This is a genomic window from Bacterioplanes sp. CLAM21, from assembly GCF_059641015.1.
Genome location: NZ_CM184929.1, coordinates 896,159 through 953,829, shown reverse-complemented (window position 1 = coordinate 953,829; position 57,671 = coordinate 896,159). Strand labels below are relative to the sequence as shown.

43 protein-coding genes (2 of these 43 running past the window's edge) are annotated in these 57,671 nt (G+C 49.3%); 13 read left to right on the top strand and 30 right to left on the bottom strand.

Annotated features, from left to right (window positions below):
- The 3 genes from AC55FS_RS04490 to AC55FS_RS04480 all read left to right on the top strand — a co-directional run.
- Positions 1–2,972, top strand: the 3' portion of a protein-coding gene (locus AC55FS_RS04490) for an HD domain-containing phosphohydrolase (protein ID WP_496934875.1). The gene continues 193 nt to the left of window position 1, outside the view; the window shows 2,972 of its 3,165 coding nt (coding positions 194–3,165); its start codon lies off the left edge, out of view; its stop codon occupies positions 2,970–2,972.
- 141 nt (positions 2,973–3,113) lie between these two features.
- Positions 3,114–4,190: an efflux RND transporter periplasmic adaptor subunit gene (locus AC55FS_RS04485; protein ID WP_496934874.1), complete on the top strand. Its 1,077-nt coding sequence runs from the start codon at positions 3,114–3,116 to the stop codon at positions 4,188–4,190.
- Positions 4,191–4,193: 3 nt separating this feature from the next.
- Positions 4,194–7,301, top strand: a complete 3,108-nt coding sequence (locus AC55FS_RS04480; protein WP_496934873.1) for an efflux RND transporter permease subunit — start codon at positions 4,194–4,196, stop codon at positions 7,299–7,301.
- A gap of 65 nt (positions 7,302–7,366) precedes the next feature.
- Here the strand turns inward: AC55FS_RS04480 and yghU are convergent, their stop codons facing one another.
- From yghU to AC55FS_RS04455, 5 genes are all read right to left on the bottom strand, one after another.
- The gene (yghU, locus tag AC55FS_RS04475; protein WP_496934872.1) at positions 7,367–8,203 is read right to left on the bottom strand and encodes a glutathione-dependent disulfide-bond oxidoreductase; all 837 of its coding nucleotides are present in this window, start codon (positions 8,201–8,203) and stop codon (positions 7,367–7,369) included.
- Positions 8,204–8,288: 85 nt separating this feature from the next.
- The gene (locus AC55FS_RS04470) at positions 8,289–9,152 is read right to left on the bottom strand and encodes a DMT family transporter (RefSeq protein WP_496934871.1); all 864 of its coding nucleotides are present in this window, start codon (positions 9,150–9,152) and stop codon (positions 8,289–8,291) included.
- The gene (locus tag AC55FS_RS04465) at positions 9,149–9,601 is read right to left on the bottom strand and encodes a GNAT family N-acetyltransferase (protein ID WP_496934870.1); all 453 of its coding nucleotides are present in this window, start codon (positions 9,599–9,601) and stop codon (positions 9,149–9,151) included. The genes AC55FS_RS04470 and AC55FS_RS04465 overlap by 4 nt, the downstream gene beginning before the upstream one ends.
- A gap of 233 nt (positions 9,602–9,834) precedes the next feature.
- Positions 9,835–10,404, bottom strand: a complete 570-nt coding sequence (locus AC55FS_RS04460) for a Crp/Fnr family transcriptional regulator (RefSeq protein WP_496934869.1) — start codon at positions 10,402–10,404, stop codon at positions 9,835–9,837.
- Positions 10,405–10,454: 50 nt separating this feature from the next.
- The gene (locus tag AC55FS_RS04455) at positions 10,455–11,477 is read right to left on the bottom strand and encodes an ion channel (RefSeq protein ID WP_496934868.1); all 1,023 of its coding nucleotides are present in this window, start codon (positions 11,475–11,477) and stop codon (positions 10,455–10,457) included.
- Between the two features lie 219 nt (positions 11,478–11,696).
- On the opposite strand from AC55FS_RS04455, the gene AC55FS_RS04450 reads away from it, so the two are divergent.
- The 7 genes from AC55FS_RS04450 to AC55FS_RS04420 all read left to right on the top strand — a co-directional run bounded on the left by AC55FS_RS04450 (position 11,697) and on the right by AC55FS_RS04420 (position 22,350).
- The gene (locus AC55FS_RS04450) at positions 11,697–12,722 is read left to right on the top strand and encodes an alpha/beta fold hydrolase (protein ID WP_496934867.1); all 1,026 of its coding nucleotides are present in this window, start codon (positions 11,697–11,699) and stop codon (positions 12,720–12,722) included.
- Positions 12,719–13,834, top strand: a complete 1,116-nt coding sequence (locus AC55FS_RS04445) for a sensor histidine kinase (protein ID WP_496934866.1) — start codon at positions 12,719–12,721, stop codon at positions 13,832–13,834. The genes AC55FS_RS04450 and AC55FS_RS04445 overlap by 4 nt, the downstream gene beginning before the upstream one ends.
- Positions 13,831–14,436 carry a response regulator gene (locus tag AC55FS_RS04440; protein WP_496934865.1) on the top strand — a complete coding sequence of 202 codons (606 nt, stop codon included), beginning with the start codon at positions 13,831–13,833 and terminating at the stop codon, positions 14,434–14,436. Before AC55FS_RS04445 ends, AC55FS_RS04440 begins: the two co-directional genes overlap by 4 nt.
- Before the next feature lie 527 nt (positions 14,437–14,963).
- Positions 14,964–15,761 (top strand): nucleotidyltransferase domain-containing protein, encoded by a 798-nt coding sequence (locus AC55FS_RS04435; RefSeq protein ID WP_496934864.1) that lies wholly within the window; start codon positions 14,964–14,966, stop codon positions 15,759–15,761.
- Positions 15,752–16,945 carry an RtcB family protein gene (locus AC55FS_RS04430; protein ID WP_496934863.1) on the top strand — a complete coding sequence of 398 codons (1,194 nt, stop codon included), beginning with the start codon at positions 15,752–15,754 and terminating at the stop codon, positions 16,943–16,945. Before AC55FS_RS04435 ends, AC55FS_RS04430 begins: the two co-directional genes overlap by 10 nt.
- Positions 16,946–17,663: 718 nt before the next feature.
- Positions 17,664–20,171, top strand: coding sequence for a M14 family zinc carboxypeptidase (locus tag AC55FS_RS04425; protein ID WP_496934862.1), 2,508 nt, complete (start codon positions 17,664–17,666; stop codon positions 20,169–20,171).
- A gap of 337 nt (positions 20,172–20,508) precedes the next feature.
- Positions 20,509–22,350, top strand: coding sequence for a S8 family serine peptidase (locus tag AC55FS_RS04420; RefSeq protein ID WP_496934861.1), 1,842 nt, complete (start codon positions 20,509–20,511; stop codon positions 22,348–22,350).
- A 518-nt stretch (positions 22,351–22,868) separates the two neighbouring features.
- Here AC55FS_RS04420 and AC55FS_RS04415 read toward each other — a convergent pair.
- The 4 genes from AC55FS_RS04415 to AC55FS_RS04400 are packed head-to-tail and all read right to left on the bottom strand — an operon-like array spanning position 22,869 to position 26,274.
- Positions 22,869–23,552 carry a hypothetical protein gene (locus AC55FS_RS04415; protein WP_496934860.1) on the bottom strand — a complete coding sequence of 228 codons (684 nt, stop codon included), beginning with the start codon at positions 23,550–23,552 and terminating at the stop codon, positions 22,869–22,871.
- Positions 23,549–24,262, bottom strand: coding sequence for a Frag1/DRAM/Sfk1 family protein (locus AC55FS_RS04410; RefSeq protein WP_496934859.1), 714 nt, complete (start codon positions 24,260–24,262; stop codon positions 23,549–23,551). The genes AC55FS_RS04415 and AC55FS_RS04410 overlap by 4 nt, the downstream gene beginning before the upstream one ends.
- 38 nt (positions 24,263–24,300) lie before the next feature.
- Entirely contained in the window at positions 24,301–24,960 is a 660-nt protein-coding gene (locus AC55FS_RS04405) for a Frag1/DRAM/Sfk1 family protein (protein ID WP_496934858.1), read from the bottom strand.
- A 39-nt stretch (positions 24,961–24,999) separates the two neighbouring features.
- The gene (locus tag AC55FS_RS04400; RefSeq protein WP_496934857.1) at positions 25,000–26,274 is read right to left on the bottom strand and encodes an O-acetylhomoserine aminocarboxypropyltransferase/cysteine synthase family protein; all 1,275 of its coding nucleotides are present in this window, start codon (positions 26,272–26,274) and stop codon (positions 25,000–25,002) included.
- A 153-nt stretch (positions 26,275–26,427) separates the two neighbouring features.
- Here AC55FS_RS04400 and radA point away from each other — a divergent pair, with 153 nt between their 5' ends.
- On the top strand, positions 26,428–27,792 hold the full coding sequence (gene radA / locus AC55FS_RS04395) for a DNA repair protein RadA (protein ID WP_496934856.1): 1,365 nt from the start codon (positions 26,428–26,430) through the stop codon (positions 27,790–27,792).
- On the opposite strand, the gene AC55FS_RS04390 is transcribed toward radA, so the two are convergent.
- The 18 genes from AC55FS_RS04390 to AC55FS_RS04305 all read right to left on the bottom strand — a co-directional run bounded on the left by AC55FS_RS04390 (position 27,784) and on the right by AC55FS_RS04305 (position 51,126).
- Positions 27,784–28,176, bottom strand: coding sequence for a Na+/H+ antiporter subunit G (locus AC55FS_RS04390; protein ID WP_496934855.1), 393 nt, complete (start codon positions 28,174–28,176; stop codon positions 27,784–27,786). The genes radA and AC55FS_RS04390 overlap by 9 nt on opposite strands.
- Positions 28,177–28,179: 3 nt before the next feature.
- Entirely contained in the window at positions 28,180–28,449 is a 270-nt protein-coding gene (locus AC55FS_RS04385) for a K+/H+ antiporter subunit F (protein WP_496934854.1), read from the bottom strand.
- Positions 28,443–28,931 (bottom strand): Na+/H+ antiporter subunit E, encoded by a 489-nt coding sequence (locus AC55FS_RS04380; RefSeq protein ID WP_496934853.1) that lies wholly within the window; start codon positions 28,929–28,931, stop codon positions 28,443–28,445. Before AC55FS_RS04380 ends, AC55FS_RS04385 begins: the two co-directional genes overlap by 7 nt.
- Positions 28,928–30,439 (bottom strand): monovalent cation/H+ antiporter subunit D, encoded by a 1,512-nt coding sequence (locus AC55FS_RS04375; RefSeq protein ID WP_496934852.1) that lies wholly within the window; start codon positions 30,437–30,439, stop codon positions 28,928–28,930. The genes AC55FS_RS04380 and AC55FS_RS04375 overlap by 4 nt, the downstream gene beginning before the upstream one ends.
- A gap of 2 nt (positions 30,440–30,441) precedes the next feature.
- Complete coding sequence (locus AC55FS_RS04370) at positions 30,442–30,804, bottom strand: Na+/H+ antiporter subunit C (RefSeq protein WP_496934851.1); 363 nt, start codon at positions 30,802–30,804, stop codon at positions 30,442–30,444.
- The gene (locus tag AC55FS_RS04365) at positions 30,804–33,602 is read right to left on the bottom strand and encodes a monovalent cation/H+ antiporter subunit A (RefSeq protein WP_496934850.1); all 2,799 of its coding nucleotides are present in this window, start codon (positions 33,600–33,602) and stop codon (positions 30,804–30,806) included. The genes AC55FS_RS04370 and AC55FS_RS04365 overlap by 1 nt, the downstream gene beginning before the upstream one ends.
- A gap of 174 nt (positions 33,603–33,776) precedes the next feature.
- Entirely contained in the window at positions 33,777–34,841 is a 1,065-nt protein-coding gene (gene hemE, locus AC55FS_RS04360; protein WP_496934849.1) for a uroporphyrinogen decarboxylase, read from the bottom strand.
- A 107-nt stretch (positions 34,842–34,948) separates the two neighbouring features.
- A complete protein-coding gene (locus AC55FS_RS04355; protein WP_496934848.1) occupies positions 34,949–36,934 on the bottom strand; it encodes an Ig-like domain-containing protein in 1,986 nt (661 codons plus the stop codon).
- A gap of 153 nt (positions 36,935–37,087) precedes the next feature.
- On the bottom strand, positions 37,088–38,518 hold the full coding sequence (locus AC55FS_RS04350) for an FAD-dependent oxidoreductase (RefSeq protein ID WP_496934847.1): 1,431 nt from the start codon (positions 38,516–38,518) through the stop codon (positions 37,088–37,090).
- Between the two features lie 32 nt (positions 38,519–38,550).
- Entirely contained in the window at positions 38,551–43,005 is a 4,455-nt protein-coding gene (gene gltB / locus AC55FS_RS04345; RefSeq protein WP_496934846.1) for a glutamate synthase large subunit, read from the bottom strand.
- Positions 43,006–43,191: 186 nt separating this feature from the next.
- Entirely contained in the window at positions 43,192–44,601 is a 1,410-nt protein-coding gene (locus AC55FS_RS04340; protein ID WP_496934845.1) for an SPOR domain-containing protein, read from the bottom strand.
- A gap of 19 nt (positions 44,602–44,620) precedes the next feature.
- Entirely contained in the window at positions 44,621–45,703 is a 1,083-nt protein-coding gene (gene aroB / locus AC55FS_RS04335; RefSeq protein WP_496934844.1) for a 3-dehydroquinate synthase, read from the bottom strand.
- Positions 45,700–46,218, bottom strand: a complete 519-nt coding sequence (gene aroK / locus AC55FS_RS04330; protein WP_496934843.1) for a shikimate kinase AroK — start codon at positions 46,216–46,218, stop codon at positions 45,700–45,702. The genes aroB and aroK overlap by 4 nt, the downstream gene beginning before the upstream one ends.
- 1 nt (position 46,219) lies before the next feature.
- Entirely contained in the window at positions 46,220–48,337 is a 2,118-nt protein-coding gene (locus tag AC55FS_RS04325) for a type IV pilus secretin PilQ (RefSeq protein WP_496934842.1), read from the bottom strand.
- Position 48,338: 1 nt separating this feature from the next.
- A complete protein-coding gene (locus AC55FS_RS04320) occupies positions 48,339–48,788 on the bottom strand; it encodes a pilus assembly protein PilP (protein WP_496934841.1) in 450 nt (149 codons plus the stop codon).
- Positions 48,789–48,874: 86 nt separating this feature from the next.
- Complete coding sequence (locus AC55FS_RS04315; RefSeq protein WP_496934840.1) at positions 48,875–49,510, bottom strand: type IV pilus inner membrane component PilO; 636 nt, start codon at positions 49,508–49,510, stop codon at positions 48,875–48,877.
- On the bottom strand, positions 49,511–50,065 hold the full coding sequence (locus AC55FS_RS04310; RefSeq protein ID WP_496934839.1) for a PilN domain-containing protein: 555 nt from the start codon (positions 50,063–50,065) through the stop codon (positions 49,511–49,513).
- Positions 50,065–51,126 (bottom strand): pilus assembly protein PilM, encoded by a 1,062-nt coding sequence (locus AC55FS_RS04305; RefSeq protein WP_496935939.1) that lies wholly within the window; start codon positions 51,124–51,126, stop codon positions 50,065–50,067. Before AC55FS_RS04305 ends, AC55FS_RS04310 begins: the two co-directional genes overlap by 1 nt.
- Positions 51,127–51,336: 210 nt before the next feature.
- Between AC55FS_RS04305 and AC55FS_RS04300 the strand changes: the two genes are divergently transcribed.
- Positions 51,337–53,781, top strand: coding sequence for a penicillin-binding protein 1A (locus AC55FS_RS04300; RefSeq protein WP_496934838.1), 2,445 nt, complete (start codon positions 51,337–51,339; stop codon positions 53,779–53,781).
- Between the two features lie 62 nt (positions 53,782–53,843).
- Here the strand turns inward: AC55FS_RS04300 and AC55FS_RS04295 are convergent, their stop codons facing one another.
- A complete protein-coding gene (locus AC55FS_RS04295) occupies positions 53,844–55,247 on the bottom strand; it encodes a D-2-hydroxyglutarate dehydrogenase (protein WP_496934837.1) in 1,404 nt (467 codons plus the stop codon).
- 192 nt (positions 55,248–55,439) lie between these two features.
- Between AC55FS_RS04295 and serA the strand changes: the two genes are divergently transcribed.
- Positions 55,440–56,669, top strand: a complete 1,230-nt coding sequence (gene serA, locus AC55FS_RS04290; protein ID WP_496934836.1) for a phosphoglycerate dehydrogenase — start codon at positions 55,440–55,442, stop codon at positions 56,667–56,669.
- A gap of 65 nt (positions 56,670–56,734) precedes the next feature.
- Here the strand turns inward: serA and hisF are convergent, their stop codons facing one another.
- A complete protein-coding gene (gene hisF / locus AC55FS_RS04285; protein ID WP_496934835.1) occupies positions 56,735–57,499 on the bottom strand; it encodes an imidazole glycerol phosphate synthase subunit HisF in 765 nt (254 codons plus the stop codon).
- Positions 57,499–57,671, bottom strand: the 3' end of a protein-coding gene (hisA, locus tag AC55FS_RS04280) for a 1-(5-phosphoribosyl)-5-[(5-phosphoribosylamino)methylideneamino]imidazole-4-carboxamide isomerase (protein ID WP_496934834.1). Its footprint extends 574 nt past the window's final position; the window shows 173 of its 747 coding nt (coding positions 575–747); the start codon falls outside the window, past its right edge; its stop codon occupies positions 57,499–57,501. The genes hisF and hisA overlap by 1 nt, the downstream gene beginning before the upstream one ends.

Below are 57,671 nucleotides of genomic sequence, written 5' to 3'. Positions count from 1 at the left end.
CCAACTCGCTGAGGCTGATATCTGAACTGCCATCGCTTACCGAGCCAACCCTGGAAGTTGAAAACCGTCAATACCTACGCCAGTTACTACTACATAACCCCTTTTTTTATGGGGTTTACATTGGTAAAGACGATGGCTATTTCTATGAATTAATTAATCTTGAGACCAGCCAGGAAGCTCGCAATAGTCTCAAAGCCCATCCTTCGGATCGCTGGGTAGAAATTCGAGTGCAACGCCAGCAAGGCGAAAGAGTCCGTCATTTTCAATATTATGACTCGGATTTTAATCTCAGATTTGAGCGCTCTGAAAGCACCGACTACGACCCTAGACAACGCTCTTGGTATCAACAGGCCCAAAGTCGCCAGGATCTGTATCAAACGCCGCCCTATTTATTTGCCCAACTGCAAGTTCCGGGCATGACCTTATCGATTCCGCTACGGGATAAGACGTCAGTGCTGGGGGTAGACCTATTACTCACGACCTTATCGGGTTTTCTGCAACAACAGGGATTCGGTCAACAGCGCGGTCATGCATACATTTTTCAAGATGATGGCGACATCATTGCTAGTAGCCAGGATAGCGTACTAAGCACAACGCTTCAGTTACCCGCTCTACCCATGAGTGACAAAGAAAAAGCCTGGGTCAAACAACAAGATGTGTTACAGGTCTCGAACGAGTTGAATTGGCCGCCGGTCGATTTTGCCCTCGGCGGACAGCCCAGGGGCTACTCCATCGACATGCTTAAAATGATTGCCGATGTCACCGGTTTAGAAATGAACTTTGTTAATGGTTTGTCCTGGCAGCAATTGGTCGATCGTTTCCAAGCGGGTGAGCTGGATATCTTACACTCGGTGTTTTTAACCGATAACAATCAACATTGGGGTCAGCCCAGTGTGCCGTACGCCCAGCTGCCTTTTGCACTGGCTAGCCGCGAGCAGACTTACCAACTAACAGACCTGCAACAGCAAACACTGGCCATTCCAGCAGGCTGGTCCATCATTCCTGTCATTCGACAGCAATATCCAGACATTAACATTTTAGAAAGCGAATCAACCTTGCAGGCCTTGCAGTGGGTACAGCAAGGCAAGGCCACGGCCGCCCTCGATAACGAGGCCATATTGCGCACACTGCGCAATAGCTATTTTTTAGCCGACATACTTATCAACCCAGACATAGGCCTGAGTAACAGTCAGCGCTTGGAGCGGCTGGTAATGCTAACCCCCAGCTCTAAACCGCAGCTCAGCGAATTACTAAATCGTGCCATCAGCCATGTGCAATCTCATGCCCAACACCAACTGGAGCAGCGCTGGTTACGCCCACAGGCACAACTGCAGGGCAATTTAGTCAGCAGTAGCGTACCAACACCGGTATTTTTGACGTTGGCCAAAGACCAAAACACCTCCTTAGTATCTGTGCTGCATAATGAAAACCTTCACTATGCATATGTCAAAAGTATTACTACACCCGATGCACAGCAAAATCGTTATTTTGGTGTGTTGGTTCCCCAACAGGTGGTGCATGCGCCTTTTATGCAGCAAGTAAAAATTTCTATCGCTGTCAGCGCCGCCTTGCTAGCGCTGATTTTGCCTTTGTCTTGGGCCTTTGCTTATCCCATCGTTCGGCCGGTACGAGAGCTGGCAGCAGAGAATGAAAAAATCCGTCAGCATCAAGAGTCCCACGTTAAACGCATCCATTCGCCTATTGTTGAGCTCGATCAGTTGTCGGAATCTATTGTGAATATGGTCACCACCATCAAGCAACAAGAACAAGCCCAGCGTGATTTACTCGATGCCTTTATTCAATTAATTGCCCAGGCCATTGACCAAAAATCGCCTTACACCGGCGGTCATTGCGCACGTGTACCTGAGCTGGCGTTATTGTTGGTCAAAGCGGCAGATGAAAGCACCATACCTGCGTTTAACCACTTTAAAGTCGATGGCCGTGATGCCTGGCGAGAGCTGCGCATTGCCGCTTGGTTACATGACTGTGGCAAGGTTACAACACCAGAATACGTGGTCGATAAGGCCACCAAACTGGAAACCATCCATAACCGTATTCACGAGGTTCGCACCCGCTTTGAAGTGTTGTGGCGCGATGCCGAAATTGAATATTTACGCCAATGTCAGCAGCAGCCAGAGCAGCAACAACACTGGCAAAAACAGCGTGATTTAAAACAGCAACAACTGCGTGACGATTTTGCCTTTATCGCTGAGTGCAATATCGGCGGGGAATTCCTAGACGATGACAAAAAAGCAAGATTACAACAGCTTGCTGCCGTCACTTGGCAACGTCACTTTGATAATCGTCTTGGCTTATCCATCGCTGAGCAACAACGATTTACCGCTCCGGCTCAAACGCTGCCCGCTACCGAGACATTATTGCACGATGGGCCCGAGCATATTATCGAGCGCGAGCACGACATCAGTTACCTGCACGAACTGGGTATCACCATGGAAGCACCAGAGTATTTATACCATCGAGGAGAGTTACATAATCTCAGCATATCGCGTGGTACCTTAACCGAAGAAGAGCGCTTTAAAATAAATGAGCACATCATAGGTACCATTCGTATGCTCGAAGCCTTGCCCTTTCCCCCAGAGCTGGCCGCCGTGCCGCGCTATGCCTCCACCCATCATGAAAGAATGGATGGCAAAGGATACCCCAGGGGATTATCAGCCGAGCAATTGAGCATTCCCGAACGCATGCTCGCCGTAGCCGATGTGTTTGAAGCGTTAACAGCCTCTGACAGACCTTACAAAACAGGCAAAACCTTAAGCCAAACCTTGAAAATTTTGTCATCCATGGTGAAAGACCAGCACCTTGATGGCGACGCCTTTGAGCTACTGCTCACCAGTGGGTTGTATCTGCGCTATGCACAAAAATACCTAAGTCCCGAACAAATTGATGAGGTCAATATTAACGATTACCTGCAAATGGAGAAGCCTCAATGCACGAGCAGCAGCCCAGCCTAAGCATCTGAGAAAAAGCAAATTGACTGAAAAGTGCTCTTTTAGACCCAACAGACTGGGTAGACTAGCGGTGTAAAGCCTGTAATGCAGGCATAGCCCTGGTTCACCCCGTGCCCAACACAACTTAAAGGATCTGCTCACGCCATGAAACTTCGACTGTTTTTGCTCTCTTTACTGCTATTGCCTGCTTTCCCCAGCCTGGGAGATGATGCGCCAGCCGTCATTGTTAGCAGTATTCAGCAAACCAAAGCGCGCCCAGATATTCAGATTGCCGGGCGTATTCGGGCTGTTCAGCGGGTAGACATAGTTCCTAGGGTCAGCGGTATTCTTGAGCAGCGACACTTTGTTGAGGGAACTAAGGTCGAACAAGGTACTGCTCTGTTTTCACTTGAAAAGATCGCCTACGAAATCCAGCAAAAACAGTCACAAGCTGCGCTACTCAGCGCGAAAGCGTCGCTGAAACAACGCAATGCCGAACTGTCTAGACAGCGCACACTGCGCAAAAGTGGCGCCGCTTCCAAAGCACAATTAGAAACCGCTGAAGCGCAGCGCGACCAAGCCAAGGCGCAAGTGCTGCAAGCCGAAGCTCAATTGCAACAAGCCGAACTGAACCTTAGCTATACCGACATTAGTAGCCCTATTAGCGGCAAAATCAGCAGTGTTAGCATCAATACAGGTAACCTAGTAAGCGCCAATAGCAGTCGCTTGGCCACCGTGGTACAGACCGACCCTATCTACGTTGAATTATCGGTATCCGATAAAATTTTGCTACAGGCTAGGCGCCAATCACCTGATTTAGAAGAAGCCGATATGGTGCCCTATCTTATTTTGGCTGATGGCCAAGCGTATCCGCACCCGGGTGAGTTCAATTTTCTTGCTCCAGAAGTCAACACCGAGACCGACTCCATCGCGGTACGAGCCCAGTTCCCCAATCCACAAGGGTTATTACTGCCAGGAGAATTTGTTCGGGTCATGCTGGAGCCGAAAAATGCGCCGTTAGTCACCACGGTGTCACAAGCTGCCGTGCAAAGAGATAAAGACGGCTTTTTTGTTTTAGTCGTCAATGATCAGCAAAGCGTAGAGCAGCGTCGGGTTACCTTAGGAGAGCAGATGGACTCCGATTGGATTGTAACCTCAGGGCTATCTGCTGGGGAACGTGTGATTGTGCAAGGTCTGCAAAAAGTACGCAGCGGCCAACGCGTTAATGCCGTGGAGCAATAAATCATGTTTTCTCGATTTTTTATTCACCGCCCAAAGTTTGCACTGGTCATCTCGATTGTGTTGATCGTTGCTGGCCTGCTGGCAATGACTGCTTTACCAGTCACCCAGTATCCGGACATTACCCCTCCGCAAGTTATTGTTAAGGCCACCTACACGGGCGCTAATGCCCAAACCGTGGAGGAAACCGTCGCCACACCCATCGAATCTATGGTTAATGGTGTCGACGATATGCTCTATATGAGCTCCACCAGCGGGAATGATGGCAGCTATACCCTAACGGTAACCTTTAAAGTAGGTACCGACCCAGATCAGGCAGCGGTTAATGTGCAAAATCGTGTTTCACTCGCCTCTGCCAGCTTGCCTCAAGACGTAGTGCAACGTGGTGTCACCACCCAAAAACAATCCAGCTCAATGCTGATGGTCATTGCACTGACGTCTCCTGACGACAGTCGCGATAATCTGTTTATGAGCAATTATTCCTCCATTTACGTTGAGGATGCGCTGGCTCGTATTAATGGTGTTGGTAGCGCCAGCCAGTTTGGCAGCATGGATTACGGCATGCGTATTTGGCTCGATCCGGATCGCCTGCAAGCCTTATCGTTAACCCCCGCCGATATTCGCAGCGCCATTCAAAATCAAAGCGTGCAAGCAGCGTTGGGGCAAATTGGCGCTCCACCGGTTAAGGAAGATCAACAGTTTCAGTTCACCATCACCAGCCAGGGGCGCTTGGCCAGCGTTGATGAGTTTGAAGACGTCATAATCAAAACCAGCCAAGATGGTTCGCGCATTTACCTGAAAGATGTTGCCCGGGTTGAATTAGGCTCTCAAACATACGCCTTTAATATGCGCGTGAATGGAAAACCAGGTGTGCCCTTTGCCGTCTACCAAAGCCCGGGGGCCAATGCCCTGGATGTGGCCGATCAAGTTAAACAAGAAATGCAGCGCCTGAGTCAGTTTTTTCCACAGGGCCTGGAATACCAAATATTCTACGACTCTACCAAGTTTGTTCGCGCATCCATTAACGAGGTCATCGAAACCCTGGCCATGACCTTTGTTTTGGTAGTCGCCGTCACCTTCTTATTTTTGGGCGATTGGCGCGCTACCCTGATTCCATCGGCAACCATTCCGGTTTCCTTAATTGGTAGTTTTGTCGCGCTACAACTGGCGGGATTTTCGATCAATACCATCAGTTTATTTGCGCTGATATTGGCGATCGGCATTGTGGTCGATGATGCCATTGTGGTGGTAGAAAATGTTAAGCGCCATATGGCTGAAGATAATCTGACTGCAGTCCAGGCCACCGAACGTTCCATGAACGAAGTCTTTGGCCCAGTGATCGCCACCACCTTGGTGTTATTGGCGGTCTTTGTACCCGTTGCCTTTATGCCGGGCCTAACAGGCAAGCTGTATACTCAGTTTGCCGTGACCATTGCCGTGGCGGTATCGCTGTCCTCGCTAAACGCGTTAACACTGTCACCAGCGCTATGCGCCTTGTTGTTAAAACCCAACCAGCAGCCCAAGGGCTTTTTTGCCTGGTTTGACAGCAAAGTGGATGCCGTGCGCCAGCGTTACGTGTTAGGTGCCGTGTTCTTAAATAAGCGCTTATCTATCACCCTGGCTGTACTAGCAACGATCTTTGTCGCTACGGGTTACTTATTTAAAAACACCCCCACCGGATTTATCCCCTATGAGGATCAAGGCGCCTTTTTTGTTGATATCTCCCTACCCCAGGGGGCTTCGATCAACCGCACGACACAATTGGCCATGGAGATTGACCAGTCAGTTCGAGACATTCCTGAAATTGAGCGTACCATGGTGGTAGCCGGCTTTGGTTTAATTGGCGGTGCTTCGTCCAGCAATGCCTTTATGCTGCCGGTTATGAAAGATTGGGATGAAAGGCCAGATACACCTTGGTATGTCACCTTTCAGCAAATGTCCAAGCAACTGCAAGCCGTGCCTGGTGCTAATGCGTTTGGTTTTCCGCCACCGCCCATACCAGGTTTAGGCAGTGCCGGCGGCCTGGAGGCCAACCTGCTCGATCTAGGAAATGGCACGCCACAATCACTGGCTCAAGTAGCCAATAGCTTAGTACTGGCATTAAATGATTCAGATAAAGTGAAGCAAGCCTTTACCTTCTACAACGCCAATAACCCACAGCTTGAAATTGTTCTGGATCGTGAAAAAGCGGCCTCGTTAAATGTTTCACCCGCTAGTATATTTTCTACACTGCAAAGCCAATTGGGCTCATCCTACGTTAATGACTTTAACCTGTATGGGCGCAACTATCGGGTTATGCTGCAGGCTGAAAGCCACTATCGCGACGCTATCAATGATATTCACGGTATCTATGTGCAATCAGCGACTGGTGCACAAGTGCCACTGGGCTCGCTGGTGGATATCCGCCAAATTTTAGGGCCGCAGAAGCTCGATCGCTTTAACACCTACCGCAACGCTGGCCTTAATATTACTCCGTCCGACGGCGTGAGTACCGGTGAAGCCATCGCAGCAATTGAAGCCATCGCCGCTGAGCAATTGCCTGAAGGATATGGCCTGGAATGGACAGGTACCGCACAGCAGGAGCAAGAGTCTGCCGGTTACGTGGTTATGATCTTTTCGCTGTCGTTATTGTTTGCCTATCTATTTTTAGTGGCACAATACGAAAGCTGGACCATTCCCATGGCCGTTATATTATCCGTCAGTGTCGCCATGATGGGCGCGCTGCTGCCCTTGTACTTAATCAATGGGCTAGATAATAACTTGTATGCCCAGGTTGGTTTGGTGATGCTGATTGGTTTGGCCAGTAAATCAGCTATTTTAATCGTCGAGTTTGCTAAGCAACTTCGAGAAGAAGGTAAGTCGATTCTATTGGCCGCCGAGCAAGCCGCCAGCTTGCGTTTTCGTGCTGTGATGATGACCGCCTTTTCGTTTATTCTTGGTGTTGCTCCGTTAGTGACAGCCTCGGGAGCAGGTGCAATGAGCCGTATTTCTATCGGCTTTGTGGTGCTGTCGGGTATGCTGTTTGCCACGGTAATCGGCATATTTCTTATCCCTGCTTTGTATGTATTGATGCAAAGCATGCGTGAAAGGCTTAAACGCACAAAACACGGCTAAATAAAAAACGCGGCAAATGCCGCGTTTTTTATTGGGTAACTTGTTAGTGGCCTATCACTAAGGCCCTATTTAATATCCGCGCTGCTATGACGTTCATGTACTTGCTCATGGGCTTCACCCCAAGTGCGATTCACTTGACGACCACGCAGTACCGCCGGACGCTGGGCGATGCTTTCGGCCCAGCGCTGAACATGACTGTACTCCTGTACCGACAAAAACTCTGCTGCGTCATACAGCTCGCCCCGTGCTAGCACGCCATACCATGGGTAGATGGCAATGTCGGCAATGGTATATTCATCACCTGCCATATACTGCCGCTGAGCCAGATTTTGATCCAGTACATGCAACTGACGTTTGACCTCCATGGCAAAACGATCGATAGGATATTGGTATTTTTCTGGCGCATAGGCATAAAAATGGCCAAAGCCACCACCCAAATAGGGCGCTGCGCCCATTTGCCAGAGCAACCAATTTAGCGTTTCAGTGCGCTGGCTAACATTGCTAGGAAGAAATTCACCAAACTTTTCCGCTAAGTACAGCAAAATTGAGCCTGATTCAAACACCCGCACTGGCTCAGCACCAGAACGATCGACCAAGGCGGGGATTTTTGAATTGGGATTGATCTCAACAAAGCCACTAGAAAACTGCTCACCATCCCCAATATTGATCAGCCAGGCATCGTATTCCGCCTCGGAATGCCCCAGTGCCAACAATTCTTCCAACATAATGGTCGCCTTTACACCATTGGGTGTCGCTAGCGAATACAATTGCAATGGATGCTGCCCAACAGGCAAATCTGCTTCATGGGTTGCACCGGACACAGGGCGGTTAATGCTGGCGAACTGACCGCCGCTAGGCTGCTCCCAGGTCCAGACTTTGGGGGGATGATAAGAGTCGTTCATGATCGTATCTCGGCTGTGAACACTTGCCCCTATACTGTGGGCAAGTGTTTGCAAACTCCAGCATCTAGTAACGAAACAATGCGTCTTACTGGCTGACCGCAGGCGCTGTTGATTTCTGCAACAGTCGTCGCCACGGCAATAAGGGCACAACTATCATGGCCATACCCGCCACACTGAGCCAGTCTGGCACTTCATCGAACCAAGCTATGCCCATCAAGGTCACAAAAATCAGCCCTGTGTATTCAGCCATAGAGATCTGATCAGCCGGTGCCCTTTTATAGGCCATCACCGCCAGGCCGTTATAGGCCAGCACACAAAATGCGCTCAAACATACCCAACCAGTCAACGACCAAGTTAACGGCTGCCAATAAAAACCGGCAGCGACGCCACTGACAGGCAAGGAAAACAGTGATGTCCAAAACAAGGTCGTCACCACGGTTTGTTCCGCCGGCAAACGACGCGCCAGTAAATGAAAAAACGCCACACTTACTGCCGTGCCCACAGCAAACCAGGCAGCCCAATGAAACTGCGATGGTCTAAGGACCACTAACACGCCGACAAAACCGAGCAAACAACCGGCGACCTTACTCAGCTTAGGCGTTTCTTTTAACAGCCACATAGATAAAGGCAGCATGATCAAAGGTGCGACATAAAACACGGCATTCGCAGTTGCTAACGGCAAATAGGTCAGAGCCATCATGGTACAGCCACTGCCCACCATAATCAGATGAGCCCTTAGTACAGTAATGCCAATGTGACTAAGAGCTCGCTGGGACGACGTTTGCCTCAGCCAAAACGGCAAAATAATCAGCAAGGATAAGCTCTGGCGCAAAAAAGTGTATTGCACCGCACTCAGATCGCCATTGAGGTTCTTAACACCGACATCGGCCAGGGAGACGATAAAATTTCCCGCGATCAATAACAGCACCGCGACGCTTGTCGGCGTCACCGGCTGAACTTCATATGAATATGGGGAATATCGTCTTCGAGGTAAGGTTCGGAGATCTGCTCAAAACCATGGCCTTGGTAAAACGCCTGTAAATACAGTTGGGCACTGATTTCTATAGCGGACGAAGGCCATAAACGTTCACACTGCTGCAACGCCTGTTGCATCAACTCATGCCCCAAACCACTGCCACGATGGCCTGCGTGTGTCACCACTCGTCCAATACTCGCTACCGCGTAACTGATGCCAGGCGCCAATAAGCGAGCACAAGCTACAGGCTGCTGCCCCTGCCAGCCAACCAATTGATAGGCGCCATCGGCCAAGTCTTTGTTGTCCATATCCTGATAAGGACAGGTTTGCTCAACTACAAATACCGCACTGCGTAATTGCAATAACTTATATGCCTGCTCTACTGTCATATCGCTCAATGGCGATACTGTCCACTTCGTCATTGATCTTGCTCCTGTGATGGGAGCAGCAGATTAGCAAGCCAGTCAAAGCAAGGCATTAACCTTTGTTAAGCCATGTGTGAATAATTCTTTAGCGCTAACAAGCTCGCACTACAGCGGCCCTGACAGCCAACTGACGGGCATATTCAATATCAAGCACGATGCTATGTAGGCTAACAACCAGAGCCAGGATCAGGGCGCTTTAGCAAAGCACAAAACGCAGCATCCTCGAGTTATCAAGGGCGCTTCTTTAAGCGTGCGATAATACGGCTCAAACTAATGGGAGTGATGCCCAGATAAGCAGCAATTTGATAGTCCGTTAGTCGATCCACCAGAAAAGGATAGTGCTGACAGAAATAGGTATAGCGCTGCTCTGGTGTATTCAGTAATAGAATGCGTTCTTTATTTTCTTTGTGCAGCAACTGAGTTTCCAGCAAACGTACATACAAAGGATGCTGCTGATAGCGCCACTGTTCCAGTATGCTGACTGGTAGGCTTACCAGCTGACAGTCAGTCAGTGCTTGCTGCTGATATGGAGTCGGATGACCGCTGATCAGGGGCTCAAAACCGATAATCCAGTCGCCCTCCCAATAGAACTCTTTACTGTAGGCTTTGCCATTTTCGGTTAGATAACACGCATGGCAAACACCCGTGTACAGCCAGTGGATCTGTTCTAATCGTTGGCCCTGCTGGGCCAGCAGGGCTCGGGCAGCCAGAGTTTTATAACTTGCCAACTGTGATAGCACCTCGATATCACTAACGCTTAAACCCTGCTGTTGAAGAAAGTGGAGAAATGCAGTTTGCATTTTGTCTATCTCAGCGTCACCAAACCGTTAAAAGCTTACTGACAAACCGGCTACCGTGTCATCTTTTTAACAAACACCACCACAAATAACGCCATGGTGAAGCTGCCTAAAAATGCTTCCAGTGCAGCCAGCAGTCGGGCAAACCCAATAGGCGCTATGTCACCGTAGCCCAAAGTAGTAAAGGTCACGACGCTGAAATAGAGTGCATTAAGGAAGTTTATACAGTTTCCAACAATGCCAAGCTCAGTGGAAAATCGTAAATCGTCACCGCCACTGGTATTACCAAAGGCAAAATACAATAAGGCACACACAAAAATAAAGGCGATCGAAAAAATTACCACGCGCGCAGGGGACTCACCATAACCACAAAAGACATCAACCACTTTAGAGATAAATCGACGTCCACTCATAAGCGGCATTTTCATCCGCCTAAACATCATCTCCTTTTGAAAAAAGACACCAGCTTGCTCAAACATGCCTTGCTTTTCGCATTGCTTGCGAATATTACGCGCGACTTCTTCCGCTTCCTGCCAGTAGCTGTCAGCCCGTTCATGATCTCCTGCCAATAAGCATTGCTGAGCACAGACCTCCTGATGGAGACGCTTCCCCCACTGCACGTTTTCCATCCTGGCATGGGAAAAAATACTGCCTAACAGATTGCAGTCGCGTAAATCAACGCAGTGTAAGTTAGCCCCCGATAAGTCCGCTTTCATCAAGGAACTGCCGCGAGCATCGAGGCGAAACAGGTGAGCACCGGTTAAATTAGCACGGTATAAATCGGCATTGCGGCAGGAATATCCTTGCTCGGCGCCATGATTAACCAAATCCACATCGGTCAAATCTGCTCGGGCCAACTGCATGCCATCCATCGGCCTACCATCACGCACCCAGTGCTCTAGCGCAGCAGACAAGTGTTGACCATCTTTACTGGCCGCTCGGTCATGCCAAAAGCAAAAGCCTGTTTCTCCCGCTTGTTGATCACAGTGCCAGCCTTGCGGGCTGCAAAACTGGCACACACCGTCATGGCCTGGCTGCTGCAACGATTGTGACTGTGGTGAAGATGGCTTAGACATAGCCACACCTAATGTTAAACACTTGTTCAGTATAGAAGCTGCTACCCATCAAGACGCCTGCGACAGCATTGTCATGTAAGGATTAACTCACCTGCTGCCGGTGATTCAGCCCGATTACATGACAGCTGTCACCTGGTATTCATGACGCCTGTTTCTATTCATCGATGCTACTGGCACCAACAATACCGCCATGACTATTTTCTGCGAGGTATCCATATCATGAGCAAGTTAGCATTCATTTTGGTCATTAGCCTGGCGGTGCTCAGCCTAGGCTTATGGCTTTGGGCACGCCAGGGAACCGCCTTTCCCGCTTCGACCGAAGCATTGCTTCAAGATATGGTCAGCAAATCCATCGCCCCGCCAGCCGATGGCGCCAGTGGTTATGCAGAGACTGACACTAGCCGGGTCTGGTATAAAAAATTGTCCGCTTACTCTGCCACTGAAACCTATAAGGGTTCGGTATTACTGATTCATGGCTTGGGTTCTTCTTCCAATTTCTGGCCCCCTTATGTATACGAACCGCTGCGCCGAGCAGGCTATGACGTCATAGTGAGCGATCATCGTGGCTGTGGAAAAAGCCAATCCCCTATCAACGGCCAATATAGCGATTATGACCTAAGCGATATGATGCGGGACAACTTAGCCATTATGGACGCCCTTAAGATCGTACAGGCGTATGTCATCGGTGTTTCGTTAGGTGGCATGATAGGCCAGCAAATAGCGATTGAGCATCCACACAGAATTAAAGGTTTGGTATCTGTGATGTCGACTGGCGATATGAACGACCCAGAATTCCCCGCCAGTCATGATTTTAAACTGGCTACGCTAAAACTCTTTGTTCGTTACGGTTTGATACCCTCAGAGGCCAATACGGTACGCATGATGCTGGGTATTCATCATCTATTAAAAGGCCAGCAGCCTGTGGATCAGCCGGACATTATTCGTGCCACCTTACAAGAGCTGCGCTATCAACATGGGTTCAACCATAAGTTACCTGAACAGCAAGCCAATGCCATGCGCCGTTCCGGCTCTCGCCTGGCAGCGTTATCACAGTTAACGGTACCTGTGTTGGTGGTTCATGGCGATGCTGATCCTTTGATTGATATCGGCCAAGCAAAAAAGTACGCTGCGAAAATCCCCCAACATGAAACTTTATGGATTCATGGTATGGGGCATGACCTAGCACCATCACATGTTGCACAATGGCTAGATAAAAGCCTGAGCTTTATGGATGCTATACCGTGACACGCCTATCAAAGCTACTATATCGTTATTTTCACTTCCCGGACTCTCTCAATGGGGCGTTAAAAGTAACGCCCTACTTCCAATGTCTATTTTATTTACCGTTCTTTTTTCTTGAGCGGGATGCAAGCGCATTCATCGCCACCATCGTTGCTCATACTGTCCTGCTACCGATTTTCTTCCGGGTGTTTTGGCATAAAGGAATCCATGCTGCAGGACTAGTGTTGATACTCAGTTTAACTGCCAGCATCTGCTTAGTTTATTCAATCAGTGGTATTGGCATCTTCGCTTATGCCGCTGCCGCTTGCTCCGCCTGCAGGCAAAGATCACTGGTCTATGCACTGCTAGCCTTAGTTAATATTGCTTTTTTACTATTAGCATTTTCTCTAAGCTACTCGACAACTGCGATTCTTGTTGGCCTTTTTTTCACAGCGATTAACGGTGTTAACTTTGATTATCAACTCAGAAAATACTTAGCCAATAGAGCCATACAGCAAGATCAACATGAGATATCCACCCTGGCTAAAAGCCATGAACGACAGCGTATTGCCCGTGACCTACATGACTTACTCGGCCATAGTTTGACCAGTATTTCACTAAAGTCTGAGCTGGCTGAGCGCTTGCTGAGTATTAATCCTGAGCAAGCGAGACAGCAGCTGCAAGAGATACAAACGATATCGCGCACAGCACTGCAACAAGTACGACATGCCGTTAGCGACTATAAAACCCGTAATTTCTCTAGTGAACTGATTAATGCCCGCATTGTATTAGAGTCACTTGATATTGAATTGCACTGCCTGGGCTGTGATATCACCTTGCCGGCCGCCATAGATACAGCCTTGGCAATGGTACTCAGAGAAGCCATCACCAATATATTGCGTCACAGTCGCGCCAGCCGCTGTAGTTTAACCATATCAATCAAGGATAATCATGTACTGCTTATTATACGTGACAATGGTAAAGCTAACGGTGAGCCAAGCTTAGGCAATGGGTTTAAAGGCATGAGGGAGCGCTGCCAGGAGTTAGGCGGACAGATGCAGCTGCTGTTTCATCAAGGCTGCGAAATTTCAGTAACTTTGCCAATGGACCCAGCTGATAACGGAGCCAGCGTATGATCAAAATCCTCATCGTTGAAGATCAATCTATGGTGCTCGGCGCCCTCAGCGCCCTGATCGACCTTGAGCCGGATATGCAGGTCGTGGGTACCGCCAGCAATGGCCGCGAAGCGTTAGCATACTGCCAACATCAGAAGATTGACGTGGTCGTCACGGATGTCGAAATGCCACAACTCAATGGCCTCGAGTTAGCAGAGGCACTGCAGGCGTCGGCCCATAACGCCCTCGTTATGATACTCACTACCTTCTCTCGTGCTGGCTATGTTCGCCGGGCACTGGAAGCGGGTGTGCGGGCCTATTTACTAAAAGATGCTCCCGCCAGTGAACTGGCCCGCTCAGTTAGGCTAGTGATGGCAGGTGGCACAGTTATCTCACCAGAACTAATGCGCGATGCCTGGGAGCAAGGCAGCAGCCCTTTGTCCGATAAAGAGCATCGTATTTTGTCCCTTGTACTCAGCGGCTCAAGTACCGAGGAAATCGCTCAGCAGCTGAGTTTATCGATTGGCACCGTACGAAACTATATTCATATTTGCTGCCAAAAACTGCAGGTCAGCAGCAGAGCTGAGGCGGCGGAAAAGGCACAGTCCAATGGCTGGCTGTGAGTACGAAGCTAACTAGCAATCAATCTGCCTTCTTTCTACCGTTTCAATCTTGCAGATCTTTATGCCTGTCATTGCGGACTGTGCCATTATCACGTCAATTCTTGGAGAAGCGAGGCCAGATCGTCCTCGAAGTCGTGATGATCTTAGAGAACGGCGCTCTGTTCGATCTGCCTAAAATACGTATTCAACACCTTGCGCAAGCAGCCTATCTATCAGCTGCGACCTCTCTGACTTTACACCCTTGACAAGACCCAACCTTCTCCACATGACTACAACCACAAAATCGTCATTATCTATTAAGATATTTCATATCTAAATAGATAGCAACTTCAGCACATTCTTAGTAAGAGCAAGCTCTGCCACGCCCCAGAAAAACTATTTTCTCTTAAAATTCAAATACTTACACAACAGCCCTGAGAAGATAACAAAACTGGCATGAGCTTTGATATACCAGAGTTACTAGAAGGTTGTGCACCCATTTGTGCAAGTACTGGGTTTACAGAACGCGCCCTAAGATTGAGAAAACCATGAATAACGAACACAGCAACACCATACGCAAGCGCCTAACAGCATTGGAATCGGAACAGAATATCAAGGTACTGCTAGCGGTTGAGTCCGGCAGTCGAGCCTGGGGCTTTGCCTCGGCCAATAGCGACTACGATGTGCGCTTTATCTATATCCGCAGTTTGAACTGGTATCTGGATATCGCCATTGAGCACAAACGTGATGTTATTGAGCTGCCACTGGATAACGATCTCGATTTAGTCGGCTGGGATGCACGTAAAGCGCTAAAACTATTAAAAAAATCGAATCCATCAATCCTAGAGTGGTTATCGTCACCCTTAGTGTACTGCGATAGAGAAAACACTTTGGAAAAACTGGTGCAGTTGGCAGATGATTATTTTTCGCCCGCTCGGTCTTTTTATCACTATATCAGCATGGCGACTAAACACTATCACATGTATTTAATTCGAGATGAGGTAATACTTAAAAAATATCTCTATGCCATACGGTCATTATTATGCGCACGCTGGGTAAGCGAGCAAAATACCCAGCCACCGATGTTATTTGAAACCTTGTTAAATCACTACCTACCGTCGGGGCAAGAGCGCGATGCCATTGATCTGTTACTTAGATTTAAACGAAGTACCCACGAATGGACGGCGAGTGCCAGCAATCCAACACTGAATCACTATATAGAAAACGAACTGGCTCGCTTAAAAGAATGCACACTTTCAGCAGCTCACGATAACAACAATGATCAGCAGCTAAACAACAGCTTTATAGATTTGCTGCGCCAACATGGAGAGACAGTATGCCTGTAGTTACTTTATTAAAATCAAATGAACAGCAAAAGCCAGTAAAAATCTGGACCGATGACATAGAACACGAAGCACTACAGCAACTCAAAAACGTCGCCAGCTTGCCATTTGTATTTGAGCACATTGCGGCCATGCCAGATGTTCATTTAGGCAAAGGTGCCACCGTAGGCTCCGTTATCGCCACCACAGATGCGGTAATACCCGCTGCGGTGGGCGTGGACATTGGCTGTGGAATGAACGCCATTAGATTATCCTTGAAGGCCAAAGACCTGCCGGATGATTTAAAAACCGTGCGCCGGGATATTGAACGAACCGTTCCTTTAGGCGCAGGCGGCATACACAAAGATGCTCAACTGAGCAAAGACAGCCAGATTGCGTTGCGACTGGATAAGATACTGGCCAAACATCCAGACCTAAATAAACAGGGTCGAGTGAGCAAATACGTCAAACAACTTGGCACACTAGGCTCTGGCAATCACTTTATCGAACTGTGCCTGGATGAGAATGATGATGTATGGGTAATGCTGCATTCTGGCAGCCGCGGTATCGGTAACATGATAGGCCAATACTTTATTCGCCTCGCCCGCCAGGAAATGGCGCGTCATCAGGTGAACTTGCCAGATAAAGAGTTAGGCTATTTATCAGAAGGCAGCCTGTACTTTGACGACTATGTTGAAGCCGTAGGCTGGGCGCAAGACTACGCCATGCTTAACCGTGAGCACATGATGAATGCCGTGTTGCGCTCACTGACGTTTCGATTGCCTCCGTTTATTGTCACCAAGGAAGCCATCAACTGCCACCATAACTTTGTCGAGCGCGAGTGGCACTTTGGTAGCCAGGTTTGGGTTACTAGAAAAGGAGCGATTCGTGCCCGTCAGAACGAGTTGGGCATTATTCCCGGCTCCATGGGAACTCGTTCTTATATAGTGCGAGGTAAAGGCAGCGCTGAGTCTTTCTGCAGCTGCTCCCACGGCGCCGGTCGGAAGATGTCGCGAACCGCCGCACGTAAAGCGTTTTCCGTTAACGACCTGATTGCTCAAACAGAAGGCGTTGAATGCCGAACCGATGCCGCGGTGATTGATGAGATACCTGCCGCCTACAAAAACATCGACAAAGTGATGTCACTGCAGGATGACCTAGTTGAAGTGGTCCATACCCTCCGGCAAGTCGTTAACGTTAAGGGCTAAAAATCTGCACCCTAACCTGAGCATATAGCAAGATATGGAACCTTTGTCGTTGTTGCCATATCGCCGCAGTCGCTTTGTGCTCAGCTGATGAACTAAGCCCACTTCGCTACGACTGAGTGGACCAGATACCCGAAGATTGCTGTGAAAGCCACAAGAAAATAGTGCCAGACGAACCATGTTGTTCACATCATACCCGTAATGGAGCCATTAAAGATGCAAACATCAATGTTCAATCATGAAAAAACACGGAAATTTCTAGCCGTAGCCAATCCGTGAGAGAAACCTAGTCTTTTCCCATCACGACTAGTGACGCTTATGTGTACCTGACAATCAAAAACGAATACCCAGCCCGATAAAAACAACGCCCAATACGCAAGTCATTACAATCTGTAAGACTTTGATAAAAGCCGCCAAATTAACAAATTTGACAAAGCATCGACTCTATTTATTGCTACATAACACGCCAAACAGCCATAAGAATACTGCAACATAATCAGCCAACGCCGTATTTATCTTACCTGCCAATGTGAACCATCTCATACAAAATAATGATACTTGATAAATTGGTCCTTTCTACCCGTTTACTAATCATGCATTAGTACTTAATCATCGCAGAGTCATTATAAAAACTACGAGCGTTAGTATTGAAGTCATAGTGACGTAAATTTTAACAAATCAGGTGCAAAGCCTGTGAATAATGAGAACGACAGGAATAATTATGATTAAAATGAACCGTCTCAAGCCTCTTGCAGCCATAATACCTGCTTTAATGGCTGCACATGCTATGCCAGTATCCGCAGGAGACAGTCATGTACTTGAAGTTCAAGAACAACAAGCACTAGGCCGAGCCAACTATAAAGTTGTCGCGCCAAGCGAAGAAATGAGCGTAAAAGCGAAAATTTCATTTCACGCTCAACTGATCTCCGAGAACAAGGATCAGGGCTATACATTGATGTCGCTAACAGCGGAAGAAGTGAAGAAACTCGAAGCTTTTGGGTTTACCGTAACTCTTGCGCCTGTCGAACCACAGAGTTTGATTGATAGCCCGATTATCGGCCCCAACGAGGTGCCAGGCTTCTCATGTTATGAAACCGTTGAAGAAACCTTTGCTGCAGCAGAATCATTTACTCAGCAATATCCAAATTTGGCGGCTTGGATCGATGTTGGTGACTCGTGGCAGAAAACTAATGGCACTGGCGGCTACGATATTAAAGTACTAAAACTGACTAATAAAAGTACATCTGGCAGCAAACCCGTATTGTTTGCCAACTCAGCCATCCATGCTCGCGAGCTAGCCACTGCTCCGCTCAACCTTGATTTTGCCCGCTATCTGCTCGAAGGCTATGGCACCGATGCTGATGCAACATGGATTCTCGATCATCACGAAGTGCATTTAATGCTGCACACCAACCCAGACGGCCGTAAACAGGCAGAATCTCAAGCGAACAATTCATCGATACCCGATGGCTATATGTGGCGGAAAAATGCCAATGATAATTACTGTAGCTCTTCAAGCCGCAGTCGTGGTGCCGATTTGAACCGTAACTTCACTTTTAGCTGGGGCAGCGTTGATGGCGGTTCAAGCGGTAATCAATGTGACTTTACCTACCGTGGGCCTTCTCCCGGTTCAGAGCCAGAAATTCAAGCCATTGAATCCTATATCCGTAACTTGTGGCCAGATCAACGTGGCCCTGGCAATAACGATGCGGCGCCACTAACCACATCGGGTATTCACATTGATATTCACTCATTCAGTGAACTAGTGTTGTGGCCATGGGGCACTACCGACCAAGCAGCTCCCAATGGTACCGAGCTGCAAACTCTGGGTCGAAAGTTTGCCTTCTTTAACGGCTATATGCCGCAGCAATCTGTCGGTTTATATCCAACCGATGGCACCAGTGACAGCGTAAGCTATGGCGAGCTTGGCGTGCCTTCATACACCTTTGAGCTAGGCACAGCATTCCGCCAAAGCTGTAGCTCTTATGCCAGTACAGTTAAACCAGACAACTTGCCAGCACTGATTTATGCCGCAAAAGTTGTCCGCACCCCCTACATCACACCAGCCGGCCCAGACGTTACCGACATTACGCTCAGTGATGGCGCTGCCGGCACCGGTGTCATAGCAGGTACACCTGTTAATATACGCATCAACACCACCGACAGCCGCTTTAGTGGCCGCAACGGTAGCGAAGCCACTCAAAACATCCAGGCCGTTGAGTACTATATTGATCAGGCACCATGGGAAAGCGGTGCATCTGCTCGCGCGATGACGGCTGAGGACGGCAGCTTCAACCAGAAGACTGAAAGTGCTATAGCCACCATTGACACAACCGGTTTAACTCTCGGAAAGCATTTAGTTTACGTCCGTGCTAAAGACGCTTCGGGTACTTGGGGGGCGGTAACGGCTGAATTCATCAACATTACCGATGGTGACGTTCCTCCGATCGACTACTGTGATGCTTCTGGCAATGACTACAGCTACGAGTGGATCGCTGGTGTTCAGTTCGGTAGCTTCCGAAAAACTTCCGGAGCTGCAGGCTATAGCGATTTTTCTGCTGAGAAAGTTGAGGTGGCTACTGGCAATACCGATTTCGTTCTAACTCCCGGCTTTGCTAGCAGTAAATACAACGAGGTCTGGAAGATCTGGATTGACTTGAATAATGATGGTCAATTTGGTGAGGGTGAAGAAATGTTTTCATCATCCGCTACCAGTTCAAATGTGACCGGCAGCTTAAGCATTCCTGCCAACTACGCCGGCACCACCACTAGAATGCGTATTGCCATGAGCTATAACCAAGGCACTAAGGCCTGTGGTTCGTTTAACTATGGTGAAGTGGAAGACTACACCGTTGTTATTGGCGGAGATACGGGAGGCTCTGACAGTGTGTTTGAAAACACTGAAACCCAAGCCATACCTGACCAAGGTAGTATCAGCAGCAATATTACTGTCACCAATGCCATTGATGCATCAACGGTAACGATTGAAGCAACAGTTGATCACAGTTATCTGGGCGATTTGCAAATAACTGCGGTAAAAGATGGACAATCGTTCACCATAAAGGACAGTGATCGCAATGATCGGGCATCAGGAGAAAAAACTTACAACACCATCATTAACGCTGCGGATCTATCGTCCCTCGATGGTGAGTGGACGCTCAACATTAGTGATCAGTACCGCCAGGATGACGGCCAGCTTAAGCAATGGGCAATTCGCCTAAAGAAGTAACCTAATAACAACAGTGCTCGACAGAATGGCACAATAAAAAACAGTCTCTCCTCCTTTTACCCGGCCTAGAGCCGGGTTTTTTGTGCACCAATGATGAGCACTTGAAACAGTGTTCGAAATACATCGATGATTTCCGTATTTAATCTCCTTTTACTGAATTTATTATTTGGACAAAGAGGAGAAACAGTCAAAAAAATAATATGAAGCTAACTTACTGATTATTTCGTATATCGGTTTCCTCATGCCGTTCTAGCCTGAAAACGTCAGCAAAAGACTGACAAGGCCAAAGCCGCCAGAAGTAGTTTTGGCAAATAACAATTCCCACAAGGATAGAAGCATGAAGACATTCACTAAGGCGATGACTGCTGTAGCTCTGGTTGCTGCATCAGTTTCAACTCAAGCAAAATCAGACAAGTTCGTTATGGCTAGCGCCAGCACAGGTATCGACAACAGTTATATTGTTCTCTACGACAACAATCTGATGTCAACAACGTCTGCTGCTGATTATATGAGCCAGCAAGTTAGTAAGCTTCAAGCCCAGTTTGGTGTCACGGTAAATAATCAGTGGCACGGTGCCGTTAATGGCGCATTAATTCAAGCAACGCCAGAGCAAGCAGAAGTGATTTCGCAACAAGCAGGCGTCGCGCTGGTTGAACAGAACCAAAGAATTCAACTTGACCCCGTGCAAGCCCAACCTATTCAAAACAATGCCACATGGGGTCTCGACCGAATTGACCAACGTGCATTGCCACTGAGCAACACCTACCAATACGACTTCGATGGTAGCGGTGTTACTGCGTATGTTATTGATACCGGTGTCCGCAACAGTCACAGTGAATTCGGAAATCGTGCCAGAAACGGCTATGACTTTGTCGATAATGACGATGTTTCCCAGGACTGTAACGGTCACGGTACCCATGTAGCTGGGACCATTGGTGGGTCGACTTATGGTGTTGCAAAAAATGTCGAAATTGTCGGCGTGCGGGTGCTTAGCTGTAGCGGTTCAGGCACAACAGCGGGGGTTATCAATGGTGTCAACTGGGTTGCTAACGATGCTAGCGGTCCATCGGTAGCCAACATGAGCCTCGGGGGAGGTGTTTCTCAAGCTCTGGATTCTGCGGTAGAGGCGGCCGTACAAGCCGGTGTTAGCTTTGTGGTGGCTGCGGGTAATTCCAACGCAGATGCCTGTAATTCATCTCCGGCACGTGCAACCAACGCTGTTACCGTGGGATCGACCACCAGCAGTGATTCACGCTCCAGCTTTTCAAATTACGGCACTTGCTTAGACATCTTTGCGCCAGGTTCGAGTATCACTTCCGCCTGGCACGACAGTGATAGCAGCACCAACACCATCAGCGGGACGTCCATGGCATCTCCCCATGTAGCCGGTGTTGCAGCTCTTATTCTAAGTGAAGATGGCAGCCGTACCCCTGCCGATGTTACGGCTCAATTAGTCGGCCGTTCTACTAAGGATGCTGTTTCAGATCCACGCTCAGGATCAGCCAACCGGTTGTTGTACTCTCTTGACGGTGGCCCAATCACTGACCCTGTCACCGAACTGAAAAATGGCCAAACACTGGAGGCATCTGGCGCCAAAGGTGGCAATCTGTTCTATAAAATGAACGTGCCCGCCGGAGCAGAGAATCTTGTATTTAAAATCTCTGGTGGCTCTGGTGACGCCGACTTGTATGTACTGAAAGGTAGCAAACCTTCAACCTCTGACTACGACTGTCGTCCGTACCTAGATGGCAATGTTGAAGAGTGTGCTTTTGCTACCCCAGATGCCGGCGAATGGTATGTGATGCTACGGGGCTATGCGGACTTTGCCAACGTTAGTTTGACCGGCTCCTACGATGTAGGCCAATGTGATGGCAAAAATTGTCTCAACAATGGCGATAGCGTAACAGACCTGTCTGGCAACCGTGGTGATATGGTTCGTTACCAAATATTAGTTCCAGCAAAACAAACTTTGACTGTCGATATTCTTGGTAACAGTGGCGATGCTGACCTTTATGTACGTAAAGGAGAAGAGCCCACTTTGCAAGACTATGATTGCCGCCCATATCAAAGCGGCAGCACAGAACAATGCCGCGTCACAACAGACACAGATACCATGGTACACATTATGGTACGTGCTTACAGTGACTACTCCGGCGTTACTCTTCAAGTAAACTACTAACCGTGACAATGGCACAGGATGGCATCATCCTGTGCCTTTTATTACATGGCTATATTAGCCTCAAAAAAGTCTCCACGATCCTTCGATTGCTCTTGGTTCAACTCCGAAGATAAGTAGTGATGAGATAGTGTACATCTAGTCAAAACACCATAACTCTAGATAGCCAAACCAACCATACCACCTAAAAAATCAATTGGAAAACATATCCATTTAACGATCAATCTATATAACGAAAAGACTCTAGATTAAAATAACCACCATACTGAGACGATGTTCAGTCAATATCAAAGCCCAATATAAAAGAACAGGAACAATTCGGCGCTAAACACAACAGAAAAGACCAACAAAAAGTAATTAATAACAAATACAAACCTACCAGAAATAAGACATCACCTGCCAATGGAACTTCTTATTGAATCCAAAAATCTAAAAAAAACAGAAAGGTAACAGAAAAGTAATTAGACAGGAAATACAGAAAGATTAAGATGAAGATCACCCAACCTTATTCAAAGGATATTCTAACCATCAATCTGAACTACAACTAATCGGAAGTTCTTCCACATTGGGAAAACACACAAATAGAAAGCACTCATAACAAAAATAATCCACCACTCTACAATCAAGACATAATCAGTCCCTGATATAAGAAAAATAAAAAAGACTCCTATCAAAAACCATTGCAACATAACAAGACGATGCATAAGCTTCAGCCTCGCTAAAAAGATGCCCGATCCTTCTTGATATTTAAGCCAGCGTATTGTACGCCCCTGGACCAATGTCATTGTTAGAACAAACACGATTACGGCAGCGTTTTGAATTTCCCATTGAATGTGTTGTGCTTCTGGGCGCAACAAGGCAGTCGATACAGTAAGGCCACAGCAAGCTATACCTGCTAATAACAACAAATGCCTGATGGCCCAACTAGGAGGTTGAGATGCATGGGATATCAACCATGCCTTCATACCATACCACCAGAATATCCATACAACCACGGTGGAAAACAACCCCGCACGAAAAACAAATGATACTGGGTCAGGGATACCTAATTGCCATACTCCGACACAGCTTTCTATGTATGGAATACAACTATCGGTAGGACTGATAAACCACAAAAGCACCAGACCTACCCACAATGTCATATGTGGTAATAAGAAAGCCGCTAGGCTAAGTTTCTGAGCCAATGAAAGAGACTGTGTTTTCATACGGTCGCTTGCTCCAGCCGCGTTAATCGGAAGTTGCGCCAGTCCCAATAAGCACTGAGATAAAATAGGCTACTCAGGGTTGCTAACCACCATTCAAAAAACGCCACCATTCCCTTAAACTCCCAGCCCATTATTGTCATCACGATAAGTACGCTGAGGAATATAAACTGCAGAGCAGCAAGCAGTTCTTTTATAACGATGTGGCTAAACTTGATATTCAGGCTCCGCCGCAACTGACGCATACGCACCGTCATCATGATTTGGCAGATTGAGTTTGCCAGAAAGAACAGGCCCGCCGTGATCGCGTGGAAGCGCCATAAGCCACGGTGCTCTCTGCTGGGAATCAGGTTTTCACCCAAAACGACCATGGAAGCAATAATCAGTACACTGGCAATGATCGCCACCCAAACAACAGCGTGAAACCAACCAACAAGCTCAGATTGTTTAACCGATTCCAACCAGGCACGCACACAGTACCACCAGAGAATAAACACCACGGCAGACATAGAGATTCCAGCACGCAATATATAGGCGGCAGGGTAATAGATTCCTGTCGATGTGATGGTCGCACAGCCTTCGATGTATGGAAAACAGAGTGGCTCATGACCATCAACTACCGTAATGGCATAACTAACGGCGATGGTCACAACAGGAATAAAGAATGCCGCCAGGGCAACACGCTGAGGCAGGGTTGCATGATATAGCCACATCCTTGTATCTCCTGAAGACTAGGCCAGATGCTAGACAGTCAAGTGTCTGATACGGCTATATGAATCGACTTCCAATCCCAAAAGGACGACAAAAAATACAGCCCTATAAAAAGGGTAGCCCACCATTCAATCAGGCGCTTACCATGGCTCATCTCGACTCCGACGGTAACTCCAGCAAAAGCAACAAACATCAGCCACAGCACGACCATCAGCACTGTCTTAAAAAGAAACGAAGGAACAATTAAGTTCTGCTTACGAGCACGAAATATCAGGACATAATTGATGGTCAAAGCAATCAACATCCCCTGAAAGAACAAGTTTGCTCCTTTGACATGCACCACCCAAGGTACGGCTTCCTTATCTGGCAATAAGACTGCCGTTCCCACCAGCAAGCCCAAAGCAGCGACCGTGCCAAAGACCTGCATAGTTATCAGCGCCCATCGCCCGGCATAGTCGGCTAGCCATGCGCGCATGATTACCCACCAAATTACAAAAAAAGAAGTAGCGGCTATCATGCCACCACGAAAAATAAAGCCACCATCCCCCTTCATTCCTGTATGGGTAATATCTGTGCAGCCATCCCAGAATGGGTTACAAATAGCGGCGGTTTCCTGTACCACTGCCACACCATAGGTGACAGCAATGGTTCCCATTGAGAGAGCAAAAGCGATTAAAGCAATGCTTTGGCCAAATGACATATCAGCGCCCTAGTTCATAGCAACAAAGAGTATTTAAGCTCATAGCAGAGCCGCATCCAGTGCTTGTTGAATGTCTGCAATAATATCATCGACATGTTCAATACCAATCGACAGTCGAATCAAATCGGTACTCACCCCAGCACTTCGAAGTTCGTCGACGCTTAACTGACGATGTGTTGTGCTGGCTGGATGACAGGCCAAAGACTTGGCATCGCCAACGTTCACCAAGCGCTTTATCAAACACAGCGCATCAATAAACTTTGCACCAGCTTCTGCACCACCTTGAATACCAAAGCTTAGAATCGCTGACGGTTTGCCAGCAGTCATACGCTGTGCGACTTGGTAATAGGGACTATCGGACAACCCTGCGTAGTTCACCCATTTAACCTGTTGGTGCTGGTTTAAAAATGATGCGACGGCCATGGCATTTTCTACATGTCGATCCATACGCAGTGCTAACGTCTCCAAGCCCTGCAAAATCAAAAAAGCATTCATGGGTGACAATGCAGCGCCCATATTGCGCAGCGGTACAACTCGCGCACGGCCAATAAAGGCGGCTTCACCCATTGCATCAGCATAGACCACACCATGATAGGAGGGATCTGGCTCATTAAATCGGGCAAAACGAGGATTATCTCTCCACGGGAATTGGCCTGAATCGACGATGATTCCTCCTACGCTAGTACCATGGCCGCCAATATATTTCGTTAAGGAATGCACAACGATATCGGCACCGTGCTCAATAGGACGACATAAATAAGGTGTGGCCACCGTATTATCGACGATCAAAGGCAGACCATGCTGATGGGCTAAATCAGCCAGAGCCTTGATGTCCACAACATTACCGGCAGGGTTACCAATTGATTCACAAAAAACCGCTTTAGTATTGTCATCAATCAAAGCAGCCAAGGCATCAAAATCGTCACCAGAGGCCATTCGAACTTCTATGCCCTGCTGTGGAAAGGTGTGGGCGAATAGGTTATAGGTTCCACCATACAACTGGCTCACACTAACAATGTTGTCTCCCACCGCTGCCAGCGTCTGTATCGCTGCCGTAATCGCTGCCATGCCAGATGCCATAGCAAGCGCTGCAATGCCTCCTTCCATGGCAGCAATGCGCTGCTCAAGCACGTCATTGGTTGGGTTCATTATGCGGGTGTAGATATTGCCAGGTTCTTTTAAATCGAATAAGTCGGCACCGTGCTGAGTATCGCGAAAACTATAGGAAGTGGTTTGATAAATGGGAACCGCGACTGCCCGCGTCGTCGGATCTTCAGTAAATCCAGCATGTATCGCTTGAGTTTCCAGCTTCATAGTGCACAGCCCTTCTTGTTGTAAATACGGTTGGCAAAACTGCGGTACAGTGTATCAGAGCGTTTGCGTTTAAGAAGTCTTTTCATCCTCAGGTGTCAACCACGACTAAGGTCACGTACACTGCAACAGCAATAACAGATGTTGGTTAATTTCATGGCAAAAAAGAAAACTGCATATGTCTGCAGCGAGTGCGGCGCAGACCATAGTAAATGGCAAGGACAGTGCACAGGCTGCCACGCCTGGAATACCTTGCAGGAGTTCGTTGTATCCTCAGCCAAGTCATCTACCAGCCCGTCACGTTTTGGTGGTTATGCCGGTGCAGCACAACAACTGACGCGACTTGATCAAGTCGATTTGAATGAAGTGCCGCGTTTTAGTAGCGGTATGCAAGAATTGGATCGAGTGCTAGGAGGTGGCCTGGTACCAGGCTCAGCCATTTTGATTGGCGGACATCCGGGAGCTGGCAAGTCCACTTTGTTATTGCAAGTCATGTGTAGCCTAGCGTCTCACATGCCCGCGCTATACGTCACCGGCGAAGAAAGTTTGCAGCAAGTAGCAAGGCGCGCCAAACGACTTGGCTTACCCATGGATCAACTGCACTTATTAAGTGAAACCAATGTTGAGCAGTTAACCCAAACGCTACAACAACAAGCACCTAAAGTGGTCGTAATTGACTCTATTCAGGTCATGCACTTGGACGGAATTGAATCAGCACCAGGCAGCGTGTCCCAAGTGCGAGAAAGTGCGGCTCACTTGACTCGTTTTGCCAAACAAAGCAATACCGTTTTGCTGCTGGTCGGGCACGTCACCAAAGACGGAACCCTAGCGGGACCCAAAGTTTTGGAACACATGATTGATTGCTCCATCATGCTAGAAGGCAGTAACGACAGTCGTTTTCGCACACTGCGAGGTATCAAAAACCGCTTTGGTGCGATTAATGAGCTTGGGGTATTTGCCATGCTCGACAGCGGTATGAAGGAAGTTAAAAACCCCAGCTCTATTTTCTTAAGCCGTGGCGAGGATCCTGCTCCAGGCAGCGTGGTCATGGTGATCTGGGAGGGTACCCGACCGCTACTAGTGGAAATACAGGCACTAGTAGATGACAGTCACTTTGGTCACCCTAAACGTGTTGCTGTCGGCCTCGATCAAAATCGCATGAATCTATTATTAGCTGCCATGCACCGCCACGGTGGCATCCATTTAGGCGATCAGGATGTTTACGTCAACATAGTTGGCGGAGTTAAGGTATCAGAAACCAGCGCTGATTTAGCGCTGTTACTGGCCGCCTTATCCAGCTTCCGCAATCAGCCTCTGCCACAAGAGTTAATTGTATTTGGTGAAGTTGGCCTATCTGGAGAAATTCGGCCAGTTCCGTCGGGGCAGGAACGCATCAAAGAAGCTGCCAAGCACGGCTTCACCCGAGCCATTGTGCCCAAAGCCAACTTGCCCAAGCAGCCGATTGATGGCATGCAAGTGCAGGGAGTGGATTCCCTGCAACAGGCCATTGAATTAATTTGAAGAGTCGGTTTCTTCTTGCAAAGGTGCATCGCCGGGAAGTTGGCGTTCCGCGCGCTCTCGGCTGTCACTTGAGTGACCACCTTGTAAATGCTCTACTCGCCGATGCAGCGCTGCTTTCGCCAGCATATGTGCTGAAATTGGCGCAGTGATAAACAAAAACAAACTAATCACTAACTCGTGAATGCTGATGCTGCCCTCACGAAGCGTGTGCACCAACATAGAGGCCATCAATACCGAGCCAATACCCAAGGTGGTGGCCTTGGTGGGAGCATGCAGTCGGGTAAAAAAGTCGGGTAACTTGACCAACCCAATCGAACCAATTAATACAAACACACCACCAATAATCAGCAGCACAGCGATCAGTGTTTCAATCCATTCAGCCATAAATTACTCGATAATATCGCCGCGAAGCAGGTATTTACACAATGCTGCTGTACTGACAAAGCCAAGCATTGCGATCAATAATGCACCCTCATAGTAGAGCGCTGATACATTGTATATCCCTAATAAAATAATCAACGCAATACTATTAATGTACAAAGTATCTAACGCTAAAATGCGATCCGGCATACTAGGACCCAGCAATAAACGCCATACATTCAATGCCATCGCCAGCAGCACCATGCCCGCCGTTAGCTTCAATGCCCAATCTAACATGCAAAAATCTCCCGCAAACGCCGCTCGTAACCTTGCTTGATTGAAGCAATCAATTGCGCTTCGTCTTCCAAATGCAGAACGTGAATATACAACCACTTCCGATCCGTTGATAAATCAACGCTGACGGTGCCAGGGGTAAGAGAAATGGTACTCGCCAGGACGGTCTGTGGAAAATCGCCTGTTAGGTCGAGCGGCAACGCCACAAATCCAGGGCGTAACGAACGGTTAGGACTGAGCACCCGACGTGCGACATCAAGATTCGATAAAATGATGTCCCACAATAAAACCAGGACATACAGGGGAATCAATATGGGGCGATCAATTCGAGTTTGATCATTCGAAAAAGGAGCTGCTAATACACCGATGCCCCAGGCCAAAATACCTCCCAATACCAGATGACCAGCACTAAAGTCATTTAACAGCAGCCACACTATCCACAGCAGCAGGCTGTGAACTGGCATTGGAAATAAGCGCTTAATCATAAACCTGCCTCCACCACTTCAGACAGATCAATGCCACGGTAGAGCTCTTGCGCTGCGGCCTCACTTAAATCCGTTAAAGGACCAGCAAAAACGACCATTAATACCGACATTGCTATCAGGCTGAACAGTGCTAACCACTGCAAACTATGGGCTCGTACATCACTGCCCGGCTGGCCCTGAATACGCCAGAACATGCTAGTTCCTGCACGCGAAAAAACCACCAAAGCGGAAAGTCCGGATACTAACAATGCCGTCCATATCCAAGCCATCATGTCATGGTCAGCACTGACTTGCAGTAGCCAAACTTTGCCGAGAAAACCAGACAAAGGTGGCATGCCGACCATCGCCATCGCTAGAACAAAAAACGCAATGCCGAGAGGCACAGCCTGTGGTAGTGGTTTAGCCTTTACGAAGCGATCTTGTGCCTGGCCTCGTTGCTCTTGAATCAGACCAGATAATAAAAATAGAGCCGCTGACATGAGCGTACTATGAATCAGATAATAAATGGCCGCGGCTGTTGCCTCTACCGTACCTATGGCAATAGCCACTAGCAGTGTGCCAGCCGACACCACCACTAAATTAGCAGTCAGTGTCTTCAACGTTTGACTGGCCAGAGCAGCTACCGCACCCACCATCAGTGTTGCCAAACCCAAAGCCCAAAGCCAATCACTGGCTAGTCCACTCAGGTCACCGGCCTGATCACCAAAGACTGCGGTATGTACTCGCCAAATGCTATAAATCCCCACCTTGGTCATAATGGCAAATAACGCAGCTACCGGAGTTGAAGTCATGGAGTACGTTCTGACTAACCAAAAATGCAAGGGCAACATAGCTGACTTCAAGCCGAATACGAGCAGCAATAATAGCCCACCAGCTTTTGCCAGAATCTGATTATCTGCACTCAGCTGGCTAGCTTTCATTGCCATATCGGGCAAATTTAACGTACCGAAGCTGGCGTAAATAATGCCTAAACCAATCAAAAAGAAGGCCGATCCAATCAGGTTTAGTAACACATAGTGCACCGCCGCCTGGGTTCTATGTTTGCCGCCCCCATGGATTAACAAAGCGTATGAGGCAATCAGCAGCACTTCAAAGAAAACAAACAGATTAAAAACATCGGCCGTTAAAAACGCGCCGTTGATGCCCATAATCTGAAACATAAACAGTGGTTGAAAAAACGGCCCTCGAGCATCGTCACCAGCGCAAGCATACCAGTGCGCCGTCGTTGCCAACACAGCCGTCAATAACAGCATTAATGCAGCCAGCTGATCGGCCACCAACATAATGCCAAACGGTGGCTGCCAGTCACCAAGAAAATAGAGTTGTGGAGCCGAACTGGCCGCACGGCCCAGAAGCAATACCGCTATCACCAATAAACCAAGATTCGCCGCCATCACCAACGGACGTTGACGCTCCAGGTTGTCATGAAAAGGCGGCAACAGCAGCGCTATGGCCGTTACCAAAGGTACCAGTACCGGTAGAAAAACCAAATGATCCGCTAACACCACCGTTACTCTCCCTGTGCTTTTTTGCGCTTATTCAGCACATCATCGCGAACCTTGCCATCGACCTGGTCATTGCCTAGGTCTGCACGGGCGCGCAAAGCCAGAATGATGGCAAACGCCGTCATGGCAAAACCGATCACAATCGCCGTCAACACCAAAGCCTGAGGCAACGGATCGGCTGGATTTGAGCTTTGCCCGAGAATCGCCGCCTGATTGACCGTCAAGCGGCCGGAAGCAAACAAGAATAAGTTAACCGCATACGATAATAAGGTTAATCCCAACACCACGGAAAAAGTGTGGCTACGCATCACCAGATACACGCCTCCCGTGGTCAGAATGCCAACACAAATGGCAAATACGGTTTCCATTAGTTCGATACCCCCGACTTCGGACGCTCTGTGGTGGTTAATTTGCCGAGGTTGGCAAGAATCAACAGGGTGGCACCAATGACGGTTAAATACACACCCAGATCAAACAGCATGGCACTGGCCAGCTCAAACTTACCAACAAGAGGCCACTTAAAGTACTCAAACCAGGTTGTCATAAAGGGGCGCCCAAATAACCAACTGCCGACACCCGTCGCCACCGCAATGATCAAGCCGGTAGCAATAATGCCATGATAACTGCCAGCGCCACGCTCTTTCATCCAATCAACACCATGAGCAATGTACTGCTGAATTAAAGCAATTGCGGTAATCAACCCGGCGATAAAACCACCACCTGGCAAGTTGTGGCCGCGTAAAAAGATATAAGCCGATACCAATAGCGCCAACGGCAGTAACGATTGCGATACCAGACTTAGCATCATGGGGTGCTTATCTTCTGACCAGGAACGACCACGATAATCACTGGCCGGAACAAACAAGCGCATCCCTGCCAACAATTTAAAGATGCCTAATGCCGCAATGCCCAAGACGGTGATTTCCCCGAGGGTATCGTAACCACGGAAGTCGACCAAAATGACGTTAACCACATTGGTACCACCACCGCCCGTTTTGCTGTTTTCGACAAAAAACGTCGAAATACTTTCTAGCGGACGAGTAATAATGGCATAACAAATCGTGCCAACCACAGCACCAACTAAGGATGCAATCGTTAGGTCACGCATAATTCGCTGCGGTGGTGAATCACGCAGGCTGGCATGCTGTGGCAAAAAATACAGTGCCAGCAAAAACAGCACTATGGTCACCACTTCCACCGACAGCTGTGTTAGTGCCAAGTCTGGCGCAGAGAAATAAGCGAAAGTGATTGAAACGATTAAACCGACAATGGATATCAGCACCAGAGCCAGTAAGCGTTTATGGCTGAACACCACAGTGGTAATGGTTCCAACTACCAGAATTAATGCAGCACTGATCACCGCCCAATTTAGCTCTTGCTCAGGACGACTACCCAGCGCAACCTCTAGCTCCAGCATTGGCCAACCAGCAAACACTAGGGCAGTAGCCACCAGAGCAAAGGCATAGCGCTGCAGTGAGCCATTATCAAACCACTCGGTAAAACGCTGGGCTGCAGCGGTAATACGCTGAATATTGCGCTCAAACTCTATCTTAGCGTCCCATTCAATAAATTGATCTTGGAACGCAAACAATTGCCCGCGGTTATAGTACAGCCAGCCACCGCCCAACACCGCCATGGCACTCATTAACAAGGGCAAATTAAACCCATGCCATACTGCTAAGCTAAATTCCGGCAGCGACTGCCCTATCACAGCACCAGCTGCTGCACGTAACAGCTCTCCGACACTTTGCTCCGGCGCCATACCCACTAACAAACACAACACTACCAGCACCTCAACAGGCACTCGCATATAACGCGGCGGCTCATGAGGAGTTTTTGGTAAGTTAATCGGCTCGCCGTTAAAGAAAACATCGTGAATAAAACGCAATGAGTAAGCCACCGCCAAAGCACCGCCTATGGTCGCCATAATAGGAATAACCCAGGATAGCGAGCCAAAGGTTGACTGATGTAGAGTCTCTGCAAATAGCATTTCTTTGGACAAAAAACCATTCAGCAAGGGCACACCCGCCATTGACGACGCTGCCACCATGGCCAAGGTTGCGGTATAGGGCATGTACTTCCACAAACCATTTAATTGGCGCATATCGCGAGAGCCAGATTCGTGGTCAATGATGCCAGCGGCCATAAACAGCGACGCTTTAAACACCGCATGGTTAATGATATGGAACACGGCAGCAATGGCTGCTAACTGGGTATTCAAGCCAAACAGCAAGGTAATCAGCCCTAAGTGGCTAATGGTTGAATAAGCCAGCAGCCCCTTCAAGTCGTGCTTAAACAAGGCAGTGTAAGCCCCCACTAACAAGGTCGATAAGCCGACTAGCGACACAGTAATAAACCACAAGTCCGACTGCGCCAGTACCGGATAAAAGCGGGCCATCAAGAACACACCGGCTTTGACCATAGTGGCTGAGTGAAGATAAGCACTGACCGGAGTGGGGGCAGCCATGGCATGGGGCAGCCAGAAATGAAACGGGAACTGGGCAGACTTAGTAAAGGCACCCAGCAGTACCAATATCATGATGGCGGGATAAGCGTCACTGGCCCGAATCAGATCTCCGCGCTGTAGCACTTCGGTTAGGGTATAACTGCCGGCCACTTCTCCTAATAAAATCAAACCAGCCAACAGAGCCAAACCACCCGCTCCAGTGACGGTCAGCGCCATGCGGGCACCCTTACGTGCTTCTGTTTTGCCACTCCAAAAACTGATCAGCAAAAATGAGCTGATGCTGGTCAGCTCCCAGAAAAACCAAAGCTGCAGCAGGTTATTGGACAAAACAATGCCCAACATAGCAGTCATAAACAGAATCAGGTACGCGTAAAAGCGCCCCATATGATCTTGCTCTGACAGGTAATAGCGCGCGTACAAAATCACCAGCAAACCAATGCCGAGAATCAGTAAACTAAACAGCAACCCAAGCCCATCTAGATGAAAGGCTAGCTGCAGCCCCAGCTGCGGCACCCAGTCGTAACCCACCATCAAGCTACGTTCGGCGAACACGTCGGGAATGCATTGCAATACCAGCATCAATGCAATGGCAGGTAACGCTGCCGTCAAGGCGGCTGAAGCGCTGCGGCTGAATCGAGTCGTCAGCAAAGGAACTAGGGTTCCGAGCAAAGGGAGAAGCGGAATCCACAATAGATTCATGTATGTGCACCCATCAACAATACCTGTTTGGGCGCAAATCGCCCCTGTTTATAACTGTCTATCATAATACACAGAATAATAGCGTCGCTTTACTGTACGACAAGCACCTTGCGGTAAAGAATGGCCGTCGGGAGGTTGCAAAGTATGTGCAACCTCCCCGGCTAAGAAAGAGATTTACGCGTGATAAGCCGGACTGAGTTCAGTCACAGCTTCGACAAAGACCCTGGCATGTTCCGGATCTACAAATTGATGAATACCATGCCCCAAATTAAAGACATGGCCACTGCCGTGACCATAGCTGCTTAAAATTCGAGCGACTTCGGCACGAATCGCATCTGGAGATGCGTACAACACGCTTGGGTCCATGTTGCCCTGTAACGCTACTTGGCTGCCAACACGCTGTCTGGCGTTGCCAATATCTGTGGTCCAGTCCAGACCAAGTGCATCGCATCCGGTAGCGGCCATAGATTCTAGCCACTGGCCGCCGCCTTTAGTAAAGAGAATCACTGGCACAGGCTGGCCGTTGTGCTCGCGCTTTAAACCCGCCACGATCTGCTGCATGTACTTCAAGGAAAATTCTTGGTAACACACATCAGACAAACTACCTCCCCAAGTATCAAAGATCTGTACGGCTTGGGCCCCGGCATCAATCTGGGCATTAAGATAATCAATCACTGACAACGCCAACTTGCCTAGCAGCTGGTGCATCATCTCTGGCTGGCTGTACATCATGGCTTTAACGTGGCGGAAATCTTTAGACGAACCACCTTCGACCATATAGGTCGCCAAAGTCCACGGACTTCCAGAAAATCCAATCAGAGGCACTCGGCCATTGAGTTCGCGCCGAATAGTGCTGACAGCGTCGGTTACGTAGGTCAGATCAGAAAGGGTATTAACGATGGGCAGGGCATCAACGTCTTCTTGACTGCGTACTATCTTACGAAAACGCGGCCCCTCACCCGTTTCAAAGTACAGCCCCAAGCCCATAGCATCCGGGATCGTCAGAATATCGGAAAATAAAATGGCAGCATCCAGTGGATAGCGCTCCAGGGGCTGGATGGTGACTTCGCAGGCCAGCTCGGTGTTTTTACACAAGGCCATAAAATCACCCGCTTGCGCCCTGGTTGCCTTGTATTCAGGCAGATAGCGCCCTGCTTGACGCATCATCCAGACAGGAGTGCGATCCACAGGTTGCTTGAGCAAGGCGCGCAGGAAACGGTCATTTTTGAGTTCGGCCATGGGAGTTCCGCTATCAGTTCGAAATGGCCGCCACTATAACAAATACGAGACCGGATTCAGATACAAAAAAACCCGGCTTAAGCCGGGTTGGGTGTATATGATTTCTATCAGCGTAATGTAGCTACGCCAACTTCAGACCCACCGGATGTCGTGATGGACAACGAGATCTTTTTAGGATCGTCTTCTGCTTCATAAGAAACGAAAAATAACCTTCCATAACTTGACAGCAGCCCGGTATAGGTAGCCGGCATAATAGTCCAGCTATCCCCTACCGCACCGCCACCGAAAGTGGTGTAGCCGTCTCCAGATACATTGAGAGTTGTACCATTCCCGGGGAACGACAAATTGCCATCCATTACATATACATAGAAGCCACCAGAAGCCCCTAGGCTTCCCGTGAATGGTGTAAAGTCATCACCATTCCGCTGCAGAACCTGAAATGTCACGGAATTATTCGTTGCCTGAGCCAAACTCACTTGGGAGCGCACATACATTAAGCTGGCACAATGCCCTAACGCCAGAGCAGCGTCCGAGCACAAAGCACCTTGGTAATAACCTGGCTTACCATCACGAACACCGTCAAAATCAAAATCAGCAACAAACTCCCCTTCATCGTACATTGCATTTTCATACGCCACTTCATCATTACGGATATCGATATTGGGGAAATAGTTATCCGGGTCTGTTAGGCTTCCTTGAGTAATCAAAGAACGCGCTAGATCATGAATACTAGGATGTAGGTTTAAGCGATCATCATCTCTAACACCTTCGAAAAACTCTTCATAGGGCTCGCCGACATCATAAACACCATTATTATTGGTATCCGTAAAGCCGGCCGAACCCTGTGTATAAGCCAGAATAGTAGTCATACCAAATACAGTCTCAGCGACATTATTACTAACTCGGCGGGGGTCGTGTTCGTTATAAAGCTGCCGACCCGAGTTTTCAAAATCGTCTTCTTGTCCTGGTCGATATCCACCGCTAAACCAAGTAACCGTGCAACGACCGCTCTCTGTGAGACATGTTGCCTCTCTAAAGTTACCGCTTTCCGCTGTAAAAGTGACGATGGTGTTATCTGCAACAGGGTTCTGGAACTGATCTGCTACCGATGCAGTGATTTCTACTTCCACTCCCAGAACATCGTAGGAGGCAGGGTTAGTAATTTTTGCAGCAATCGCAAAGCTATCTTGATCAGCAATACCAGTTGTAACCGAGATGGGCTGTGAGCTGGTGCCAATCACAGTTACACCATCGTTGGCGGTGGTTGTTGCACGCACTGAAACGGTTGTATGAGCACTGCCCGATTGCACAATGGCACGAGCTACGCCAGACTCATCCGTTACCGCACTATCGACTGCAAGATTCACCCCACCCGTGTCGTTGGTCAAAGAAAAGTTGACAGTTTTGCCTTCAATCGGGTTATTGGTTTGGTCTAATACGGTAAAACTAACTGTTGTTAATTTCGGCAAGACAGGGTCGCCAATACGGTTTATCGAAATTCGAGGAGCGGTAATTCCAGTATAAGTAATAGCCCCTACTTCTGGCGGCTCTACTTGCAATGCCAAGGTAGCAACATCTAACGCAGTCTCTAAATCAGCAACACCATTCTCTACGTTATATAAGGTGAAAGAGACAATATCTTCCCCTGAGCAGCCCTTGGCTTCATAGGTAGCGCTTACTTCACCACTGGAAGTAATTAGCTGGTCTTTACTAAAAGATGCTTGAGCAGGCTCAGCTCCCGAACAACGTGAGCTAAATACAACAGCATAGCTTTTAGAAACAATCTTCTTGTTGCCGCTGTCAGCATCAACGATATTCGCCTTGATCTGAGTGGTTCCACCAGCGCTCAGATTTAACAGCGTTGCTTCCAGCGCACCAGAATTAAAGTCTGAGCCAACTCCGGTACCAATCCGAGGGGATGTGATTTCAGTTCCTGTGGTGACATCATCAGAACCGCTATTATCACCAGAGTCCCCTGTGCCATCGCCACCTTGAACGACAGATCCACCATCATTGCCACCGCAGGCCGTCAAAAAGCCGGCCATTAGCATTGCCAGCAGAGTCATGGGCTTGTACATGCGCTTACGCTCCATCTTGTCTCGTCCCATCGGGTTGTATCGCTTTGCTCGAAAGAATAACACCTGATCGGGGAATCAGCCATAAAACAAAAGCGCGGCCCCGTGCCTTCTGGGGTCGCGCCTTGTACCTTCTATCGGGAAGTTAGCAGTCTTTACTTAGCGGTGACATTACACATCGAGATAATCGAGAATGCCCTCTGCTGCTTGTCTGCCTTCCCAAATGGCGGTCACGACCAAGTCTGACCCCCGCACCATATCCCCGCCCGCAAAGACCTTAGGGTTGGTGGTTTGAAATTTATAAGTCTGCTCTTCCGGCGCGATTACCCCATCCCAGCTGTTTAGCTCAATGCCAAACTGCTGAAACCAAGGAGCGGGGCTGGGACGAAAACCAAACGCCACTAACACCGCATCGGCTGGAAGAATTTCTTCTGAGCCTTCCACAACCTGTGGCCGGCGACGCCCATTGTCGTCTGGTTCGCCTAACTCTGTCGTGACGACTTTCACACCTTCGACTTTCTCTTCGCCAATAATGGCCACTGGCTGGCGATTGAATAGAAACTTAACGCCTTCTTCACGAGCATTTTGCACTTCTCGTTTTGAGCCTGGCATATTGGCTTCATCGCGTCGATAAGCACAGGTCACACTGGCGGCCTGTTGGCGAATGGAGGTGCGATTACAATCCATGGCGGTATCGCCACCACCCAGCACCACCACCTTTTTACCTTTCATACCAATGAAGTCGCATTCCTTTTGCTCAAAGCCGAGGTTGCGATTGACGTTGGCGATCAGGAAATCCAGTGCATCGTGCACGCCAGCAAGGTCTTCGCCAGGGAAACCGCCTTTCATATAAGTGTAGGTGCCCATACCAAGGAAGACAGCATCGAACTCATCGATTATCGATTGAAAATCAACGTCTTTGCCCACTTCGGTGTTGAGGCGGAACTCAACCCCCATGCCCTCAAACACTTCACGGCGGTTGCTCATCACGCTCTTTTCCAGCTTGAACTCTGGAATGCCGAAGGTCAGCAAGCCGCCGATTTCTGGATATTTGTCGAACACCACTGGGCTAACACCATTACGTGCCAGAATGTCGGCACAACCCAAACCAGCAGGCCCAGCACCAATAATGGCCACACGTTTACCAGTTGCGACCACATTGCTCAGGTCAGGGCGCCAGCCCATGGCAAAGGCGGTATCGGTAATGTATTTCTCAACATTGCCGATTGTCACGGCGCCAAAGCCGTCGTTTAGCGTACAGGCCCCTTCGCACAAACGATCCTGCGGACATACTCGACCACAGACTTCGGGCAAGGTGTTGGTGCGATGACTCAGTTCAACGGCTTCAAGAATATTGCCTTCGCTGGCCAGCTTCAGCCAGTTAGGAATGTAGTTATGAACCGGGCATTTCCATTCACAGTAGGGGTTGCCGCAATCCAGGCAACGATGGGATTGCTCCGCCACCTGCTGCGGCTGAAACGGCTTATAAATCTCTACAAACTGCTTTTTGCGCGTTGAGATCGGTTTTTTATTAGGATCACGGCGGCCAACATCCACAAACTGGAAGTGGTTGTTCAGCCGTTGCTTAGAACTCTTGCTCATTTCACGTCTCTCTCTATCACCCTAACCGGCCGTTACTCTGGACGAGCACGGGTGGCATTCAGCAGTTGCTGCAGATCAGCGGCTTTTGGTTTCACCAGCCAGAACTTGCGAATGTAATCGTCAAAATCTTCCAGCAGTTCTTGCGCCCAAGCGCTGCCGGTTTCGTCATAGTGCTCACGAATAACGCCACGCAGATGGCTACGATGGCCTTCGGTTTCTTCATTGACGATCCGGGTAATCTCAACCAGCTCATGGTTGTACTTATCAACAAAGCTGTTGTCGCGATCGAACACATAGGCAAATCCACCCGTCATGCCAGCACCAAAGTTGTAGCCGGTTTTGCCCAACACACACACCATGCCTCCAGTCATGTACTCACAGCAGTGATCACCCGCGCCCTCCACCACGGCATGGGTACCTGAATTACGCACCGCAAAGCGCTCGCCGGCACGACCAGCCGCCAACAACTTGCCACCGGTGGCACCGTATAAGCAGGTATTGCCGATAATGGAGGTTTCTTCGCTGCGGAATTCAGAGCCCTTCGGTGGACGCAACACCAGCTTACCGCCGGTCATGCCCTTGCCGACGTAGTCGTTGGCATCACCATCGAGAATCATTTCCAAGCCGCCGGCATTCCACACACCAAACGACTGACCGGCAACACCCGTTAGATGAATACGAATCGGGTGTGCTGCCATACCCTGATTGCCGTGGCGCTTGGCAATTTCACCCGACAAACGAGCACCAATCGAACGATCACAGTTAGTAATCTCATAACTGAAATAACCACCGGCTTTGCTTTCAATCGCTGGCAGTGCATCTTGTGCCATGCGTTCAGCCAATAACCCCTGGTCGTACGGTCGGTTACGCTCTACCTGCACGGTATGAGGCTTGTCGGCCGGAATCTGATCATTATGAATAATGGGAGTCAGATCCAAGTGACGTTGCTTATCGGTATTGCCACCGATCATCTCTAGCAGGTCTGTTCTGCCGACCAGCTCCTCCAACGAGCGCACGCCCAGCTTGGCCAGCCAGCCACGTACTTCTTCAGCGACAAAGCGGAAGTAGTTCTTCACCATATCGGCGGTGCCAATATAGTGTTGATCACGCAAACCATCGTTTTGTGTCGCCACGCCAGTGGCGCAGTTATTCAAGTGACAAATACGCAGGTACTTACAGCCAACAGCCACCATAGGCATGGTGCCGAAACCAAAGCTTTCAGCACCCAAGATAGCAGCTTTGATAACATCCAAACCTGTCTTCAAACCACCGTCGGTCTGTACGCGCACATTGCCGCGCAGATCATTGGCGCGCAGTGCTTGGTGCGCCTCCGATAGCCCCAGCTCCCAAGGTGAGCCGGCGTACTTGATCGACGTCAGCGGTGATGCTGCCGTACCACCATCGTAGCCAGAGATAGTGATCAAATCGGCGTAAGCCTTGGCCACACCTGCGGCGATGGTGCCAACACCAGGCTCAGATACCAGCTTGACCGACACCAGCGCCTGTGGGTTGACCTGCTTGAGGTCGTAAATCAGCTGCGCCAGGTCTTCAATCGAATAAATATCGTGATGTGGCGGCGGTGAAATCAAAGTCACCCCAGGCACCGAATAGCGCAAGGTAGCAATGAGATCATTAACCTTGCCGCCAGGTAGCTGGCCACCCTCACCCGGCTTGGCGCCCTGAGCAACTTTAATCTGCAACACTTCGGCACTGGACAAATAGTGCGGTGTCACACCAAAACGGCCGGAAGCGATTTGCTTAATCTTGGAGTTTTTATGGGTGCCATAACGCGCAGGATCTTCACCGCCCTCACCAGAGTTTGAGCGTCCACCCAGCTCATTCATGGCCTCAGCCAGGGCTTCATGAGCCTCAGGAGATAAGGCTCCCAGTGACATAGCCGCAGTATCGAAGCGCGGATAAATAGATTCCACCGGCTCGACGTCATTTAGCTCAATCGCTTTGATGTCTTTACGCAGCGACAGCAGGTCACGAATCGTGGCAACCGGACGTTCATTCACCAGGGTGGCAAACCGGTCATAGGCCGCCTGACTGTTAGTTTGCACCGCCTCCTGAATATTTTTCACCACATCTGGGTTATAGGCATGGTACTCACCGCCGTGCACATATTTCAGCAGTCCGCCCTGATCTAATGGTTTCCGCACTTTCCAGGCGTTGCGATGGGCCAACTTCAGATCATCTTCAAAGTCTGCAAAACTGGCCCCCTGAATACGGCTGGTGACACCGCAGAAACACAGGTCAACCACATCAGAGCCCAAACCAACGGCCTCAAACAACTGCGCGCCGCGATAGGAGGCAATGGTAGAGATGCCCATTTTCGACATCACCTTCATCAGTCCTTTACGAATCGCCTTACGGAAGTTCTGGTGCGATTTCAACGGATCGCCCAGCAGCTCGCCGGTGCTATGCAAGTCAGTGAGGATGTCATAGGCCAGCCAGGGATAAACAGCCGTGGCACCAAAACCCAGCAACACTGCAAACTGGTGTGGATCACGCACGGAGCCAGTTTCAACCACGATATTGCTGCGAGTACGCAGACCTTGACCCGCCAGACGGTGATGCACTGCGCCCGTCGCCATGGCAGCGGGGATAATTAGCTGTTCTGCGGTAACCTCATAATCGCTGAGAATCAGCACCACATGGCCGTCACGGACCGCCTGCTCTGCCTTGTCTGCCAACGCCAAAATGGCGTCACGCAACGAGGTGTTTTGGCTAAAGCCAAGCGACAGCGTGATATTGCTGAAACCTTCTTTTTCCGTTTCCGCTTTTTTTAGGCCAACAAACTTCAGTGGTGACAACACTGGCGAGGTCAGAATAATACGGTTGGCATGCTGAGGTGATTCTTCAAACACATTTTTCTCAGCACCCACGCAAGTCTCCAACGACATAACGATGGATTCCCGCAGCGGATCAATCGGTGGGTTGGTGACCTGAGCAAACTGCTGACGGAAATAGTCCGCCACATGCCGAACACGCTGTGACAGCACCGCCATCGGTGCATCATCACCCATCGAGCCGGTCGCTTCTTGACCACTTTCCGCCATGGGCCGCAACACTTGGCTGCGTTCTTCATTGCTAACCAGATGCAGCTTTTGATGACTATTGAGTTCATCTCCAGCCATATCATCCAGCCCGGCGTGGCGCAGATAAAGACTACTTTCGATGCGCTTGGCATTTTCTCTGAGCCAAATTTTGTACGGGTGCTGTGACTTCAACATATTGTCAATGTCGTCGGTGTGCAGCAGCTTGCCTTCTTGGGTATCGATCGCCAGGATCTGACCCGGTCCAACACGGCCTTTCGCCACCACATCTTCCGCTTTATAACCATGCACCCCAACTTCCGACGCCACAGTGATCAGATCATCCTTGGTGATGACCCAACGCGATGGGCGCAAGCCATTACGGTCTAAGCCACAAACGGCGTAGCGTCCGTCGGTAATGACCAGTCCAGCCGGACCATCCCAGGGTTCCATGTGCATCGAGTTGTATTCATAAAATGCACGCAGATTGGAATCCATGGTTTCAACATTCTGCCAGGCCGGTGGAATCATCAAGCGAATGGCGCGAAACAGATTCATGCCACCGATCGACAACAGCTCCAGCATATTGTCCATGGAGGAAGAGTCGGAACCTGTGGTATTGACGATAGGCGCCAGATCGGACAAATCGGGCAACAGCGGGCTGTGGAATTGGCCAACCCGGGCATTGGCCCAGTTACGGTTACCCTGAATGGTATTAATCTCGCCGTTGTGGGCCAGCATACGGAACGGCTGAGCCAACGGCCATTTCGGCATAGTATTGGTAGAGAAACGCTGGTGGAACACACAGATAGCAGTTTCCAAACGCTCATCACCCAAGTCCGGATAGAAGTTGGGCAAGTCTACCGGCATCATCAGGCCTTTATACGACAGCACCCGATCAGACAAGCTGGCAATGTAAAAATCAGGATGCGAAGCCAGAGCTTTTTCCGCATAACGACGCGCGTAAAACAGTTTAACAGCCAGTGCCTGCTCATCCAGTTCCTGCTCGGGGGCAATAAACACCTGTTCAAAACGCGGCAGACAATCAATGGCCATTGGGCCGAGATAATCGTTATTGGTGGGAACGGTACGCCATCCTAGGACGGTCAGTTGCTGTTCGCGCAAGGCTTGCTCAACGGCCTGCTTCTGAGAGTTGAAGATCGACTCATCAAGATCCATAAACAACATGCCAACAGCGTATTTTTGCGGCAAGGATATACCCGCATCTGCCGCAACGGCGCGCAAAAAAGAGTCTGGCTTTTGAATCAAAAGGCCACAGCCATCGCCCGTTTTGCCATCGGCAGCAATACCGCCGCGGTGAGTCATACAGGTCAAGGATTCAATGGCTGTTTTCAATAACCCATGGCTTGGCTGCCCCTTCAGGTGAGCCAACAGCCCGAAGCCACAGTTGTCCTTAAATTCGCCAGGAGTGTACAGACCAGTCCGCATAGAACAGCCCTCATCAGTAAAAACGATTAAATATCAGGGGCTTAGAAAGCCAGGTTATTCGTAATTTGAACAACCTCAAGACAAAAAAGGACGACCATTCTACACACGCAAATACCCGGTAACAAATAGGTTACTTACGAAAAGAAGGCAAAAGAGAATAATATTCTGCGGTTACTACCTAGTGGATTACCGAAACTGACCCAAATCCCTCACCCAGGGAGAGCCCGACACAAGCCCTTTAGGAAAGCGGGATGCAGCCTTTTTGGCGTCGACATCACTGGTATAAACACCTGCCACCACTACGTACCATGGAGCTCCTTGATACTCACTCTGCACAATATATAAACGTTGCGACACCTTGCCTTGCCACTGATCAACGTATTGCTGCGCAGCAACGCGGCTTTTGACTCCGAGTACCTGCACAACATAACCCTTGGCATTTGGATCTATAGCGTTGGAACGGCTAGGCGATGGTGAGCTGGCCACTTTTGCAGCCTGCTGTGGCTTCACTTGCTCCGAAGTCACCTGCTCAGCGACGGGCTGAACCTCCGTCTCGGGGCTTTGTTGTTGAGCTTCTTGCACAGCGCTCGAATCGGTCTCAAGTGGCAACCTAGCTGTTGTCACAGGATTCTCAATCACCTCAGACGCTGATAACGATTCAGGCGTTTCATCATATGAAGATGGGGTAGAGCGCAGTGACTCTGATTGAGCATAGTTATAATCAAGCTCAACAGGAGCAGACTGCTCAAGCTGCTGCAACAATTGCTCAGCGGAAGGTGCCGCTGGATGTGGTTGCTCTTGATAGAGAAAGGCCATGACAGTGACACATCCGACCAAAGCCACAGCAATGATGTGCCATAGCGGAAAACGCCCAATGACTGGGTTGGCTATAGCTGTTGTTGTCTGAGCCTTCTGCTGCTTAGACACATGCTGTAGCAAATCACCGGGATAACCGCTAGAGCGCTCAAAAACAGCCAGCTGCTGCGCATCATTAAGACTAGGCTGCGCCATAGTCAGCAACTGCTTGGCTTCTGATTCTGGCAAGGGTTCGAGCTGAATAACATGAGAGGGGGCGGCGGTTGGTCCTGGGCGTAATCTCTGCTCATAGCCATTGCGCCCAAGCAAAACAAAAGCCAATTGCTTTGGAGCCAATAAAGCTAAGTAACTGATATCATTCAATATTTCAGCCGACAAAGAATCGGCATCATCAATGATGACAACCAAACCGCCGCCATCGCGATAACGCTGCAGAAGAATTGCACGCAGCTGATCCAACGCTTCACCGCGACTTTGAGACAGCCCAGTATGATCAGCAAAAGCTGCGATACGCGATACCAGATGATCCAGCTCCAAGCCAGGTTCGGCCGTTAATGCCAAGGTCTCGTCCGTGCCTTGACGTTCTTGCTGAAGAAGCAGCGATAACGTGGACTTTCCAGAACCGGCATCACCACAAATCAATACCAGCAATTCGCTGTAAGCAGATAGGTGCAACAGCAACTGCAAGTGTTGCTGCTGACTGGCCAAAGATAGCAAGGATGGATCAGATGACGGAGAGCGTTGCACGGCAGACGAAGTCGGTAAGTCCAAGTCCTGCATAGCAACAGCTCCTTTTAATTCATTCCGCGCGACAAGCGTTCAATGTTTGCTGCAGAGTATCAACGGCCACATCACTGGTCACTACTGCTTCGCCTATTCCCTGCAGCAATACCAAACGTAAGCGGCCATCAAGTACCTTTTTGTCGACCTGCATTCTCGACAGATAATCATCGACTGTCATATCGGCAGGCCCCACAGTTGGCAATCCGGCCTGTTGCAGCAAGACTTCAAGCTCTGCGACATCTTGGCTTTCTAACCAACCAAGGCGCGCACTGAGATCGGCGGCCATTTGCATACCCGCAGCAACGGCTTCACCATGAAGCCATTTGCCATATCCCTGGTGGGCTTCAATCGCGTGGCCAAAGGTATGGCCCAGATTCAGGATGGCACGGATGCCGGACTCTTTTTCGTCTTCTGCCACAACCGCCGCTTTATCACGACACGACACTTCTATGGCATAAGCTAACGCACCAGCATCTCGCGCCAGCAAGGACGACATATTTGCAGCCAGCCACTGATAAAATGGTTGATCACAGATCAGGCCGTATTTGATCACCTCAGCCAGACCTGCCGATAGTTCACGCTCAGGCAAAGTATCTAGCGTATCGGTATCAGCAATGACACAACGCGGTTGATGAAAAGCGCCAATCATGTTTTTGCCCAACGGGTGATTAACAGCCGTTTTGCCACCAACGGACGAATCTACCTGAGACAGCAAGGTGGTGGGGACCTGAATGAAATCCACACCGCGCTGATAACAGGCTGCGGCGAAGCCGGTCATATCACCAATAACCCCACCACCTAACGCCACAAGCGTGGTTGTACGATTATGCTGATTGGACAATAGCCCATCAAAAATCTGGTTCAATACATCCAGATTTTTAAACTGCTCTCCATCTGGCAGTACAACTTCATCCAGCTGGTATCCCGCCAGAGCCTGGCGAAGCGCCCCCAAATATAAAGGCGCTACGGTTTCGTTGGTAACGATAAGAACCTGGGAACCACGAATATGGGGGGTATAAAACTGAGCATCGGCGATCAGTTTATGGCCGATATAGATGGGGTAACTACGCTCCCCCAAATCGACCTGCAACGTTTTCATACTAATACCTTGAGACGCTTTTTTAACTCTTGCACAACCCAACGAGGATTGCGCTTATCTGTCTCGATCACGAGATCTGCCACCTCTTTATACAGTGGGTCGCGGGTTAAAAAAAGCTCTCGCAGAATTTGTTCGGGGTTATCAGCTTGAAGCAAGGGCCGATTTTTATCTTTGGCTGTACGGGCGAGCTGTTGAGCGACTGTGGTGCGCAAATACACCACAGTACCTCGGGCACTCAAATGGCGACGATTGTCCGGTTTCATAATCACACCGCCACCCGTCGCCAAGACAATACCTGGCTGCTGACTCAGCTCATCAATGACCTGAATTTCGCGTTCGCGAAAACCCGCTTCCCCTTCGACATCAAATATCCAAGGAATGTTGGCCCCACAGCGCTCTTCGATCACTTTATCAGAATCAAAAAACTCCAGACCTAGCTCTGAAGAAAGCAAGCGGCCAATGGTGCTTTTTCCAGCTCCCATTGGCCCGACAAGAAAAATGGAACGAGACGTCATATCAGCGAGCGTTCAGCGTATCCTTCACCAGTTTTGGTGTAATAAATACCAACAACTCAGTTTTATTATCAACGACATTGGTGTATCTAAAGAGAGCACCGATCAATGGTAAATCACCGAAGAAAGGCGTTTTATTGATAGTTGTTCTCTGCTCGGACTCAAAAATACCGCCCAAAACAATCGTCTCACCATTATTAACCAACACCTGTGTTTCAACAGCATTGGTATCAATAGCAGGCCCCGCAACAGTATCCTCACCAACAGAGTCTTTTGTTACGATCAAGTCCATAATAATCCGATCATCAGGGGTGATTTGTGGAGTCACCTCAAGCTTCAACACAGCTGCACGAAACGAAATACTGGTCGCACCACTGGACGCAGATTCCTCATAAGGGATCTCAGTACCAGACTCGATCAGCGCCTTTTTGCCATCCGCAGTCATTACCCTAGGTTGAGATACCACCTCACCTCGGCCATCAGACTCGATCGCTGAAAGCTCTAAATCAAGCATGTAATCGGCTGTCTGGTAACCTAACGCTAAGCTGGAAGCGAGAGGGTTGGTGGCACCAAAGTTCACTACATCAGAAGCGTTGATATCAATGCTGGAACTTCCAGCAGACGCCTGAGTGGCACGGTTAAACAAAATCTGGTTGCTTTCGGTCAAGGTTTGCTTACTGCCACCAATAGTGGTCCAGTTGCTACCGTTGTCCTTGTAGCCAGCTCCGCCCCATTTTACCCCCAGCTCCTCGCCAACATCGGTATTTGCCACAACAATGCGGGCTTCAATCAGCACTTGACGTACCGGAACATCCAGTAAGCTAAAGGCTTCGCGGATTTTTTCCAAACTGGACGCTGTGTCTTTCATTAACAAAGTGTTGGTGCGTTCATCCACCACAGCCGTACCGCGTTCAGACAACAAGCCGCTCTCTGAAGTGAGAAGCTCTGCCAAATCTGCTGCTTTTGCATAGTTAAGCTGCATATACTCTGTCACCAGGGGAGCCAACTCCTCAACCTGGCGAACTGCTTCCAATTCAACCTTCTCTCGAGCAGCAATCTCTTCAGCCGGTGCTATCAGCAACACAGATCCCATTTGGCGTTTACCCAAACCTTTGGTTTTCAACACCAGATCCAGTGCCTGATCCCACGGAACATCTTGAAGCCTAAGGGTAATGCTGCCCTGCACAGTATCAGAAGCAACTAAGTTGAGACCAGTGAAGTCAGCAATCAGCTGCAAGACTGCTCGAACTTCAATATTTTGGAAATTCAGCGAGAGCTTCTCTCCGGTGAATGGGAAGGCCTTTTTACGCTCTTCTATTGCTTCTTCAGGAAGAACCGACACATTGATCGACAGCAGGCGATCAGCTTGGTATGCCAAAAAGTCAAAGTCATCCGACTTCGGCTCGATGATTACGCGAGTTCCACCCTCCGCAGACCGAACATCCACAAATTTAACGGGCGTAGCAAAGTCGAGAACATCTAGTCGACGGCTCAATTCTGCAGGCAAGCGCACTCCGTTCAAATCAGCAATAATTTTCGAGCCTTCTCTACGAATATCAGCTGCGGCACGGTCATCACTCAAGCGAATCTGTACTTGGCCATCACCGAGTTCACCACGACGAAAATCTACGCTAACGATTTTTAGCTCGCCAACCGAAGCTCTGCTATTACTAGTCATAATTTCCGAACTAGACTTGCTGCTTGCAGGCTTAAAAACACGCTCTTCAGCAGTTTTCCCAACCCGTAAAAGCAAGCTATTTCCATTTACAACGGTTTGGTAGTCGACCAACCGTGTCAGGTTAATAACCATTCTGACACGATCTTTGCCAGCCAAAACAACGGCTGTTCTTGCATTACCTGCGCCTATATCAAACCGCTTTGCTGACAACGCACTAGAAGCTCCAGGGATATCGATCGAAATCCTAGCAGGCTTTTCAATGGTATAGCCTTTAACCTCAGGAGGCTTCCCATCAAACACAAGTTCAACCTCAGTAACATCACCAGGCAATGAAGAAAACTTCAAATCCTGTAGTACTGCCGCTGATGACCACGAGCTCAATGTCAAAAGTAGTAATGACAGCGCCCATTTATTTATCATTTTCGTAAGCATGCGAGTCTTCATGTTAATCTCCCGACAGCCCCTCTAGCACCATTGTGCGCGGACGCTCAATCCAGCCCCCCATACCGTTGGGCACAATCTCAATTAAATTAATTCGATAATCCGACACAGAAACAACTTTGCCATGGTTCTGCCCCAAATAGTTACCTTCTTGTATTCGAACAACGCCTCCATCACCATCTCGAACGAGCACCCAAAGATCTCCATCAGAGCCTTTTAGCGTTCCAACCATAGCCAATTCGTTAAAACCAAACTGTTCCAAGTGCTCTTTTGGCCGGTTATCGTCTGGTCGAATATTTGAGACATCTTTATCGAGCTGCACCGTTTCATCGACAACTACAGGCAATTCAAACGGCGAGCGAATTCCAGCTGAACTGTAGTTAAAAGACTCATACGGTTTAAACACAGGAATAGGTTCAATACGCCCCCGAGGCTTAGACAGCGTGTCATCCACAAACCGCCTCAAATCATCAGTATCTGCAGATGATGAGCACCCAGCCATGGCGAATGCTAGTATCAGCAGTGCGAAGCTCCTCATCATCATTCTTCCTCAGGGTTATATTGGTAAGTTTTGGCCTGAATTTTCATAGTCAGGTCAGAATTTTCGAGTTTTTGTATCGAAAAATCATGCAGCGTCACAATACGAGGCAAGGAGGCCACAGTAGATACGAAAGAGCCCATTTCATGAAATCCACCGGTGACAGCGATATCGATTGGGAGTTCATTATAAAACTCCGCCTTTGTCATCTCACTCGGGTCGATAGCATCCAATTTAAGGCCAGCTCCAAGGGCTGCGCCACTAATATCATCAATCAGCCCCGGTACTTCGGTATCTCTTGGTAGCTGCTTCAATAACGAACCAAAGCTTTCTTCCATCTCCAAAAGCTGAGCTCGGTATTGGTCTAGATTGGAAATTTTGAAGGCCTTTACTTCAAATTCTTTTTTCAGTTTAACTTCTTGCTGTTGCTCGGATGCTAATTGATCAACTTGATCAACGATCAGGAAGTAGTACCCTGCCACACATAGCCCGACAAACAGCACCAAAGCTAGGGATGCCCTCCCAAGCAAAGGCCAGGAGCCCATATTTTCCCAATCAGCGTTGTTGATATCATCGATGTCAATGTTTTGCAGTTTTTCAACAAATGCAGACATATCAAAGCCTTTACCACTAGCCATCTACAGTTGCTCCTCTTCCTGATTCGGGTTGAAGCGCTGCATCTTCACTTCGAACTCATTAACACCCTCAGACACAGAACGAACACTAATGAGCTCAGGATTTTCGAACCACTGCGACCCATCAAAGTTACGCATCAACGCAGCAACACGGTTGTTAGACTGAGCCATACCCTTAACAACGACTGTCTGACCTGTAATAGACACCGAGGTAAAATAAAGATCATCAGGTACAGACTTGGCCATTTCATCAAACATCCGGACAATAATAGGCCTATTTCCCTGCAATGCCTGAATCAGCTCCATCCGTTCTATCAGCTGTTCCCTTGTTTCTCTAAGCTTGCTGATTTCCTCAATTTTGGCCTCGATCACATTCATTTCGTTTTGTATGAATGCATTCCGTTGCTGCTGGTTACTAACAGCACTACTGTAAAAATCGCTAACAAAGTACACCAGCGCACAGGCGACGATTGCCACTAAAAAGAGAGCGGAATAATATTCCTGATTTTTCTGTTGCCGACGCTCTTCACGCCACGGCAATAAGTTAATATTTGCCATCAGTCGAAGCTCCTCATCGCCAGGCCACAAGCTATCATCAGCGCAGGCGCGTCATTATTAAGCAAGTTGGCACTTACTTTCTGTGACAGAGTCATGCTTACGAAAGGATTGGCCACCATAGTAGCAATACCTAATTCATCCTGAACAAGCTCCGCTAAGTCTGGTAGCGATGAAGTACCACCGGCCAGCACAATATAGTCAACATCATTAAACTGGCTTGAGGAGTAAAAGAATTGCAATGAGCGACTTACCTGTTGCACCACTGCGTTGCGGAATGGCTGCAACACCTCAGACTCATAATCATCGGGGAGCCCGCCTTCCAATTTTGCACGTTGTGCTTCTTCCTCGCTCAGACCATACCGCCGCATGATGTCTTCAGTGAGCTGCCTACCACCGAACAGCTGTTCACGGGTATAAATTGATTTGCCCTGATGCAATACGCTCAGGGTGCTCATCGTGGCCCCAACATCAAGAATCGCGACGGTTTCAATTTCACTGCCGTCCAACTGGCCTTCTATTAACTTAAAAGCTCGCTCGGTACAGAAGGCTTCTATGTCCACCACTTTGGCTTCAATGTTGGCATACTCAATGGCATCTTTACGTCGTTCTACAGTTTCAGAGCGACATGCTGCCAACAGGACATTGACCATATCCGGACTGCCTTCGGTAGCACCCTGTATTTCCCAGTCAAGTGCGACCTCTTCCAAGGGATAAGGAATGTACTGATCGGCTTCAGCACGAACCTGAAAATCCATTTCATCGTCAGACAGGTCTCCGGGCATCTGAACCGTTTTAGTAATAACGGCTGAACCAGCCACGGCGATCGCACCTTGTTTGGCTGAAGTGCGGGAACGCCCAATGGCGCGACGAATGGCTTCGCCTACTGCCTCATCATTGTTGATGGCCTGTTCCACCACAGCATTCTGTGGCAATGGCTCACTGGCGTAGGCCTCGACTTGGTAACGGCCGTTGTTGTGACTCAGCTCGAGCACCTTTACAGAGGTAGAGCTGATGTCGACACCCAGGAGCGCTTTGCCTTTTTTACTTAATAAGCTGGCCAGCACGGTAAAATCCCCATCAAATCGCGAACTTGCGAGAACAAGCTCACTCTAATCCTATCTGTCAAATTCATTATAAGCACATTCCTATTAAAAGAACAAAAATCCCTTATAATGCTCCAACCCGCATAAATACTGGGTTTCTGAGGCAAGAGACGTTCATTTAATATGGCTTCCACACACATCGCCGCGCGCCTAATTCTTTGGCTTACAATGTCCACCATAGCAGGCGCCGGCCTGGTGATGATGGCTGTTTATATCTACTTCGCCCCCACCTTACCCGACACGCAGGATCTGTTAGACACAGAACTGCAAACGCCGCTGCGAGTTTACACTCGGGATGGGAGGCTAATCAGTGAATTCGGTACCAAAAGACGAAATCCAATTCGCTATGAAGAAACGCCGCAGCGTTTTATCGATGCTCTGCTGGCTTCCGAAGACGACAGCTTTTTTGAGCACTTTGGTATCGACATCAAGGGCTTAGCCCGCGCCGCCTTTGAGCTTCTTAGTACCGGTAGGAAGCGATCTGGCGGCAGTACCATCACCATGCAGGTGGCCAAGAATTATTATCTTAGCAGTGAAAAAACATTCTCTCGTAAGTTCACCGAAATTCTTCTGGCTTTAAAGATTGAGAAGGCGCTCACAAAACAGCAAATTCTCGAGCTTTACCTCAATAAAATTTACCTCGGCAAGCGCGCTTACGGCATTGAAGCCGCTGCTCAGGTCTATTATGGCAAGTCGATTCAGCAACTAAGCTTGGCCCAGCACGCCATGATTGCTGGGCTGCCGCAGGCTCCGTCTGCCGCCAACCCTATCAATAACCCAGAACGGGCCATTAGCCGGCGTAACTATGTGCTTGCACGCATGCGATCGCTTGAGCTCATTAGTCAGGAAGAATTTGAAACAGCAGCTCGAGAGCCCATTACGGCTCGTTATCATGGTCCAGTGTCAGAAGTGTCAGCTCCTTATGTTGCCGAGATGGCTCGTCAGTTTGCTATTGAGCAATACGGCAGCAGTGCCTACACGGCTGGCTACAGCATCTACACCAGTATCGATAGCAAACGCCAGCAAGCTGCCAACCAGGCTTTGCAGCGTGGACTGTTAAAATACGATCGTGACCACGGCTGGCGACAAGCAACCGAACAGCTGCCGGTTGTTAGTTACGAGGTGAAAGATCAGCCGTCACTGCAAACCTGGCTAAGCCAAGCCTCTTCAAACTACGACATCAATTGGCACGCAACTTTGCCCGCATGGAATGACTATCTGCGCAATTCCCCAGACAGCGGCCTGTTAAAAACAGCAATTGTCTCTCAGGTGGAGCAGCAAGGCGCCTGGCTCTACACATTAAATGGTATGCGCTATTTGCCCTGGTCAGGCATCCAGTGGGCGCGTGAACATGTGAATGTCGATATCATTGGCAAGCCATTAAAGTCAGCCAGTGAAGTGTTAACCATGGGCCAGGCAGTGTGGTTTGAGTGGCAAGACCAGGTGCCAGTTTTAGCTCAGCAACCAGAAGTAGAAGGCGCACTGGTCTCTTTGGCGCCGGAGGATGGCGCTATCCAGGCATTAGTTGGCGGCTTCTCTCCCGCCAGCAACAGCTTTAACCGTGCAATTCAAGCCGATCGCCAACCTGGCTCAGCCTTCAAGCCCTTTGTTTACAGTGCAGCCTTAGCCAATGGATTTACTCCCGCCAGCATTATCAATGACGCACCGGTTGTATTTGAGGACGCCAGCCTAGAAAACACCTGGCGACCACAAAATGTCAGTGGCAAGTTCTATGGCCCGACACGCCTGCGTCAGGCTCTCTATAAATCACAGAATCTGGTGTCCATTCGCATACTGAAGAGATTAACTCCGCAAACGGCCATCGACTTTATCAGCCCCTTTGGCATCCCTGCCAAAAAGCTAAACCGCGACTTATCCTTGGCGTTGGGGGCCTCTGCAGTCTCGCCGATGGAGTTGGCAACCGGATACGCAGCGTTTGCCAACGGTGGCTATGCCATATCTCCGTACGTTATTGACAGAGTCGAGGACGACGATGGCAATGTTCTGTTCCAACACATTCCAAGCAAGGCCTGCGACACCCCAGTCACTGAGCTGCAGCAGCTGGAGCGTGAAATGCAGGCAAGCCTAGGCATTGATGCAACAACAAAAAACTGTGCACCGCGTGTCATCGATAAACGTACCCATTTTCTGATCATGACCATGATGCAGGATGTCATCAAACGCGGCACCGGCAAACGCGCATTGGCCTTGAATCGTGCAGACCTGGCCGGTAAAACCGGAACCACTAACGATCAAAAAGATGCTTGGTTTGCGGGTTTCAACCCAGGCTTAGCAACCATCGTTTGGGTTGGCTTTGACCAACCCAAAACCCTCGGCCGCTGGGCTTATGGAAGCAATACCGCACTGCCGATATGGGTCGATTACATGGGTCAAGCGCTACAGGGCATTGCCGAGCAGCCCTACCAGCAACCGGAAGGCATTGTCAGCGTACGCATTGATCCAGATACCGGCTTATTAGCACCCGCCGGACAAGCTAATGCCATCTTTGAATACTTCCGCAAGGAAAATGTGCCAACCGAGATGAGCAAACCTGCCCCTTCAGCAGAACAGCAGGAAGAAAAGAACGGAGTCATTCCAGAGCAGCTGTTCTAACGCCCGCTAGTTAAGGAACCAAAAAAAAGCAGCCCTAAGGCTGCTTTTTTTATGGTGGGGAATTACAAGTCAATCAGCTTGCCCGGGTTCATTACATTGTTGGGGTCAAACACCGCTTTAACCGCTTTCATGTAGGCTAATTCGGCAGCCGAGCGGCTGTAGTTCAGGTAAGGTTTTTTCGTCATACCAACACCATGCTCAGCCGACACAGAACCTTGATACTTTTCGACCGTCTCAAACACCCACTGCGAGACCTTGTTGCAACGTTCAAAGAACTCATCTTTAGCTAGGTCATCGGGCTTGAGGATATTTAAGTGCAAGTTGCCATCACCAATATGACCAAACCAGATGATCTCGAAGTCGGGATACTCGCGTGTGACGATATCGTCGATATCACGCAGGAAAGGAGGTACCTTAGAGACCACCACCGAAATGTCATTCTTGTAGGGAGTCCATTCAGAAATGGTTTCTGATATGTCCTCACGCAAACGCCACAGGTTCGCTGCCTGGGTTTCACTTTGACTGATGACACCGTCAGCTACCCAGCCATTTTCTAAGCACTGCTCAAACAGCGTCATCGCCTTATCGAGCTCGGCTTCGGTCAGCGCCTCGAACTCGATCAGTGCGTAATAATCGGTACTGGATTCAAATGGCGCTGGCACATCACCACGGGCAAGCACTTTTTGCATGGCCTTATCAGAAAAGAATTCGAACGCGGTCAGATCCATATCGCTCTGGAACTGATGCAACACCTTCATAATGTCATCCAGCTCTGGTACCCCAAGTACCAACACAGTGAGGTCTTTGGGCTGGCGCGTCAGGCGCATGGTTGCTTCAGTAATAAAGCCCAGTGTTCCTTCGCCACCAATAAAGAGTTGGCGTAGATCATAGCCAGTATTGTTCTTCAACAAGTCTTTATTCAGCTGCAGCACTTCTCCTTGGCCAGTGACCACGGTCAACCCAGCAACCCAGTCGCGAGTCATACCCCAACGAATGACTTTAATACCACCTGCATTGGTACTGATATTGCCGCCAATCTGACTTGAGCCCGCCGAGGCAAAATCGACCGGATAAAACAAATCGTGCTCTTCTGCGAATGTTTGCAGCTGCTCGGTGATGACGCCAGCTCCACATTTCACGGTACGATCCACAGCATTGAAATCCGACATCTGATTCATGTAATCAAATGCCACCACCACTTCACCGTTAGCTGCCACGGCTCCGGCACTCAGCCCGGTACGACCACCGGATGGCACCAAAGCAAGCTGCTGTCGGTTGGCCAATAGCACCAGCTCACGTACCTGCTCCGTCGTTTTCGGGAACACGATAGCGCTGGGCTTAGGATCATAGATCTTGGTCCAGTCCTTACCAAAGGTCTGCAGAGAGTCATCGTCAGTACGGACTTTATCGGCACCAACAATAGCGGCTAACTGGTCGATCAGAGCGTCTTGAGTCAGGGAGGTCATGAGGATTCCGCATATGAATAACATTCATTGCAACGTGAACAATCGTACAGTTTGAAAAACCCCGCAATACTCACGTTGACATAAGCAATTATGCTAGCATACGTGCCTCTTTTTTCGGAGTGGTTTTCACTCCCGGCGCCAGACGCCCAAGCACACGGTTTCCATCATTGTTAATCGACCACAGGTACCTCCATGGCACAAACATCTCTGGACAAAAGCAAGATCAAGTTCCTTCTGCTGGAAGGTGTGCATCAATCGGCCCTAGATACGCTGCAAGCGGCTGGCTACACCAATATTGAGTATCTCAAAACCTCTTTGCCCGCTGATGAGCTGAAAGAGCGTATTAAAGATGCCCACTTTATTGGTATTCGCTCACGCACCCAGCTGACGGCCGACATCTTTGATGCTGCCGAAAAGCTGATTGCCGTTGGCTGCTTCTGCATTGGTACCAACCAGGTCGACCTGAAAGCTGCCACCGAACGCGGCATCGCAGTGTTCAACGCACCTTACTCGAACACACGTTCAGTAGCCGAGTTGAGCCTGGCAGAAATGATCATGCTGATGCGCGGCATTCCGGAAAAGAACGCCCAATGTCACCGTGGTGGATGGCAGAAATCGGCCGCCAACTCCTACGAGATTCGAGGCAAAAAGCTGGGCATCGTTGGCTACGGCAGCATCGGTACGCAACTGTCGGTGATGGCAGAAGGGCTAGGCATGGAGGTCTACTTCTACGATGTGGTCACTAAGCTGCCGATCGGCAACGCCAAGCAAGTGAACAGCTTAAACGAACTGTTGAACCTGGCTGATGTGGTGTCATTGCACGTTCCTGAAACTGCAGCAACCAAGTGGATGATGGGGGCCGAGCAATTTGAACAAATGAAGCAAGGTTCTATTTTGCTCAATGCTTCACGTGGCACAGTGGTCGACATTGACGCACTGGCTGATGCCGTTCGTAGTAAAAAACTGCTGGGCGCTGCCATTGATGTCTTCCCAGTTGAACCACGCTCTAACGACGAAGAGTTCGTTACCCCACTGCGTGAGTTCGATAACGTTATCCTAACACCGCACGTTGGTGGCTCTACCTTGGAAGCCCAGGAAAACATCGGTAAGGAAGTGGGTGAAAAGCTGTCGACATACAGCGACAACGGCACCACCACATCTTCGGTGAACTTCCCTGAGGTGGCACTGCCGGCCAACCCCAATGTGCATCGGATTCTACACATTCATAAAAACGTGCCTGGCGTGATGAATGCCATCAACCAGATTTTTGCCGACAACAACATCAACATTTCGGGTCAATACCTGCAAACCGTTGAAGAAGTTGGTTACGTGGTCATTGATGTAGCAGCCGACGTCAGTGATCTGGCACTGGAGAAGATCAAGCAAATCGAAGGAACTATACGCGCTCGCGTACTGTATTAAGCAGCACGCCAGTACAGCCACAAAAAAGCAGGCCGAGGCCTGCTTTTTAGTTTCTACAGCGAGGATTAATCCAGTCGCATCTCGATGCCTGCAGCGGCCATGTGCTGCTTCGCTTGCATCACAGTGTATTCGCCAAAGTGGAAAATACTCGCCGCCAGCACCGCATCGGCGCCACCTTGCTGCACCCCTTCGACCAAATGATCAAGGTTACCAACACCGCCCGATGCGATTACCGGGATATTCACTGCATCGCTGATGGCCCGTGTCACTCCCAGGTCAAAGCCCGTTTTCACGCCGTCACGATCCATACTGGTTAATAAAATCTCGCCCGCTCCCAGCTGCGCCATTTTTTGCGCCCACTGTACCGCGTCGATACCCGTTGCTTTGCGGCCACCGTGGGTAAAGATCTCCCAGCGCTGCGGCGCCACCTGTTTGGCATCAATTGCCACCACAATGCATTGGGCGCCAAACTTATCTGACGCCTGGCGCACAAATTCTGGGTTATATACAGCCGCAGAGTTGATGGATACCTTGTCCGCACCGGCGTTAAGCATGCGGCGAATATCCGCCACTTCTCGAATGCCGCCACCCACCGTCAAGGGAATAAACACCTGCTCGGCAATGGCTTCCACCATGTGCTCTGTGGTATCTCGCTCCTCATGACTGGCAGTGATATCAAGAAAGGTGATCTCATCGGCACCCTGATCGTTGTAACGCTTAGCAATTTCAACCGGGTCGCCTGCGTCTCGAATGCCAACAAAATTAACGCCTTTGACCACTCGGCCCTGATCAACATCGAGGCAGGGAATGATGCGTTTTGCCAGAGCCATCAGCTGGCGACCTTGCACAGTTCATCGGCCATCTTCTGTGCGGTTGCCACATCCAGAGTGCCTTCATAGATAGCACGACCGGTAATCGCCCCCATCACGCCACGGCCAGACACAGCAGCCAACGCTTCAATATCTTTCATATCGGTCACACCGCCAGAGGCAATCACAGGAA

Bases quoted from the DNA above. Each gene is read 5' to 3' on its own strand.
- AC55FS_RS04485 (WP_496934874.1), top strand. From the start codon at position 3,114: ATGAAACTTCGACTGTTTTTGCTCTCTTTACTGCTATTGCCTGCTTTC.
- AC55FS_RS04480 (WP_496934873.1), top strand. From the start codon at position 4,194: ATGTTTTCTCGATTTTTTATTCACCGCCCAAAGTTTGCACTGGTCATC.
- yghU (WP_496934872.1), bottom strand. From the start codon at position 8,203: ATGAACGACTCTTATCATCCCCCCAAAGTCTGGACCTGGGAGCAGCCT.
- AC55FS_RS04465 (WP_496934870.1), bottom strand. From the start codon at position 9,601: ATGACGAAGTGGACAGTATCGCCATTGAGCGATATGACAGTAGAGCAG.
- AC55FS_RS04460 (WP_496934869.1), bottom strand. From the start codon at position 10,404: ATGCAAACTGCATTTCTCCACTTTCTTCAACAGCAGGGTTTAAGCGTT.
- AC55FS_RS04455 (WP_496934868.1), bottom strand. From the start codon at position 11,477: ATGTCTAAGCCATCTTCACCACAGTCACAATCGTTGCAGCAGCCAGGC.
- AC55FS_RS04450 (WP_496934867.1), top strand. From the start codon at position 11,697: ATGAGCAAGTTAGCATTCATTTTGGTCATTAGCCTGGCGGTGCTCAGC.
- AC55FS_RS04440 (WP_496934865.1), top strand. From the start codon at position 13,831: ATGATCAAAATCCTCATCGTTGAAGATCAATCTATGGTGCTCGGCGCC.
- AC55FS_RS04435 (WP_496934864.1), top strand. From the start codon at position 14,964: ATGAATAACGAACACAGCAACACCATACGCAAGCGCCTAACAGCATTG.
- AC55FS_RS04430 (WP_496934863.1), top strand. From the start codon at position 15,752: ATGCCTGTAGTTACTTTATTAAAATCAAATGAACAGCAAAAGCCAGTA.
- AC55FS_RS04425 (WP_496934862.1), top strand. From the start codon at position 17,664: ATGATTAAAATGAACCGTCTCAAGCCTCTTGCAGCCATAATACCTGCT.
- AC55FS_RS04420 (WP_496934861.1), top strand. From the start codon at position 20,509: ATGAAGACATTCACTAAGGCGATGACTGCTGTAGCTCTGGTTGCTGCA.
- AC55FS_RS04415 (WP_496934860.1), bottom strand. From the start codon at position 23,552: ATGAAAACACAGTCTCTTTCATTGGCTCAGAAACTTAGCCTAGCGGCT.
- AC55FS_RS04410 (WP_496934859.1), bottom strand. From the start codon at position 24,262: ATGTGGCTATATCATGCAACCCTGCCTCAGCGTGTTGCCCTGGCGGCA.
- AC55FS_RS04405 (WP_496934858.1), bottom strand. From the start codon at position 24,960: ATGTCATTTGGCCAAAGCATTGCTTTAATCGCTTTTGCTCTCTCAATG.
- AC55FS_RS04400 (WP_496934857.1), bottom strand. From the start codon at position 26,274: ATGAAGCTGGAAACTCAAGCGATACATGCTGGATTTACTGAAGATCCG.
- radA (WP_496934856.1), top strand. From the start codon at position 26,428: ATGGCAAAAAAGAAAACTGCATATGTCTGCAGCGAGTGCGGCGCAGAC.
- AC55FS_RS04390 (WP_496934855.1), bottom strand. From the start codon at position 28,176: ATGGCTGAATGGATTGAAACACTGATCGCTGTGCTGCTGATTATTGGT.
- AC55FS_RS04385 (WP_496934854.1), bottom strand. From the start codon at position 28,449: ATGTTAGATTGGGCATTGAAGCTAACGGCGGGCATGGTGCTGCTGGCG.
- AC55FS_RS04380 (WP_496934853.1), bottom strand. From the start codon at position 28,931: ATGATTAAGCGCTTATTTCCAATGCCAGTTCACAGCCTGCTGCTGTGG.
- AC55FS_RS04370 (WP_496934851.1), bottom strand. From the start codon at position 30,804: ATGGAAACCGTATTTGCCATTTGTGTTGGCATTCTGACCACGGGAGGC.
- AC55FS_RS04365 (WP_496934850.1), bottom strand. From the start codon at position 33,602: ATGAATCTATTGTGGATTCCGCTTCTCCCTTTGCTCGGAACCCTAGTT.
- hemE (WP_496934849.1), bottom strand. From the start codon at position 34,841: ATGGCCGAACTCAAAAATGACCGTTTCCTGCGCGCCTTGCTCAAGCAA.
- AC55FS_RS04355 (WP_496934848.1), bottom strand. From the start codon at position 36,934: ATGGAGCGTAAGCGCATGTACAAGCCCATGACTCTGCTGGCAATGCTA.
- AC55FS_RS04350 (WP_496934847.1), bottom strand. From the start codon at position 38,518: ATGAGCAAGAGTTCTAAGCAACGGCTGAACAACCACTTCCAGTTTGTG.
- gltB (WP_496934846.1), bottom strand. From the start codon at position 43,005: ATGCGGACTGGTCTGTACACTCCTGGCGAATTTAAGGACAACTGTGGC.
- AC55FS_RS04340 (WP_496934845.1), bottom strand. From the start codon at position 44,601: ATGCAGGACTTGGACTTACCGACTTCGTCTGCCGTGCAACGCTCTCCG.
- aroB (WP_496934844.1), bottom strand. From the start codon at position 45,703: ATGAAAACGTTGCAGGTCGATTTGGGGGAGCGTAGTTACCCCATCTAT.
- aroK (WP_496934843.1), bottom strand. From the start codon at position 46,218: ATGACGTCTCGTTCCATTTTTCTTGTCGGGCCAATGGGAGCTGGAAAA.
- AC55FS_RS04325 (WP_496934842.1), bottom strand. From the start codon at position 48,337: ATGAAGACTCGCATGCTTACGAAAATGATAAATAAATGGGCGCTGTCA.
- AC55FS_RS04315 (WP_496934840.1), bottom strand. From the start codon at position 49,510: ATGGCTAGTGGTAAAGGCTTTGATATGTCTGCATTTGTTGAAAAACTG.
- AC55FS_RS04310 (WP_496934839.1), bottom strand. From the start codon at position 50,065: ATGGCAAATATTAACTTATTGCCGTGGCGTGAAGAGCGTCGGCAACAG.
- AC55FS_RS04300 (WP_496934838.1), top strand. From the start codon at position 51,337: ATGTCCACCATAGCAGGCGCCGGCCTGGTGATGATGGCTGTTTATATC.
- AC55FS_RS04295 (WP_496934837.1), bottom strand. From the start codon at position 55,247: ATGACCTCCCTGACTCAAGACGCTCTGATCGACCAGTTAGCCGCTATT.
- serA (WP_496934836.1), top strand. From the start codon at position 55,440: ATGGCACAAACATCTCTGGACAAAAGCAAGATCAAGTTCCTTCTGCTG.
- hisF (WP_496934835.1), bottom strand. From the start codon at position 57,499: ATGGCTCTGGCAAAACGCATCATTCCCTGCCTCGATGTTGATCAGGGC.